The sequence below is a fragment of the Streptomyces sp. NPDC028331 genome, assembly GCF_055565775.1.
This window is the reverse complement of the sequence record NZ_JBVHTR010000020.1, coordinates 1-55,864: the sequence shown is the minus strand read 5'-3', so window position 1 is coordinate 55,864 and position 55,864 is coordinate 1. Positions and strand designations below refer to the sequence as shown.

Here is a 55,864-nt window from a genome sequence, read left to right as displayed (position 1 = left end):
ACGTGCCGCCGCCCAAGTGGAGCGACGAACAGGTGTCCACCACGCCCGTGTACCGCGAGCTGCCCTGGTGGCCGCTTCCGGAGGGCGAGCGGGCGGGGGCGAGTGCCTGATGAACCGTGTCGCCCTGTCCGTCTCGCACGGCCTCGCCCGAGTCGCAGACGCCGCCCTCGGCCCCTGGCAGACCGCCGTCGTGCGCATCGGCTTCGCCGCCACCTGGCTGCTGTTCCTGCTGCGGGAGTTCCCCCACCGCCAGGAGATGTACGGACCCGACGGCCCGTGGAGCTGGGACCTGGCCCGGCAGCTCGTCGAGGACAACCACGCCTTCACGGTCCTGATGTGGTCGAGCGGCCAGGTGTGGTTCGAGGCGGTGTACGCCCTCGCTGTGCTCTCGAGCGCCCTGTTCCTGGTCGGCTGGCGCACCCGGACGATGTCCGTGCTGTTCATGGTGGGTGTGCTGTCCCTGGAGAACCGCAGCGTGTTCATGGGCGACGGCGGTGACAACGTCATCCATCTGATGGCGATCTACCTGGTCTTCACGCGCTGCGGCCAGGTGTGGTCGCTGGACGAACGGCGTGAGCGGCGCGCCCGTGCGGCACGCGCCCGTGGGGAGCGGCCCCGGCCCGACCGGGCGGGGCCCGTGCTGTGGGGCGTGCTCGGCCTCGCGCTGGCCCTGGCGACGGGCGCGGGCCGGCTGGGCGCCGGCTGGCTCGCCGTGTTCTGGGGGCTGTGGGCCGTACAGGGCCTGTGGTGGTACGTCGTCCGGCGTGCGCCGGACGGTGAGCCCCGCATCCTGCTGGACGTCGTCGCCAACCTCGTGCACAACGCCGCCCTGCTCGTGATCATGGCCGAGGCGTGTCTGATCTACTCGACCGCCGGCTGGTACAAGATCCAGGGCTCGCGCTGGCAGGACGGCACCGCCGTGTACTACCCGCTGCACCTCGACTCCTTCTCGCCCTGGCCCGCCCTGTCCGATCTGCTGGCCTCGCACGGCACGATGGTGCTGCTGGTGACCTACGGGACGGTCGCCGCGCAGGTCGCGTTCCCGTTCACCCTGTTCAACCGGCGCGTGAAGAACGTCCTGCTCGCGTGCATGATGACCGAGCACGCGGTGATCGCGGTGGTGCTCGGGCTGCCGTTCTTCTCCCTCGCGATGATCGCCGCCGACTCCGTGTTCCTGCCGACGTCCTTCCTGCGGCGACTGGGCGGGTGGGCGTCACGCGCGCGTGGGCGCCTGGCCGCGGGCCGCATCGGCCGGGCGCTGCACCGCCCGCGCACGCACCGGCCGCCCACCAAGGAGCCGCCCGAACCCGCACAGGCGGGCTCGCCGGCGTGAGCCGCACGTAGGCTGCACAGCATGACCGACCCGTCCCGCGGCGGCACCGACCCGCTGACCGCCTGGCGCTCACTCGCCGGCTCCTGCGTGCTGCTCGACGGTTTCCACGCGCTCAAGCACGCGGTCCGCTTCCACGCGCGGGTGCCGGTCGCCGTCACCACCGACCGGGGTGCGGCCCTCGCCCTGGCCGGCGAGCTCGCCCCCGATGTGACGGCCACCCTGGACGCCCTCCTGACCGAGGTCCCGGAGGCCGTGTACCAGTCCCTCGTGCCGCGACCGCACCCCACCGGGGTCGCCGCCCTCGCCGTGCGCCCCTCGCGCGAGGCGAACCTTCAGGCCCTGCGGCGCACGCCCCGCACCGCCCCCGTCGTCGTCCTCGACAACCCGCGCAACCTGGGCAACGCGGGCGCCGTGATCCGGCTCGCGGCCGGGTTCGGCGCGACCGGGGTGGTCACGACCGGCACGCTCGACCCCTGGCATCCCACGGTGGTCCGGGGCGGGGCCGGGCTGCACTTCGCGACCGCGGTGGAGCGGCTGGACGTGGCCGAACTGCCGCCCGGCCCGGTCTTCGCGCTGGACCCGGAGGGCGACGACATCCGCGGGCTGAAACTCCCCGACGACGCCGTGCTCGCGTTCGGCTCCGAACGCTCCGGTCTCTCCGCCGAGCTGCGCGCCCGCACCGACCACCTGGTGTCCCTGCCGATGCGCCCCCAGGTCTCCAGCTACAACCTCGCGACCAGTGTGGCCATGACGCTGTACCACTGGAGCGCCACCGGGGGCGCACCCGCCTGAGCCGCTGCTACGCCTCCCGGCGCACCTCCACCACCCGGAAGCGGTTCGCCACGAACGCCCCGTCGCACAGGGCCGCGTTGGCCGCCGGGTTGCCGCCCGAGCCGTGGAAGTCGGAGAACGCGGCCGTCTGGTTGACGTACACCCCGCCGGTCAGGTTGAGCGAGAGCTGGGCGGACTCCTCCAGACAGACCTCCTCGACGGCCTGCTCGACCTCCTTGGAGGTGGTGTACGCGCCGACGGTCATCGCGCCCTTGTCCCTGATCGTGCGCCGCAGCAGCTCCACCGCGTCCGTCGCCGAGTCGACCGCGACGGCGAAGGCGACCGGGCCGAAGCACTCGCTCATGTAGGCGGCCTCGGCGTCCGGCTTGGCGCCGTCGAGCTTGACGACGACCGGGGTACGGACGACCGCCTTGGGGAACTCCGGATTGGCGATCTCCCGTGAGGGCAGGGCGACCTCGCCCAGCCCGGCCGCCGCCTCCAGGCGCGCCTTGACGTCCGGGTTCACGATCGCGCCGAGCAGCGCGTTCGCCCGCGCGTCGTCGCCCAGCAGGCCGTCGACCGCCTTCGCCAGGTCGGCGACCACCTCGTCGTACGACTTCGGGCCGTCGTCGGTGCTGATGCCGTCCCGCGGGATGAGCAGGTTCTGCGGGGTGGTGCACATCTGGCCGCTGTAGAGCGACAAGGAGAACGCCAGGTTGGACAGCATCCCCTTGTAGTCGTCGGTCGACTCCACGATCACCGTGTTGACGCCGGCCTTCTCCGTGTAGACCTGGGCCTGGCGGGCGTTGGCCTCCAGCCAGTCGCCGAACGCCGTCGAGCCCGTGTAGTCGATGATCCGGATCTCCGGGCGGACGGCAAGCGTCTTGGCGATGCCTTCCCCGGGGCGCTCGGCGGCCAGCGCCACCAGGTTCGGGTCGAAGCCGGTCTCGGCGAGCACCTGGCGGGCCACCTGCACCGTGAGCGCGAGCGGCAGCACGGCGCGCGGGTGCGGCTTGACCAGCACCGCGTTTCCGGTGGCGAGGGAGGCGAACAGGCCCGGGTAGCCGTTCCACGTCGGGAAGGTGTTGCAGCCGATGACCAGCGCGATGCCGCGCGGGACGGCCTTGAATGTCTTGGTCAGCGCCAGCGGGTCGCGCTTGCCCTGCGGCTTGGTCCACTCGGCGGTGCCGGGTGTGCGGACCTGCTCCGCGTACGCGTACGCCACCGCCTCCAGACCGCGGTCCTGTGCGTGCGGGCCGCCCGCCTGGAACGCCATCATGAAGGCCTGGCCGGAGGTGTGCATGACCGCGTGCGCGAACTCGTGCGTCCGGTCGCTGATGCGCTTGAGGATCTCCAGGCACACCACCGCGCGCATCTCCGCGCCGGCGTCGCGCCACGCCTTCTGGCCCGCGCGCATGGCGGGCAGCAGCACGTCGATGTCCGCGTGCGGATAGGTGATGCCCAGCTCGATGCCGTACGGGGAGACCTCGCCGCCCGTGAAGTCGTCCGTGCCGGGCTGGCCGAGGTCGAGGCGGGAGCCGAGGAGCGCGTCGAAGGCGGCCTTGCCCGCGGCCGCGTCCAGGCTGCCGTTCTCCCCGTAGGCCTTGGGGTGCTCGGGGTGGGGGGACCAGTACGCGCGTGTGCGGATCGCTTCCAGCGCCTGGTCGAGGGTGGGCCGGTGCTGGGCGATCAGCTCGTGCGCGGTGAGTTCGGCGGCCATGCGGGACCAACTCCTCGTCTTGAGAGCTCTTCCTCGAGCTCGTGACCTGGGCAGGAACAGCCGGACAGGGTTAGAGTAACCGAACGATCGGTCGGGACAAGGGTGTCGGCCGTATCTGTGGACAAGGGGTCCGCCGCGTCTGTGGACAACTCCGTGCGGGAGGATCGCGCACATGACAGCACTCGACCTCAGCAGTCCCGTGGCCGTCGTGGGCACCGGCACCATGGGCCAGGGCATAGCCCAGGTCGCGCTGGTCGCGGGCCACCCGGTACGGCTGTACGACGCCGTCCCCGGCCGCGCCCTCGAGGCGGCCACGGCGATCGGTGCGCGCCTCGACCGGCTCGTCGAGAAGGACCGCCTCACCGGCGCCGAGCGCGACGCGGCCCGCGCCCGCCTGCTGCCCGCCGGGAGCACGGCCGAGCTCGCGGACTGCGCGCTCGTGGTGGAGGCGGTCCTGGAGCGCCTCGACGTGAAACAGCAGCTGTTCCGTGAGCTGGAGGACATCGTCGGCGAGGACTGCCTGCTCGCCACCAACACCTCCTCCCTGTCCGTGACCGCGATCGGCGGTGCCCTGCGCAGCCCGGGCCGTTTCGTCGGCCTGCACTTCTTCAACCCCGCGCCGCTGATGCCGCTGGTCGAGGTCGTCTCCGGGTTCGCCACCGACGTGACGTCGGCCACGCGCGCGTACGAGACGGCGCGCGCCTGGGGCAAGACCCCGGTCGCCTGTGCGGACACCCCCGGCTTCATCGTCAACCGCATCGCGCGGCCCTTCTACGCGGAGGCGTTCGCGGTGTACGAGGCACAGGCCGCCGACCCGGCCACCATCGACGCCGTGCTGCGCGAGTCGGGCGGCTTCCGGATGGGCGCCTTCGAGCTGACCGACCTGATCGGGCAGGACGTCAATGAATCCGTCACCCGCTCCGTGTGGGAGTCCTTCTTCCAGGATGTGCGCTTCGCGCCCTCGCTCGCGCAGCGGCGGCTGGTCGAGTCCGGCAGGCTCGGCCGCAAGACGGGACGCGGCTGGTACGACTACGCGGACGGCGCCGAGCGGCCCGAGCCGCACACCGCCGAGAAGACGCAGGCACCCCCGTACGTGGTCGCCGAGGGCGACCTCGGCCCCGCCTCCGAGCTGCTCGCGCTGATCCGCGAGGCGGGCATCGGCGTCCGGGAGGAGGGCGAGGACCACGGCACCCGGCTGGTGCTGCCGAGCGGCGGACAGCTCGTCCTCGCCGACGGGCAGACCTCCGTCGAGTTCCGCGACGTCGTCTACTTCGACCTGGCGCTCGACTACCGCAGGGCGACCCGCATCGCCCTGTCGGCCTCTCAGGACACCTCCGCGCAGACCCTCGCGGAGGCCACCGGGCTCTTCCAGGCGCTCGGCAAGGACGTCAGCGTCATCGGGGACGTTCCCGGCATGATCGTCGCCCGTACGGTCGCCCGTATCGTCGACCTCGCGCACGACGCCGTCGCCAAGGGGGTGGCCACCGAGGAGGACATCGACACCGCGATGCGCCTCGGCGTCAACTACCCCCTCGGCCCCTTCGAGTGGAGCCGCAGGCTCGGCCGCGGCTGGGCCTACGACGTCCTGGACGACCTGCACCTGCGCGACCCCTCCGGGCGGTACGCCCCGTCCCTCGCGCTCTACCGCCACGCGTACGCCTCCGAGAAGCGGGAGGGCACCTCATGACCACCGCCAAGCGTGACACGTACACCCCGGAGAGCCTGCTCTCCGTCGCGGTGCAGGTCTTCAACGAGCGCGGCTACGACGGAACCTCCATGGAGCACCTGTCCAGGGCGGCGGGGATCTCCAAGTCGTCGATCTACCACCACGTCGCCGGCAAGGAGGAGCTGCTGCGCCGGGCCGTCAGCCGGGCGCTGGACGGTTTGTTCGGCATCCTCGACGAGGAGCACGCGCGCGAGGGGCGCCCGGTGGAGCGGCTGGAGTACGTCGTCAGGCGCATGGTCGAGGTGCTCACCGCCGAACTGCCGTATGTGACGCTGCTGCTGCGGGTCCGCGGCAACACCGGCACCGAGCGGTGGGCGCTGGAGCGGCGCCGCGAGTTCGACCACCGGGTCGCCGAGCTGCTCAAGGCGGCGGCCGCCGACGGGGACGTGCGCGGGGACGTGGAGGTGCGGCTCGCCACCCGGCTCGTCTTCGGGATGATCAACTCCATCGTGGAGTGGTACCGGCCCGACGGGCGGGGCATGGGCGAGCAGGAAGTGGCCGACGCGGTCGTACGGCTCGCCTTCGGGGGGCTGCGCAAGGAGTCGTGAGGCGACGCCCCCGAGGCGCTCAGCTCTCCGGCTCCACGTCCTCCTCCTCGAACACCAGCAGCGTGCGCGTGCTGAGCACTTCGGGGATCGCCTGGAGCCGGGTGAGGACCAGCTCGCGCAGCGCCCGGTTGTCGGGCGTGTGCACCAGCAGAAGGACGTCGAAATCGCCGCCCACCAGGGCGATGTGGGCGGCGCCGGGCAGCCTGCGGAGCTGCTCGTGGACGGTGCGCCAGGAGTTCTGGACGATTTTCAGGGTGATGTACGCCGATGTCCCGTGGCCGGCGCGCTCGTGGTTCACGCGCGCCCCGAAGCCGCGGATCACCCCGTCCTCGATGAGCCGGTTGATCCGCGCGTAGGCGTTGGCGCGTGAGACGTGCACGCGCTCGGCGACCGCCCGTATGGAGGCACGGCCGTCCGCCTGGAGCAGTTGCAGGATGTCCCGGTCGATGGCGTCGAGGGGGCGCGGGGGCGGCGGAACGGGACTGTGCTCCGCGGGCTCGGCCATTTGTTCAGATGCCATGTACCCCCGCCTCTCTACCATGGACGTACTGCGTCCATCTCAGGGTGTGGAGAACCGTTTGTCCACAGCCTGAAGGGGCCTGTAGCCAAAATGTGCCGTCGACCGAACAATCGGTAGGTGAGGCGCATCACTCCCGTGGCGCGCCGCAAGCCGCTCCCACGAGGAGGTGCCGTCATGACGGTCATGGAGCAGCGGGGTGCCTACCGGCCGACCCCGCCGCCCGCCTGGCAGCCCCGAACCGATCCCGCACCGCTGCTGCCCGACGCGCGGCCTCACCGCGTCCTCGGCACCGAGGCCGCCGCCGAGGCCGACCCGGAGCTGCTGCGCCGGCTCTACGCGGAGCTGGTGCGCGGACGCCGGTACAACGCCCAGGCGACGGCACTGACCAAACAGGGCCGCCTGGCCGTCTACCCCTCCAGCACCGGGCAGGAGGCCTGCCAGGTCGCCGCGGCGCTGGTCCTGCAGGAACACGACTGGCTCTTCCCGAGCTACCGCGACACGCTGGCCGCCGTCGCCCGCGGCGTCGACCCCGTCCAGGCCCTGACCCTGCTGCGCGGCGACTGGCACACCGGCTACGACCCGTACGAGCACCGCGTGGCCCCCCTGTGCACCCCCCTCGCCACCCAGCTGCCGCACGCCGTGGGCCTCGCCCACGCCGCGCGCCTGAAGGGCGACGACGTGGTCGCGCTCGCCCTGGTCGGCGACGGCGGCACCAGCGAGGGCGACTTCCACGAGGCCATGAACTTCGCCGCGGTCTGGCAGGCACCGGTCGTCTTCCTCGTCCAGAACAACGGCTTCGCGATCTCCGTCCCGCTCGCCAAGCAGACCGCGGCGCCCTCCCTCGCCCACAAGGCCGTCGGCTACGGCATGCCGGGCCGCCTGGTCGACGGCAACGACGCCGCCGCGGTGCACGAGGTGCTCGCCGACGCCGTCGCGCACGCGCGTGCGGGCGGCGGACCCACGCTCGTCGAGGCGGTCACGTACCGCCTCGACGCGCACACGAACGCCGACGACGCGACCCGCTACCGCGCCGACGCGGAGGTCGAGGCCTGGCGCGACCACGACCCGATCGTGCTGCTGGAGCGGGAGTTGACCGACCGCGGACTGCTCGACGAGGACGGGATACGGGCCGCGCGCGAGGACGCCGAGGCCATGGCCGCCGACCTGCGCACGCGCATGAACCAGGACCCGGCTCTCGACCCGAGGGACCTCTTCGCCCACGTGTACGCCGAGCCCACCGTCCAACTGATGGAACAGGAGGCCCAGTTGCGGGCGGAGCTGGACGCGGAGGCCGCGGGCCCGGAAGGAGCCGGGCGATGACGACCGTGGCCCTCAAGCCGGCCACCATGGCCCAGGCCCTCACGCGCGCGCTGCGCGACGCGATGGCGGCCGACGCGTCCGTGCACGTCATGGGCGAGGACGTCGGCACACTCGGCGGTGTCTTCCGCGTCACCGACGGGCTCGCCAAGGAGTTCGGCGACGACCGCTGCACGGACACGCCGCTCGCCGAGGCGGGCATCCTCGGCACCGCCGTCGGCATGGCGATGTACGGCCTCAGGCCGGTCGTGGAGATGCAGTTCGACGCGTTCGCGTACCCCGCCTTCGAGCAACTGGTCAGCCATGTCGCACGGATGCGCAACCGCACGCGTGGCGCCATGCCGCTGCCGATCACCGTCCGGGTCCCCTACGGGGGCGGCATCGGCGGCGTGGAGCACCACAGCGACTCCTCCGAGGCGTACTACATGGCGACCCCGGGCCTCCACGTCGTCACCCCCGCGACCGTCGCCGACGCCTACGGACTGCTGCGGGCCGCGATCGCCTCCGACGACCCGGTCGTCTTCCTCGAACCCAAGCGGCTGTACTGGTCCAAGGACACCTGGAACCCCGACGAGCCCGAGGCCGTCGAGCCGATCGGCCGTGCGGTGGTGCGGCGCCGGGGCCGGAGCGCCACGCTGATCACGTACGGTCCGTCGTTGCCGGTGTGCCTGGAGGCGGCCGAGGCCGCGCGCGCCGAGGGCTGGGACCTCGAAGTGGTGGACCTGCGGTCCCTGGTGCCGTTCGACGACGAGACGGTGACCGCGTCCGTGCGCAGGACGGGCCGGGCGGTGGTGGTGCACGAGTCGACCGGCTTCGGCGGGCCGGGCGGGGAGATCGCCGCGCGCGTGACGGAGCGCTGCTTCCACTACCTGGAGGCACCGGTGCTGCGGGTGGCCGGGTTCGACATCCCCTATCCGCCGCCGATGCTGGAGCGGCACCATCTGCCGGGCGTCGACCGGATCCTGGACGCCGTGGGGCGCCTGCAGTGGGAGGCGGAGAACTGATGGCCCAGGTGCTGGAGTTCAGGCTGCCGGACCTCGGGGAGGGACTGACCGAGGCCGAGATCGTCCGCTGGCTGGTGCAGGTCGGGGACGTCGTCGCGGTCGACCAGCCGGTCGTCGAGGTGGAGACGGCCAAGGCGATGGTCGAGGTGCCCTGCCCCTACGGGGGTGTGGTCACCGCCCGCTACGGCGAGGAGGGCACGGAACTGCCCGTAGGCGCACCCCTGTTGACGGTCGCCGTCGGCGCCCCGGCGGAGTCGGCGACGGAGTCGTCCGGGAACGTGCTCGTCGGATACGGCACGTCGGCCGCTCCCGCGCGCCGCCGCAGGGTACGGCCGCCGCAGCCCGGCGTGAGGCCCAGGCACGGCGGACCGTCCGAAGACCGCCTAACGGCCGAGCCCCCCGGCGGGGCTCCGGTGCCCGCCGCCCAGTCCCCCGCGTCCGCCTCCCCACACCGCACCCGGCGGCCCACCGTCCCGGACCGCCCGGACGGCCCCGTCCCGGTCATCTCCCCGCTGGTGCGCAGGCTCGCCCGCCAGAACGGCCTGGACCTGCGGCGGTTGGCGGGATCCGGACCCGACGGGCTGATCCTGCGGGCGGACGTGGAGGACGCCCTGAGGGCCACGGAGGCCCGCGACGAGGCGCCGAAGACCACGGTGACGGCTCCCGCACCCCAGACGACTCCCCCCGAGCGCCCCGCGGCCCTCGCCGGTACCCGCGTCCCCCTCAAGGGCGTCCGCGGTGCCGTGGCCGACAAACTGTCCCGGAGCCGGCGGGAGATCCCCGACGCGACCTGCTGGGTGGACGCCGACGCGACCGAGCTGATGCGCGCGCGGGCGTCGATGAACGCGGCCGGCGGCCCGAAGATCTCGCTGCTCGCGCTCCTGGCCCGCATCTGCACCGCCGCGCTCGCCCGGTTCCCGGAACTCAACGCCACCGTCGACACCGAGGCCCGGGAGATCGTCCGGCTCGACCAGGTGCACCTGGGGTTCGCCGCGCAGACCGAGCGGGGGCTCGTCGTCCCCGTCGTGCGCGACGCCCACGCACGGGACGCCGAGTCGCTCACCGCGGAATTCGCCCGGCTCACCGAGGCGGCACGCGCCGGCACCCTCACCCCCGCGGACCTCACCGGCGGGACGTTCACGCTGAACAACTACGGGGTGTTCGGCGTCGACGGCTCCACACCGATCATCAACCACCCCGAGGCGGCCATGCTCGGCGTCGGCCGTATCGTCCCCAAGCCCTGGGTGCACGAAGGCGAGCTGGCCGTGCGGCAGGTCGTGCAGCTCTCGCTCACCTTCGACCACCGGGTGTGCGACGGCGGTACGGCAGGCGGCTTCCTGCGGTACGTGGCGGACTGTGTGGAACAGCCCGCGGTGCTGCTGCGCACCCTCTGAGCCGACGGCCGAGACCGGGCGCCGCCCGCTCCTGGAAACGAGCGGGCGCCGCCCGACCCCGGACACGACCAGGTGCCGTCCGTCCCCGGACACGAGCGGGCGCCGTCCGCCCCCGGAAACGCCCCGCGTCCGGCGCCCTGTGAGCGGTCCTTCGCGTCCGGCCGGGGGCCCCTGGGGGTGGCATTGATCCAGGCGGCGCCCATACTCGGGGCATGACCGCGTACCAGCCCCCCGGGGAGCGCCGCCGCGACGGCTACGACGCCGTCGTGCTCGCGGGCGGTGCCGCCCGGCGTCTCGGCGGCGCCGACAAGCCCGGCGTACGCGTCGGTGGACGGGCGCTGCTCGACCGTGTGCTCGCGGCGTGCGCCGACGCGGACACCACCGTGGTCGTCGCCGGCCCACGGCCCACCGCGCGCCGCGTGGTCTGGGCCCGGGAGGAGCCGCCCGGGGCGGGACCCGTCGCCGCGCTCGAAGCGGGCCTGAGGCGGACCACGGCCGCGCATGCCGTCGTACTCTCCGCCGACCTGCCGTTCCTCACGGCGCGGACGGTACGGCGGCTGCTGGACGCTCTTCGGGCGAGCGGCGCCGAAGGGGCGGTGCTGACCGACCCCGAGGGCCGCGACCAGCCCCTCGTCGCGGCTTACCACACCGCGGCACTGCACCGCGAACTGGCCCGGCTGGCCACCGAGCACACCGCTCTCACCGGCCTTCCGCTGCGGCGCCTCGTCGCCGGGCTGGACCTCACCCGTATCTCCGACCCGGTCGCGTCCTTCGACTGCGACACCTGGGACGACATCGCCGCGGCCCGGTCACGTATCAGGGAGCATGGGCACGTGTTGGATGAATGGATTTCCGCAGTCAAGGACGAGCTGGGTATCGACCTCGACGTCGACACCGGCGTCCTGCTCGATCTGGCCCGGGACGCCGCGCACGGCGTCGCCCGCCCCGCGGCCCCGCTGACGACGTTCCTCGTCGGCTACGCCGCCGCGCAGGCGAACGGCGGCCCCGAGGCGGTCGCCGAAGCCGCCCGCAAGGCCGCCGCGCTGGCCCTGCGCTGGGCGGACGAGGACACCGCCGAGGACGGGCCGGGCGCCGGATGACCGGGCGGGGCATCGAAGGACACCCGGGCACCGAGGAACACGACGTGCAGGAGGCGCTCGCCGTGGCCAACGAGAGTGGCGAGCCGAGCCGTCCGCAGGCCCGCCCCGCCCGTTCACCGCAGGACCAGCACGACCGGGACCTCGAAGAGGCCCTCGCCCTCGTCCGGGACCCGGACCCGCGCACCCCCGAGCCCGGTCCGCCCGCTGCGGAACCCGAGGCCCGTACGCACGAGTCCGACCCCCGCCCACCCCGGCACCCCGGCACCCAGGACCGCCCGGCAGGCCCCGGCGCCTCCGGCCCGCCCCCCGCGAAGCACCGCGCCACACCCTGGCCCGAGGCCCGCGCCGTCGCCGAGCGAGCCGCCCGCGCCGTTCCGCGCCGGACGGCCGTCGACGTGCCCCTCGACGCGGCTCTCGGACTGGTTCTGGCCGCGCCCCTCACCGCCCTCACCGACCTCCCCTCCTTCGACACCTCCGCCATGGACGGCTGGGCCGTCGCCGGACCGGGCCCCTGGGACGTCCGGGAGCACGGCGTCCTCGCCGGACACGCGGAGCCGGCACCCCTCGGCGACGGCGAGGCCGTGCGCATCGCGACCGGCGCCCGCATCCCCCCGGAGGCCACCGCCGTCCTGCGCACCGAACACGGCCGCGCCGACGAAAAGGGACGGCTGCACGCCATCCGAGACCTCCCGCAGGGTCAGGACATCCGGCCACGCGCCCAGGAATGCCACACCGGCGAGCACCTGCTTCCCCCCGGCACCCGCGTCACCCCGGCCGTCCTCGGACTCGCCGCCGCTGCCGGGTACGACACCCTGCGCGCGCTGCCCCGGCCCCACGCAGAAGTGCTGGTGCTGGGCGACGAGTTGCTCACCGAGGGCCTGCCCAGGGGCGGACTGATCCGGGACGCGCTCGGGCCGATGCTGCCGCCGTGGCTGCGCGCACTCGGCGCGGACGTGACGGCCGTCCGCAGGCTCGGCGACAACGCCGATGCCCTGTACGAAGCCGTGACGTCCTCGACGGCCGACCTGCTCGTCACCACGGGCGGCACCGCCGCGGGCCCCGTCGACCACGTCCACCCCATCCTGCGCCGCGCCGGCGCCGAACTTCTCGTCGACGGCGTGCAGGTCCGCCCCGGCCACCCCATGCTCCTCGCGCGCATCCGGGACGGCCGGCACCTCGTCGGCCTGCCCGGCAACCCCCTCGCGGCCGTCTCCGGCCTGCTCACGCTGGCCGAGCCGTTGCTGCGCGCCCTTGCCGGCCGTCTGGCGCCTGAGCCGTACACGCTGCCTCTGAAGGACTCCGTCCACGGCCACCCGTACGACACCCGGCTCATTCCCGTCGTCGTACGCGGCGACCAGGCGGTGCCGCTGCACTATCACGGCCCGGCCATGCTGCGCGGCATTGCGGCGGCGGACGCCCTCGCGGTGGTGCCGCCCGGTGGGGCGGATCCCGGACAGGAAGTGGAACTCCTCGACCTTCCCTGGGCCTTGGCGGGGTGAAGCCGGCCGGGGCGGACCGGACCGGGGAGTGTTTCACGTGAAACAGTGCGGGCCCTTCGTAGGGCGCAGGGATGACCCGGGCAGGGCTCGGTGCGGTAGCGCAGGGCACTCGCGCCCCACGAGGGGAGTCGGCGGGGCTTTCCGTGAGGAGTAGCGTCCCCCTCATGTACGCGATCACGATTCCTGAACCCGGTGGGCCCGAGGCGCTGGTGTGGACCGAGGTCCCCGATCCCGTACCCGCCGAGGGCGAAGTGCTGGTCGACGTGGTGGCCGGCGCCGTCAACCGTGCCGATCTCCTCCAGCGGCAGGGCTTCTACAACCCACCGCCCGGGGCCTCCCCCTACCCCGGGCTCGAGTGTTCCGGGCGAATCGCCGCGCTCGGCCCCGGCGTCTCGGGGTGGGCCGTGGGCGACGAGGTGTGCGCGCTGCTCGCGGGAGGCGGATACGCCGAGAAGGTCGCCGTGCCGGCCGGTCAGCTACTTCCCGTGCCCGAGGGGCTCGATCTGCGGAAGGCGGCGGCATTGCCCGAGGTGACCTGCACGGTCTGGTCGAACGTGTTCATGGTCGCCCACCTGCGCCCGGGTGAGACGCTGCTCGTGCACGGCGGCTCCAGCGGCATCGGCACCATGGCGATCCAGCTCGCCAAGGCGGTGGGCGCGAGGGTCGCGGTCACGGCCGGCACCAAGGCGAAGCTGGACTACTGCGCCGAGCTCGGCGCGGACGTGCTGATCAACTATCGCGAGCAGGACTTCGTGGAGGAGATCCGGCAGGCCACGGCCGGAGCGGGTGCCGACGTCATCCTCGACAACATGGGTGCGAAGTACCTGGACCGCAACGTCCAGGCGCTCGCGGTGAACGGACGTCTGGCGATCATCGGTCTCCAGGGCGGGGTGAAGGGCGAGCTGAACATCAACACGCTGCTGCGCAAGCAGGCGGCGATCACCGCGACCTCGTTGCGGGCACGGCCGCTCGGGGAGAAGGCGGCGATCGTGGCGGCGGTGCGGGAGCACGTGTGGCCGCTGATCGCCTCGGGCGACGTCCGCCCGATCGTGGACCGCGAGGTCCCGATGAGCGACGCGGCCGAGGGCCACCGGGTGCTCGAGGAGAGCGGGCACATCGGGAAGGTACTGCTGGTGGCGCCGTAGGCACTGGCGTGGGCGGTGGCGCCGGGGACTGGCGTGGGCGGTGGCGCCGCGGGCGCTGGTCGTGGGGTGTGGCGGTGGCGCCGTGGGCACTGGTCGTGCCAGGTGACGGTGGCGCCGTGGGTCACTCGCGGCGCAGGCGCAGGGCGAGGAGGGCGAGCGCGAGGCCGAGGCCCACGAGGACCAGACCGCTGCCGAGGGGCAGGATCTCGGCCACGGGCTGCGAGGCGGAGGCCTCCGCGGAGCCGGCGGCGCCGTGCGAGGGGCTGGGGGAGGCCTCCACCGGGTCCGCCGCGCCGAGTGACGGCTCGATACCGGTGGCCGGGCCGGCGGTGTCAGGGTCTGCCGGACCCGGTATCAGCTCCGGCGGTGTCCGCGGGTCCTGGTCCCCGTAGGTGGGCTCGTCGTCCTCGTCGGGCGGTTCCGGATCCGGCCGCCCGGGCCGCACTCTGCCCTCGCCGGCCCAGTCGCCGGCCCACGAGGAGTCGGGTGAGGGATCGGCGGAGGGCGGATCGTCGACGGGACGCCCGGGTGCGGGCGAGTGCCCGGGGTCGTGCCGCCCATGGGAGCGATGGGGGTTGCCGTGGCGGTCCGGCCCGTCGTCGTCATGGGACCGCTCGTGACCGTGGGGCCGGTCGTGGCCACGGGGCCGCTCGGGGCCGGGTGGGGCTGAGCCGGTGGTCGCGGCGGACGCGGTGCGCGGGGGTATGGGCCCGCGGGTCGGTATCGCGGATGCCGTGTGCCGGGGAGCGGCGGTGCCGTCGGCCGCCGTCTCGTTCGCCGGGGCGTTCACGGTGGGGACGTCGGCCGACGGGCCTGAGCCGGCGAGGACGGCGGTGGCTGGGCGGCCGGTGGCGGAGGCACCGGGCGAAGAGGCCGAGGGGGTGTGAGCGATGGCCGCGGGCCTGGCTATGGATCCCTGGGCCGGATGCGCGGTTCGGGTGAGGCATGTGGTCCGGACGGGGGCCATGAGCCCGGCGCGGTGCGCGGACTGGGGGGCGTGAGAGGCGGCCCGTATGCCATGCGGGGCCCCGGGGGCGTGAGAGGCGGCCCGTATGCCGTGCGGGGGCCGGAGCTCCTCGGCGGACGCGAGGGCGCAGGCGGATATCCCGTACAGACCGCAGACGACCGTGGTGGTGAGCACCGGTGGCAGGACGGCCACGCGGAGCGTGCGGAACGTGGACGGCGGACGAAGCCATGGAGTCACGCGTGTGACCCCCTCCCGTGCTCGGGCGGCAAGATCAACGGCACCAGCGTCACACGGACCCCGGTGTCCGGCATCTCGGCCGTACGCCGTCCGTCACGCCCGCCGCACGGACGCGGACGCACTTCGCGGCGGGATCCGGCTTGTGGGGTGGATCACTACCCGTACCGGGCACCTGGCTGATGAGGTGTGTCGGTGCGAGAGAATGGCGGCATGGAGATGCCGAGGAACGAACGGTCGTCGGAGAACCCCCAGAAGATCCTGGTCGTGGGCCAGGACGGGATGGCTCTCGGCGGCACCGGAGACGACGACTCCCGCGAGGTCCCGGTGACCGAAATGGTGGAGCAGCCGGCGAAGGTCATGCGCATCGGAAGCATGATCAAGCAGTTGCTGGAGGAGGTGCGTGCCGCTCCTCTGGACGAGGCGAGCCGGCAGCGCCTGAAGGAGATCCACGCCAGCTCGGTGAAGGAGCTGGAGGACGGTCTCGCCCCCGAACTCGTCGAGGAGCTCGAGCGGCTCTCCCTGCCCTTCACGGACGAGGCGATCCCGAGCGACGCGGAACTGCGCATCGCGCAGGCGCAGTTGGTGGGCTGGCTGGAGGGCCTCTTCCACGGGATCCAGACCACCCTGTTCGCGCAGCAGATGGCGGCGCGTGCCCAACTGGAGCAGATGCGCCGCGCCCTGCCCCCGGGCGTGGGCTCCCCCGACGGCGAGGAGGACCGCCGCACCGGTGGCCGGGCGGGCGGCCCCTACCTGTGACGCAGGCCGTGCGAGGGGCCCGGCACCGTGAGGGTGCCGGGCCCCTGCCGTCGTGTCAGAAGCGCCTCAAGCCGGGTTTCCCGTCGACACCGTGAGCTCGATCCTGGGCATCTTCTTCGGGTCGGCGTCCGTACCGGCCGCCGGGGACTGGCTCATGACCGTGTCCTGGCCGTAGGTGTTCTCGTCCTCGTGCGTGATCCTGTACTTCCAGCCCGCGGCCTTGAAGCACGCCTTGACCGATGCCAGGTTCTTGAAGGAGAAGTCGGGCACCCGGATCTTCTCCGGGTCGATGTACGACGTCTCCGGTTCCGTGCACCTCGTCGCGTCGATCGTCTTCGTGGTGTCCGGGCCCCTGTGGCCCGCGGCCACCGACGGGGCCGCGCTCGCGCCGTCGTCGCCCCCGCCGCCCGCGTCACCGCTGCCGCCGCCGTTGCCGCGCAGAGTCAGCGCCGTCATCAGACCGACCACCACGACCAGGGCGACCATGACCGACCCGATGACCACGGCCCGGTTGCCCCGCTGACCGCCCGTGGGGTGCGCCTGCGGGGCGAGGTGGTACGGCGGCGGGGTGGCCGCGGACTGCCGCGGCGGGTACCCGGCGGTCCCCGGGGGCGCCTGGAAGCCGCCCTGCTGCGGGTAGCCGTACGGGGGCGACGGGGCCGGTGCGCCGTATGGGCCGGGCTGGTACGGGGTCTGCACGGGCCCGACCGGGGCCGGCCTGGACTGGCCGACCGGCGGGAAGACCGCGGAGCCGACACCGGCGCCGCTCGGCGCCTGCGTGCCCGGCACGATGCTCGGCGGGACGGCCGTGAGCGACGCGGCCACCCGCAGGCACTCGTCCCGCATCGCCTCCGCGCTCGGGAAGCGTTCGTTCGGGTTCTTCCTCAGCGCCCGTGCCACCAGCGCGTCCACCGCGGGCGGCAGTGCGCGGTTGATCGAGGACGGAGCCACCGGCTCCTCCTGCACATGTGCGTACGCGATCGCGAGCGGTGAATCCGCCTCGAACGGCAGCCGTCCCGTGACCAGTTGGAACAGCATGATCCCGACCGAGTACAGGTCAGACCGCGCGTCCACGCCCCGCCCGAGGGCCTGCTCCGGCGACAGGTACTGCGGGGTGCCGACCACCATGCCGGTCTGGGTCATCGAGGTGACGCCGGACTGCATGGCACGCGCGATGCCGAAGTCCATGACCTTGACGACGTTGCGCTTCGTCATCATCACGTTGCCCGGCTTGATGTCCCGGTGGACCAGCCCCGTCTCGTGGCTGATCTCCAGGGCCGCCAGCACATCCGCGGTGATCTTCAGCGCCTTGTCGGCGGGCATCGCGCCGTACTGCCGGATGTCCGCGTCGAGGACCGAGCCGAGCGGCTTGCCCTCGATGTACTCCATGACGATGTACGGGGTGGGCGCCCCGGCTCCCGCGCCGGAGCCGTTGTCGAACTCGGCGTCCTCGCCGGTGTCGAAGACCGAGACGATGTTCGTGTGCGTGAGTTTCGCCACGGCCTGCGCCTCGCGGCGGAAACGCTCGCGGAAGGCCGGTTCGCGCCCCAGCTCGGTGTGAAGTGTCTTGATCGCGACCTGGCGGTCGAGGACCGAGTCGTACGCCAGATGCACCGAGGCCATGCCGCCCTCGCCGAGCAAGTCGCGCAGCTGGTAGCGGCCGCCGGCGAGCGCGCGCCCCGCATACCGGCCGTGTGCGCCGTCCTGGCTCATGTTCTGCGTCCCCCATCGGCGCGGCGGCAGCGGTGCTGGTGCTCCCGCGGTCCGTGATCGATATCCGTGTTGTCGACGATCGACAGCCACTGTCCAGTGATCGACCGGTCATTCCCGGCCAAGTCTGCCCCAGGGCAAGGACACGTCAAGCTCGGTGCCCGTTCCGTGACCGTACGCGAAAGAAGCGTCGCGCAAGCGTTACAGGGGTCGTGCGGCCGGCAGACGGAATTTGCACGTGGGACCGGGTTCGGGGTTGGATGGCCGGTCATCTCGAACCCATCTCGGACCGGCGTCTTGCGCGGAGCCTGTAGCGTGGCCCGTCGGAGACCGTAACAACCACCGCGCAGACCGCGGGCAGAAACGACGGCGAGGACCGATGGCACAGACGCAGCGCGCCCAGGGCCCGTCCGACCCCGAGGCGACTGGCGGCGGCATGTCAGACGCGCCGGAGACCTGGGGCAACGGCGGACTTGTCGGGGACGGCCGGTACCGGCTGACCCGCAGGCTCGGCCGGGGCGGCATGGCCGAGGTGTTCGCGGCCGAGGACGTGCGCCTCGGCCGGACGGTCGCGGTCAAGCTGCTCCGTTCCGACCTCGCCGAGGACCCGGTGTCCAAGGCGCGCTTCACACGCGAGGCCCAGTCGGTGGCCGGGCTCAACCACCACGCGATCGTCGCCGTGTACGACTCGGGCGAGGACTACGTGGGCGGCCAGTCGGTGCCGTACATCGTGATGGAGCTGGTCGAGGGCCGTACGATCCGCGACCTGCTGCTCAACGCGGAGGCGCCCGGCCCGGAGCAGGCCCTGATCATCGTCTCGGGCGTCCTGGAGGCGCTCGCCTACTCGCACCAGCACGGCATCGTGCACCGCGACATCAAGCCGGCCAACGTCATCATCACCCACAACGGCGCCGTGAAGGTGATGGACTTCGGCATCGCGCGCGCCCTGCACGGGGCGTCCACGACGATGACGCAGACCGGCATGGTGATGGGCACCCCGCAGTACCTGTCCCCGGAGCAGGCGCTCGGCAAGGCCGTCGACCACCGCTCCGACCTGTACGCGACGGGCTGCCTGCTGTACGAACTGCTGGCGCTGCGGCCCCCCTTCGTGGGCGAGACGCCGCTGTCCGTCGTCTACCAGCATGTGCAGGACATCCCGGTGCCGCCCTCGCGGATCTCCGAGGGGGCGTCGCCGCCCGAGCTGGACGGGCTCGTGATGCGCTCCCTCGCCAAGGAGCCGGACGACCGGTTCCAGACCGCGGAGGAGATGCGCGGCCTGGTCCAGTACGCGCTGCAGATGCTCTACGACCAGGGCGGCCACACCGGCACCTGGAACACCGGCCCGGTGGAGGTGCACGACGGCCGGCACACCCCGGCCGCGGGCCTCGCCGGCACGGCGGTGCTGCCGCATCCGGGCGAGGCGGGCACCGCGCAGATCCCGCAGTCGGTCCTGCCCGCGGGGTACGGATCCGGGGACGACGGCGGTTTCGAGGGGCACGGCAACAAGGGCAGCGGGCGCGGCAAGCTGTGGGTCCTCGCGGTGCTCGCGGTCATCGCGATCGCGGCGGGCGTGGCCTTGGCGATGCAGAACAACAAGGGGGACGGCGGCGGCACCGGACCGACGTCGTCGCCCACCGTCACGAAGTCGCAGGAGCAGAAGCAGTCCAGCCAGACGCCGACGGACGAGGACACCGCCACCTCCCCGGGTGACGACACGGGCACGGGCGGTGGTTCGGACTGGACGCCCTCCTACCGGCCGTCGCAGAGCTACAGCCAGCAGCCGCCCGCCCAGCCGTCGTCGGCGCCGCCCCAGACGAGCGAGCAGCCGACCCCGTCGGACCCCTCGCAGGGGCAGCCGTCCGACACGCCCCCTTCGGACGGAGCCGGCGGCTCCACGCCCTCGGAGGGGACGGACGGGGGCGGCGACGGCTCCGGCCCGCCGGCGCCCTGACGACCGGCGGTCGAGCACCCTCCACGCGCGCGTGGCCCGTCTTCGGGCCACGCGCGTGGCCTTTTCCGGGCTCCACACGCGCGTGCCCCTTTTCCGCGCTCCCCGGGCGCGTGGCCTTCTCTGCCGGCTCCACGGCGGGGGCGCCGCAGTCGCCCCCGCAGTCGTGCCCCCGAGTCGTGCCCCCACAGTGGTGCTCCCCACGGTCGCGTTCGCGGAGCGCCCCCGTCCGACACCCGTGTCACTCCGGATGATGTCTTCCCGTGCTCCGGGCGGGCGGGATAACGTGCCGTTGTTCCGGCCCCCTGCAAGGCTGTGACCAGCGCCTGTTCCCGACTGACTCGATTTACTTGGAAATCCAAGCAAAATCCCAGGTCAGGAGGGGTTTCACAGAAATGTGGCGCGCTGGGTAACGTGCCCCTTGCAGGGTGCTCGCCGGGGCACCTTCCACGTCTGTTCGGACGAGCCGCACCCACCCCGTGCGTCCGTGCGCTGCAGACGGAGCCGCTCCCACCGGCCCGAACGGGCCGAGGGGAACCCAGGCACCCGGCGAACCCGGGGGCCGGACCGACGGAGGAGCACACGTGACCGTGGAGAGCACTGCCGCGCGCAAGCCGCGACGCAGCGCCGGAAGCAAGGCCGGCACCACCGGCACCAAGCGCACCACCAGTAACACAGCCAAGAAGGGCGGCGACGCCGACCTCGTCCAGTTGCTGACGCCCGAGGGCACGCGCGTCGAGAACGCCGTGTACGACCGGTACGTCGAGGACGTCACGCCCGAACAGCTGCGCGGGCTGTACCGGGACATGGTGCTGACCCGTCGCTTCGACGCCGAGGCCACCTCCCTGCAGCGCCAGGGCGAGCTGGGCCTGTGGGCCTCGCTGCTGGGCCAGGAGGCCGCACAGATCGGCTCCGGCCGGGCCCTGCGCGACGACGACTACGTCTTCCCGACCTACCGTGAGCACGGCGTCGCCTGGTGCCGCGGCGTGGACCCGACCAATCTGCTCGGCATGTTCCGCGGTGTGAACAACGGCGGCTGGGACCCCAACGGCAACAACTTCCACCTCTACACGATCGTCATCGGCTCGCAGACCCTGCACGCCACGGGCTACGCCATGGGCGTGGCCAAGGACGGCGCGGACTCGGCCGTGATCGCGTACTTCGGTGACGGCGCCTCCAGCCAGGGCGACGTGGCGGAGTCGTTCACGTTCGCCGCGGTCTACAACGCCCCGGTGGTGTTCTTCTGCCAGAACAACCAGTGGGCGATCTCCGAGCCCACCGAGAAGCAGACCCGCGTGCCGCTGTACCAGCGTGCCCAGGGCTTCGGCTTCCCGGGTGTGCGGGTCGACGGCAACGACGTGCTGGCCTGCCTCGCGGTGACCAAGTGGGCGCTGGAGCGGGCGCGCAACGGCGAGGGCCCGACCCTGGTGGAGGCCTTCACCTACCGCATGGGTGCCCACACCACCTCCGACGACCCGACCCGCTACCGCCTCGACGACGAGCGGGCCGCCTGGGAGGCGAAGGACCCGATCGCCCGCCTGCGCGCTCACCTCGAGGCCTCAAACCACGCGGACGAGGGTTTCTTCGCGGAACTCGAGGCGGAGAGCGAGGCGTTGGGAAGGCGGGTGCGTGAAGCGGTCCGTGCCATGCCGGACCCGGACCACTTCGCCATCTTCGAGAACGTGTACGCGGACGGGCACGCGCTCGTCGACGAGGAGCGGGCCCAGTTCGCCGCCTACCAGGCGTCGTTCGCGGACGTGGAAGGGGGACGGTGACATGGCCGAGAAGATGGCCCTGGCCAAGGCGGTCAACGAGTCGCTGCGCAAGGCCCTGGAGTCGGACCCCAAGGTCCTGGTGATGGGCGAGGACGTCGGCAAGCTCGGCGGTGTCTTCCGGGTGACGGACGGCCTGCAGAAGGACTTCGGCGAGGACCGGGTGATCGACACCCCGCTCGCGGAGTCCGGGATCGTCGGTACGGCGATCGGCCTCGCGCTGCGCGGTTACCGTCCGGTGGTGGAGATCCAGTTCGACGGGTTCGTCTTCCCGGCGTACGACCAGATCGTCACCCAGTTGGCGAAGATGCACGCGCGCTCGCTGGGCAAGGTCAAGCTGCCGGTCGTCGTCCGCATCCCCTACGGCGGCGGCATCGGCGCGGTCGAGCACCACAGCGAGTCCCCGGAGGCGTTGTTCGCGCATGTGGCGGGTCTGAAGATCGTCTCTCCGTCCGACGCCTCGGACGCGTACTGGATGATGCAGCAGGCCATCCAGAGCGACGACCCGGTGATCTTCTTCGAGCCGAAGCGGCGCTACTGGGACAAGGCCGAGGTCAACACGGAGGCGATTCCGGGGCCGCTGCACAAGGCGCGGGTGGTGCGTGAGGGCACGGATCTGACCCTGGCCGCGTACGGCCCGATGGTGAAGCTGTGCCAGGAGGTGGCCGACGCGGCCGCCGAGGAGGGCAGGTCGCTGGAGGTGCTGGACCTGCGGTCGGTCTCCCCGCTCGACTTCGACTCCATCCAGGCGTCGGTGGAGAAGACCCGCCGCCTGGTGGTGGTGCACGAGGCACCGGTGTTCTTCGGTTCGGGCGCGGAGATCGCCGCTCGCATCACGGAGCGGTGCTTCTACCACTTGGAGGCGCCCGTGCTGCGGGTCGGCGGTTACCACGCCCCGTATCCGCCGGCGCGGCTGGAGGAGGAGTACCTGCCGGGCCTGGACCGGGTGCTGGACGCCGTCGACCGCGCCCTGGCGTACTGAGGAGAGGGTCGTGACGACGATGACTGACGCGTCCGTGCGCGAGTTCAAGATGCCGGATGTGGGCGAGGGGCTCACCGAGGCCGAGATCCTCAAGTGGTACGTGCAGCCGGGTGACACGGTCACCGACGGGCAGGTCGTGTGCGAGGTGGAGACGGCGAAGGCGGCCGTGGAGCTGCCGATCCCGTACGACGGGGTGGTCCGCGAGCTGCACTTCCCCGAGGGCACCACGGTGGACGTCGGCACTCCGATCATCGCGGTCGACGTGACCGGGGGCGCCCCCGCCGAGGAGGCGCAGGCGCCCGCCGAGAAGGCGGCGGCGGAGGAGGGGCCCGCGGCGCAGGAGACCCGGCAGGAGGGCCGCAAGCCGGTCCTCGTCGGGTACGGCGTCGCCGAGTCCTCCACCCGGCGCCGTCCCCGCAAGGCGCCCGCGGCGGCGGCCGAGGAGGCCCTTCCCGCGCTCCAGGGCGACCTGAACGGACACGGCAAGCAGGCCCGTCCGCTGGCGAAGCCGCCGGTGCGCAAGCTCGCCAAGGACCTGGGCGTCGATCTGGCGACGGTACGGCCCTCGGGCCCGGACGGGATCATCACGCGCGAGGACGTGCACGCCGCGGTGACCGTCGCACCGGCCGCCGAGGCCGCCGCGGCCCCGGTGGCACCCGCCGCGGTCGAGGCGCCGGCGCCGGTGGTGACGTACGACAGCGGACGGGAGACCCGTATCCCGGTCAAGGGTGTCCGCAAGGCGACCGCACAGGCGATGGTCGGCTCGGCGTTCACCGCGCCGCACGTCACGGAGTTCGTGACCGTCGACGTCACCCGCACGATGAAGCTGGTCGAGGAGCTCAAGCAGGACAGGGACTTCGACGGCCTGCGCGTCAACCCCCTGCTGCTGATCGCCAAGGCCCTGCTGGTCGCGGTCAAGCGGAACCCGGACATCAACGCGTCCTGGGACGAGGCCAACCAGGAGATCGTCCGCAAGCACTACGTGAACCTGGGCATCGCGGCGGCCACCCCGCGCGGTCTGATCGTGCCGAACATCAAGGACGCGCACGACAAGACCCTTCCGCAACTGGCCGAGGCGCTCGGCGAGCTGGTGGCCACGGCCAGGGAGGGCAGGACGAGCCCCGCGGCGATGCAGGGCGGCACGATCACGATCACGAACGTGGGCGTCTTCGGGGTCGACACCGGCACGCCGATCCTCAACCCGGGCGAGTCCGCGATCCTCGCGGTCGGTGCGATCAAGCTCCAGCCGTGGGTCCACAAGGGCAAGGTCAAGCCCCGCCAGGTCACCACCCTGGCCCTGAGCTTCGACCACCGCCTGGTCGACGGCGAGCTGGGCTCGAAGGTCCTCGCGGACGTCGCGGCGATCCTGGAACAGCCGAAGCGGCTGATCACCTGGGCGTGACGCGGGACGACACGCCTATGGCGAAGGGGGCCTGCCGCTGACCGTCAGCGGCAGGCCCCCTCGGCGTGTGGCGGGTGTCAGCCGAGCCTGGCGAAGCCGTAGTTCAGCAGCTTCGTCGCGTCGGTGGCACGCTGGTTGATCGACGACGAGGCGAGGACCGTGCCGATGACCGTCTTGCCGTTGCGGGTGGCGGCGAAGACGAGGCAGTACTTGGCCTCGGGGCCGGAGCCGGTCTTCACGCCGATCGTGCCGCTGTAGCTGCTGAGCAGCGTGTTGGTGTTGGTCCACGGCGCCATGGTGCGGACGGTGCCGGACTTGGTGATGGTCTTCGCCGTGTACGACTTGGTCTTCACGATCGTGCGGAACGTGGAGTTCTTCATCGCGCTGCTCGCGATCTTCGTCAGATCGCGCGGCGTCGAGTAGTTGTTGCCGTTGCCGATGCCGTCGAACGAGTCGAAGTGCGTGTTCTTCAGGCCGAGGCTGGTGGCGGCGCTGTTCATCTTGCCGATGAACGACTTCACGCGCGCGTCACGCGTCGTGCCGGAACCGAACTTGTCGGCGAGCGCGTAGGCCGCGTCACAGCCGGAGGGCAGCATCAGCCCGTACAGCAGCTGACGGACGGTGACCTGGTCGCCGACGATCAGGTGCGCCTGGGAGGCGTTGTTCGCGACCACGTAGTCGCTGTACGCCTTCTGGATCGTCACCTTGGCGTCGAGGTTGAGGTTCGGCTGTGCGAGCACCACCTTCGCGGTCATGATCTTGGTGGTGGAGCCGGTGGAACGCCTGGTGTCCGCGGCCTTCGTGTACAGCGTCGCGCCGTTGGCGTCGTTCATCGCGTAGCCGCCCGCGGCCACGATCGAGGGCGTGGTGACGGCCTGAGCGGGCACCGCGGTGAGGGCTCCGGTGGTGAGCACGGCTCCGGTGGTGACCGCTGCCGCGACTGCCCTGCGAACTCGCGTGCCCTTGATGCCGGTAATCAAAGTTGAACGCTCCGATTGCGTCTCTGATGCCTGTGAATGCATCCAAATGCCCCTGGGGTGCGGCCAGATGACGCGGCCGCTTCCTCGTGAGACTCGTAAGTAGCACAAATGGATGTGCGGTTGCCCGGGTGAATTCGAAGACGGATGTGCCAGTCCGCATGCTGGACGCGCGTCGGCATGCGTACGTGTTGTATCTATGATGTGCGCATGCCTGCAGCTCCGTCCGTCGCCGAAGTCCCCGAGAAGATGCCCCTCAAACAACCCCCCGCCGCCGACCGTGTGTACACGCACGTCAAACAGGGTGTCCTGGAGCGCCGTTACGAGGGCGGAACGCTGCTGACCGAGGGCGAGCTGGCCGAGGAGGTCGGCGTCTCGCGGACGCCGGTGCGCGAGGCGCTGCTGCGGCTGGAGGTCGAAGGGCTGATCAAGCTCTACCCGAAGAAGGGCGCACTCGTCCTCGCCGTCTCCGCCCAGGAGATCGCGGACGTGGTCGAGACGCGCCAGCTCGTCGAGGAACACGCGGCCCGCAAGGCCGTCCCCGCCCCGCCCGGGCTGCTCCGGCGGCTCGAGGAACTGCTCGCCCGCCAGAAGGAACAGGCCGCCGCCGGCGACCTGGCCGGGGCGGCGGTCACCGACCGCACGTTCCACGCGGAGATCGTGCGCAGCGGCGGCAACGAGATCCTCTCCCGCCTGTACGACCAACTCCGCGACCGCCAGTTGCGGATGGGCGTCGCCGTCATGCACTCGCACCCCGACCGCATCGCCAAGACCCTCGCCGAGCACGAGGAGATCCTCGGGGCGCTGCGGTCCGGCGACGCCGAGGCCGCCGTGGCCGTCGTGCACCGGCACGTCAGCTGGTTCTCCCACCTGGCGCGGGGTGAGGTGCGATGAGGTCGGGCTCGGTGAGCTCCCGTTCCGTGTCGCTGCCCGGTGATCCGCCGGGCGGCCGGCGTGCCGTGGCCGTGTGGGCCATCGGCGTCTCGGTCTACTTCGTCGCCGTCATCTTCCGTACGTCGCTGGGCGTCGCGGGGCTGGACGCGGCGGACCGCTTCCATGTGAACGCCTCCGCCCTGTCCACCTTCTCCATCCTCCAGTTGCTCGTATACGCGGGCATGCAGATACCCGTCGGCCTGCTGGTGGACCGCCTGGGCACCAAGAAGGTGCTGGCCATCGGGGTCGTCCTGTTCACGGCGGGTCAGCTCGGGTTCGCCTTCTCGCCGTCGTACGGCACGGCGCTCGCCTCGCGCGCGCTGCTGGGCTGCGGTGACGCGATGACGTTCATCAGTGTGCTGCGGCTCGGCACGCGCTGGTTCCCGGCCCGCCGCGGCCCGCTGGTCGCGCAGCTCGCCGGTCTGGCGGGCATGGCGGGCAACCTGGTCTCCACACTGGTGCTCGCCCGGCTGCTGCACGGGGTGGGCTGGACGGCGGCGTTCGGCGGCAGCGCGCTCGCCGGGGTGGTCGTCCTCGTCCTGCTGCTCCTGTTCCTCAAGGACCATCCGGAGGGACACGAGCCGGAGCCGTTCCCGCACCACGGGTCTGCGTACGTGCGGCGGCAGATCGTGGCCTCGTGGAAGGAACCCGGTACGCGGCTCGGCATGTGGGTGCACTTCACGACGCAGTTCCCGGCGATGGTGTTCCTGCTGCTGTGGGGCCTGCCGTTCCTGGTGCAGGCACAGGGGCTCACGCGGGCGACGGCCGGTGAACTCCTCACGCTCGTGGTGCTGTCCAACATGCTGATCGGACTGGTGTACGGGCAGATCGTGGCCCGGCACCACGCGGCGCGGCTGCCGCTGGCCCTCGGCACGGTCGGTGCGACGGCGGCGGTGTGGGCGGCCACGCTCGCCTACCCGGCCGCGCATGCGCCGATGTGGCTGCTGGTCGTGCTGTGCACCGTGCTCGGGGCGTGCGGCCCGGCGTCGATGATCGGCTTCGACTTCGCGCGGCCGGCGAACCCGCCGGAGCGCCAGGGGACGGCGTCCGGGATCACCAACATGGGCGGTTTCGTCGCCTCCATGACGACGCTGCTGGCGATCGGGGTGCTGCTGGACGCGACGGGCGACGACTACACCGTGGCGTTCTCCGCGGTGTTCGTCCTCCAGGCGGTGGGGCTCAGCCAGATACTGCGACTGCGCAAGCGGGCGGCGCGCAGGGAGCGGGAGCGGCTTGTCGCCAGCCGGGTGGAGACGGTGCACGTGCCCGCGTGAGGGTGCCGGTGCCGCCGGTGCCGAGCGGGGGAGGCCCTGCGGCACGACTGCCCGCAGCCGCGCAGGCTACAGCGGGCGGTGGGGGCGCTCCAGGCCCAGGACCCTGTCCTTCAGCGCCGGGAACTGCTCCCTCGTCGTGGCGACCTTCGCCGGGTCGAACTCCACCCGCAGGATCTCCTCCTCCGCGCCCGCCTCGGCGAGGACCTCTCCCCACGGATCCACCACGATCGAGTGACCCGCCTGCGGAACTCCCGCATGAGTCCCCGCCGTTCCACAGGCAAGGACGTACGCCTGGTTCTCGACCGCCCGCGCCTGGGCCAGCAGCGTCCAGTGGGACCGGCGGCGCTCCGGCCAGCCCGCCGGGATCACGAGCGTCTCGGACCCCGCGTCCACGAGCGCGCGGAACAGCTCGGGGAAGCGGAGGTCGTAACAGGTGGCCACGCCGACGGTCGTCTCCGGCAGACGCACCGTGACCGGCTCGGTCCCCGCGCCCATCAGCACGGCCTCGCCCTTGTCGAAGCCGAAGCGGTGGATCTTGCGGTAGGCCGCGGCCGGCTCACCGGAGGGGGAGAAGATGAGAGCCGTGTTGTAGAGGGTGCCGTCAGGGGCGCGCTCGGGGATCGAGCCGGCGTGCAGCCACACGCCCGCGTCGGCCGCCGCCTCGGCCATCGCCTCATGGGTCGGCCCTTCCAGCGGCTCGGCCTCGGCATCGAACCGCTCGTAGGCGAACGCCCCGGTGGTCCACAGCTCGGGCAGCACCACGAGATCGACTCCGGCTTGATCTCGTACCATCGAGGCGGCTCGTCGCCGACGCGAATCGGCCGATTCGTCCTCGTCCACCCGCATCTGGATCAGGGAGGCGCGCACACTACCACCGTCCTGGTAATCGAGCCTTTTCAACGGGCCTACGATCGTCACACCAAAGCACTGCCGGGGTGCCTCGCAGCAGCGTAACTTAACGTCCCAGACACCCGCTGACAGCCACCTCCCGCAGTACAACCACCGACAACGCCGTCGACCAACCACCGTGCACCGACCGCCCGAGGGGTCCCGTTCCGTGAGTCTGCATCCCACTCTCCAGCCCTACGCCGATGCCTGGACCCACTCCATCGAAGCGATATCCGAGCTGGTGCAGCCGCTCGCGGAGGCCGAGTGGAACCGGCGGACACCCTGCCCCGGCTGGTCGGTGCGCGACATCGTCTCCCATGTCATCGGCATGGACTGCGAGATGCTCGGCGACCCGCGCCCGATCCACTCCCTCCCGCGCGACCTGTTCCACGTCACGAACGAACACCAGCGCTACATGGAGATGCAGGTCGACGTCCGCCGCCACCACACGGCGCCGGAGATGACGGCCGAACTCGAGTACACGATCATCCGCCGCACCCGCCAGCTGCGGAACGAGTCGCGCGACCCGGGCACCAAGGTGCGCGGCCCGCTGGGCACCGAGCAGACCCTCGAGGAGTCGATGCGCTACCGCGCGTTCGACGTGTGGGTGCACGAGCAGGACCTGCGCACCGCGCTGGGCCGGCCCGGGAACCTGGACTCGCCGGGCGCGCACATCACCCGCGACGAGCTGCTGGCCGCCCTGCCGGACGTGGTGGCCGGGGCCGCGGGCGCGCCGCCCGGCTCCGCGGTCGTCATCGACGTGCACGGCCCCGTGGAGTTCCTGCGCACGGTCCGGGTGGACGCCGAGGGCCGCGGCACGATCGACGGCACGCCCTCCCTCGGCCCGGCGGTGACGCTCACACTCGACTGGGAGACGTACGTCCGCCTGGCCTGCGGGCGCGTCGGCGCGGACGCCGTCGCCGACCGCATCAAGACGGAGGGCGACCCGGAGCTGACGGCGGCCATCCTGCGCTCCTTCGCGGTGACGAAGTAGACGACGCGGACGAACCGCCGAAGGCCCGGCGCACCCCGGTCCCCGCTCAGTCCTCCTCCCGCTCCTTGTCCGCCAGGTGGATCACGCACACGGCCACCGCGATCAGCAGCGCCGGATCCGCGTCCTCGCGCACGATGTCGACGCCGTACGTCTCACGGACGTGCAGCCAGCGCCGGGAGATCTGCGCGAGCAGCTCGCCGTCGTACTCGACGGCGAACTCGCGGTCGAGGATCTTGCCGCTGACGTCGAGCTCCGTGCCGTCCGCCAGCGAGACGCGGTAGTGGTTGCGCAGCAGGGACAGCCGCTTGCGCTTGATCGTCGCCAGCCCGCTGCCGTCGCGCTCGATGATCATCGTGTCGCGCAGGGCGAACATCTTCTGATGGATGTCGATCAGGACACGCCCCTGCGGGTCCTTCAGCTCGAAGGTGTCCCTCAGTCGCATCGCCTTGCCGTCGACCAGGAACACCTTGGCGCCGTGCTCGTCCTCGATCCAGTAGTCCTCACCGATGCCGAGGAGCCGGTCGCGCACAAAAAGTCTCATACGCTCAGAGCTTCCCCCGGGGCGGGCCCGAAACGCCGCCGGTAGGCCGACGGGCTGAGTCCGGTCTCGCGCCGCAGCCGGGCCCGCAGGTTGGCGGCCGTGCCGAGGCCGCTGCGCGCCGCGACCACGTCCAGCCGCTCCTCCCCCCGCTCGATCATCCGGCAGGCGAGAGCCACGCGCTCGCCGGTCAGCCAGGCCAGCGGCGTCGTGCCGAGCTGGACGCGGAAGCGGCGGTGCAGGGTCGCCGGGCTGACCGCGGCGCGGGCCGCGAGGTCGCCGACGGTGAGCGGTTCGCCCAGCCGCTCCTGCGCCCAGGCCAGCACCGGGGCGAGCGATTCGTCCGGCACGTCCGGCACGGGCCGTTCCACGAACTGCCGTTGCCCCCCGTCCCGGTGCGCGGCGAACACCAGCCGCCGGGAGACCGCGTTCGCCACCTCGGCACCGTGGTCACGGCGTACGACATGCAGGCCCAGGTCGAGCGCGGAGGCGCTGCCGGACGCGGTCAGGATGTCGCCGTCGTCCACGAACAGCACATCCGGTTCCAGCCTGACCCGGGGAAACCGCGCCCGGAACGAATCCGCCCACATCCAGTGGCAGGCCGCCCGCCGGCCGTCGAGCAGCCCGGCCTCCGCGAGGGTGAACGCCCCGGAGCAGAAGCCGACCAACCGTGCGCCCCGCGCGTGCGCCCGGCGTACGGCGTCCAGGACCTCCTCCGAGCGCGGGGTGTCGGTGTCGGGCCGGTTCGGCACGATCAGCGTGTCCGCGTCGTCGGCCGCCTCGAGCCCGGCGACATCGGTGAGCGTGAAGAAGCCGTCCCGCATCCGGGTCCTGGGCGCGGCCGCGCACAACCGGAAGTCGTACAGCTCCCGGCCGAGTTCGGGCCGCCGCAGCCCGAACACCTCGATGGCACAGCTCATCTCGAAGGGGTTGGAGTTCTCGTCGACGACCAGCACCACCCGGTGCGGGCGCGACGCCTGAAAGGATCCTTGCGGCATGTGCGATTTCTAGCACTCGTCCCGCGGCAGGTCACCCCGCACGATGGCGGCATGGCACCCAAGCAACCCATCTCCCTCGCCGCGGCCCTCGCCTCCTTCGCCGAGCTGTGGAGCCCGCGCATCGTCACCACCGTCAACGACTACGACGTCCGCGTCGCCAAGGTCGAGGGCGAGCACCTGTGGCACACGCACGACCACACCGACGAGTTCTTCCTCGTCCTCGACGGTGAACTGCGCATCGCGCTGCGCGAGCCGGCCGGCGAGCGCACGGTCACGCTGTCCAGGGGTTCGGTCTTCACGGTTCCGCGCGGCACGGAGCACAAGCCGTCCGCGCCCGCCGGGGCGTCGATCCTGCTGTTCGAACCCACCGGCACCACCACGGTCGGCGACCGCCATGAAGAGGTCCCCGACCACGTGGACGCGACGACCGGACACGCGCTGACCTGAACCCGCCCGTTCCCGGCGGCCGCCGTCGCGGACGCGGACGAGTCCCCCGCACACCCGGCGGGGGACTCGTGCACGGACCGCGAGCGGGCTGTGCGGGGGCGGCCGGCCTACCGGTAGCCCTCCCGCCTGTCCTGCTCGTCGATGTCGTCCTCGTCCCAGGACGAACGCCGGTCCGCGCCCTCACCGCGGCGCGTGCCGGACCTGCCCAGGTCCTGGTCCGAGAGATCGGAGCCGCTCATGTCGGGGTCGCGGCGCTCCCGGTCGCGGATCTCCTCGCCGCTCGTCTCACCGCGCTCGCGGTCCCGCTTCGGGCGGCGCATCTGGTCGTCGATGTCACGAGGCATGGAACTGCTCCCTTGCACTGACCCCCCTGTGTGAGACGAGCATCTCTCCCCCCGCCCGCGTGCGCATCCCGTGATGAGTCACTTACGTTTCGTAATCAAGTTGTCCACAGGCTCCGCGGCACGGCGAGCGCGGATGGCACCCTTGACCCATGAACGACTCCCCTTCGCGTCGCGTCCGTGTCCGTGCCCCCGAGCTGATCGGCAAGGGTGGCTGGCTGAACACGGGCGGAGAGCAGTACAGCCTCGCCGACCTGCGAGGACGTATCGTCATCCTCGACTTCTGGACGTTCTGCTGCATCAACTGCCTCCACGTCCTGGACGAGCTTCGCGAGCTGGAGGAGAAGCACCGCGACACCGTGGTGATCATCGGCGTGCACTCCCCGAAGTTCGTCCACGAGGCGGAGCACCAGGCGGTGGTGGACGCGGTCGAGCGGTACGGGGTGGAGCACCCGGTCCTCGACGACCCGGAGCTCGCCACCTGGAAGCAGTACGCGGTCCGCGCCTGGCCCACGCTGGTGGTCATCGACCCCGAGGGGTACGTGGTCGCCCAGCACGCGGGCGAGGGGCACGCCCATGCGATAGAGCGGCTTGTGGAGGAGCTGGAGGAGGAGCACGCGGCCAAGGGCACGCTGCGCCGCGGGGACGGCCCGTACGTGGCACCGGAGCCCGAGCCGACGACCCTCCGCTTCCCCGGCAAGGCGCTGCTGCTGCCGTCCGGGAACTTCCTGGTCAGCGACACCACCCGGCACCAGTTGGTGGAGCTGGCGGCGGACGGCGAGACGGTGGTGCGGCGCATCGGCTCCGGTGTGCGGGGCTTCGCGGACGGCTCGGCTCCGGAGGCGAGCTTCAGCGAGCCGCAGGGCCTGGCGCTGCTGGACGAGGGAGCGGTGGTCGTCGCGGACACCGTGAACCACGCGCTGCGCCGCCTGGACCTGGCGACCGGCGAGGTCGGCACGCTGGCCGGCACCGGCAGGCAGTGGTGGCAGGGCTCGCCGACGTCCGGGCCGGCCCGCGAGGTGGACCTCTCCTCCCCGTGGGACGTCGCGGTGTTCGGCGGCCGGGTGTGGATCGCCATGGCGGGCGTGCACCAGCTCTGGACGTACGACCCCGCCACGGCCACGGTCGCGGTGGCGGCGGGTACCACGAACGAGGGGCTGGTGGACGGTCCGGGTGCCGAGGCCTGGTTCGCGCAGCCGTCGGGGCTCGCGGTGTCGGTGGACGGGGAGCGGCTGTGGCTGGCGGACTCCGAGACGAGCGCCCTGCGCTGGGTGGACCGGGAGGGCGCGGTGCACACGGCGGTCGGCACGGGCCTGTTCGACTTCGGGCACCGGGACGGCGCGGCGGACCAGGCGCTGTTCCAGCACCCGCTGGGGGTGACCGCGCTGCCGGACGGCTCGGTGGCGGTCAGCGACACCTACAACCACGCGCTGCGGCGCTACGACCCGGCGACGGGTGAGGTGAGCACGCTGGCGACGGATCTGCGGGAGCCGTCGGACGCGGTGCTCGTCGGGGAGGACATCGTGGTCGTGGAGTCGGCCCGGCACCGGCTGACCCGGCTGCGGCTGCCGGAGGAGGCGGTACAGGTCGCGGCGGTCGCGCACCGCACGCAGCGCGCGGCGACCGAGGTGGCGCCCGGAGTCCTCCGGCTGGACGTGATCTTCCAGGCCCCGGCCGGTCAGAAGCTGGACACCCGCTACGGGCCGTCGACCCGCCTGCTGGTCTCCTCGACGCCGCCGGAGCTGCTGCTGAAGGGCGAGGGCGCGGACACGGACCTCGCGCGGGAGCTGGAGCTGAACCCGGCGGTGTCCGAGGGTGTCCTGCACGTCTCGGCGATGGCGGCGTCCTGCGACGACGACCCGGCGAACGAGTACCCGGCGTGCCATGTCCACCAGCAGGACTGGGGCGTCCCGGTCCGTCTCACCGAGGGCGGGGCGGACCGGCTGCCGCTGGTCCTGGCGGGGATGGACGACAGCCGGTAGGCGGGGCGCCCGGGGAGGGGTCGGCGGCGGCGCGGGCGCGTGCCGTCGCCGCCGATCAGCCCCGACAGGCGGACGGCCCGGACCTCGCGCAGCACCCGGGCGCGGAACATGGTGCCGGTTCCGGTGAGCACCTGGGCCTTGCCGCCGGTGCGCTCCGGTTCCCAGGCGTAGCGGTGGAACTCCATGCGCTGGAGCAGACCGAGGAATCCACCGCCGGGTTCGCCGTAGAAGACGCCGCCGACCGCGCCCACCTTGCGGTTGAAGGTGGCCATGGCGGTCTCGTTGAACCAGGGGTTGAGGACCGTGTCCGCGTCCTGGACGAGCAGCAGGTCGCGGTCGTCGAGGTGGGGAAGCAGCCAGTCGACGACAAGATGACTCGGACAACGGAATGCTCAAGGTTGTCAGCCGTCGTCCCAAGACCGCCGCAACGTCCCTTACGGGCAGCCCGTCCCACCCGGCCTTTACGGGCCGGCCAGGTCTTACCAGCCGCCCTGCCTCTCTACGGCCCCTGCATGCCTTGCTGCTCTACACGCCGTATCCGTCGCCGCGGTGGTGGTGGTTCTCCTCGACGACGGTCGTCGGGGGCGGTACGACGACCCGCCTGCGGCGGTAGATGCCGCTGAAGGTGGTCACCCCTATCAGCCCGACGATCATGAGTATGACGCCGACCAAGTGGATGTTGACGCCTTGCATGTGCCAGTCGGTCGCAAACGCGAGGATGGCCCCCACGGCGATCAGGATGATGCATCCACCCAGGCCCATGAGTCCTGCCCTCCCTGTGGGTCCGGTCCTTCCGGCCCCGCAACCGGGTACCCGGGACATGGAGGGGCATGCCGTGGGGATCGGCGTTCGGACGGTATGCCGGACGGCCGGCGGGCCGGAGCGTCAGCCCTCCAGGAACGCCGTCAGGGCGTTGGCCAGGAGGTAGGGGTCCTTGGCGCCGCACAGTTCGCGGGCGCTGTGCATCGACAGGATGGCCGCGCCGATGTCGACCGTCTTGATGCCGTGGCGGGCCGCGGTGATCGGGCCGATCGTGGTGCCGCAGGGCATCGCGTTGTTCGAGACGAACGACTGGAACGGGACGCCCGCCCGCTCGCAGGCCGCGGCGAACAGCGCGCGGCCCGAACCGTCGGTGGCGTAGCGGTTGTTGACGTTGACCTTGAGGATCGGCCCGCCGTCGGCGCGCGGGTGGTGCGTCGGGTCGTGCCGCTCCGCGTAGTTCGGGTGGACGGCGTGCCCGGTGTCGGAGGACAGGCAGACCGTGCCGGCGAACGCCCGCGCCCGGTCCTCGTAGGAGCCGCCCCGGGCGAACACCGAGCGCTCCAGGACCGATCCGAGCAGCGGGCCGTCGGCTCCGGTGTCCGACTGGGAGCCGTTCTCCTCGTGGTCGAAGGCCGCGAGCACCGGGATGTACGAGAGGGCGGTGTCGGAGGCGGCGACGGCCGCCAGCGCCGCGGTGCCGGCGTGCACCGAGAGCAGGTTGTCCATGCGCGGGCCCGCCACCAGCTCCTGGTCGCGGCCCAGATAGGCGGGCGGCTCCACCGAGTGGGTCATCAGGTCCCAGCCGGTCACCTCACCGGCGGCGATCCCCAGTTCGTGCTCCAGGAAGGCGATCAGGTCGCCGTCGCGCACGTCGTCGCCCAGGCCCCACACGGGCTGCAGGTGGCGCTGTTTGTCGAGCTTCAGGCCCTCGCTCGAGACCGAGCGGTCCAGGTGGATGGCGAGCTGCGGCACGCGCAGCAGTGGTCTGTCGATGTTCACCAGGCGCGTGGAGCCGTCGCGCAGGGACAGCCGGCCGGCCAGCCCCAGGTCGCGGTCGAGCCAGGAGTTGAGCAGGGGGCCGCCGTAGATCTCCACCGCGATCTGCCGCCAGCCGTGCGCGCCGCTGTCCGGCCGCGGCTTCACCCGCAGGTTGGGCGAGTCGGTGTGCGCGCCGACGATCCGGAACGGCGTGTGCGGATCGGCGCCCTCGGGGACGTACCAGGCGATGAGGGCGCCGCCGCGCAGGACGTACCTGCCACCGCTCGTGCCGTCCCAGGCGTCCGTCTCGGCGACCTGCCGGAAGCCGGCCTTCTCCAGTCGTTCGGCGGCGTTCGCGACGGCGTGGTACGGCGACGGGCTCGCCGCCAGGAAGGACATGAGGTCGTCGGTGTGGCCGCGGTCGAAGCGCGCACTTGTGCTCATGGGTTCACCTTAACGACGGAGGAGGGCCCGCTCCCGGCGATGGGGAACGGGCCCTCGTAAGGGGTGTGTGGAGGTGGTCCTAGAACGCGGCCTCGTCCAGCTCCATGATGTCCAGGTCCACGCCCTCGGCGACCTTGCGGGCCAGGGTCACACCGGGCAGGACGGTGGCCGCGAAGAACTTCGCCGCCGCGATCTTGCCCTGGTAGAACGCCTTGTCCTTGGCCGACGCGTTCGGCAGCTTCTCGGCGGCGACCGCCGCGCCCTTCAGCAGCAGGTAGCCGACGACCACGTCACCGGAGGCCATCAGCAGGCGGGTGGTGTTCAGGCCCACCTTGTAGATGTTCTTGACGTCCTGCTCGGTGGCCGCGAGGTCGTTCAGCATCAGGCCGACGACGGCCTCCAGCTCCACGGCCGCCTTGGCGAGGTGGTCGCGGGCCGCGGCCAGCTCCTCGCCGCCCTCGCCCACCGCCAGGAACTTCTTGATCTCCTCGGCGAGGGAGTTCAGCGCGGCGCCCTGGTTGCGGACGATCTTCCGGAAGAAGAAGTCCTGGCCCTGGATCGCGGTGGTGCCCTCGTACAGGGTGTCGATCTTGGCGTCGCGGATGTACTGCTCGATCGGGTACTCCTGCAGGAAGCCGGAGCCGCCGAAGGTCTGCAGCGACTGGGCGAGCTGCTCGTAGCCCTTCTCGGAGCCGTAGCCCTTGACGATCGGCAGGAGCAGGTCGTTCAGCGCGTGCTCCGCCGACGCGTCCTCGCCGTTCGCCTCCTTGACGGCGATCGCGTCCTGGATCGAGGCGGTGTACATCACCAGCGCGCGCATGCCCTCCGCGTACGCCTTCTGCGTCATCAGCGAGCGGCGCACGTCCGGGTGGTGGGTGATGGTGACCTTGGGCGCGGTCTTGTCCATGAAGTTCGCCAGGTCCGGGCCCTGGACGCGCTCCTTGGCGTACTCCAGCGCGTTCAGGTAGCCGGTGGAGAGCGTGGAGATCGCCTTCGTGCCGACCATCATGCGGGCGAACTCGATGATGCGGAACATCTGGCGGATGCCGTCGTGCTTGTCGCCGATCAGCCAGCCCTTGGCGGGGTGCTTGTCGCCGAACGTCATCTCGCACGTGTTGGAGGCCTTCAGGCCCATCTTGTGCTCGACGTTCGTGGCGTAGACGCCGTTGCGCTCGCCCAGCTCGCCGGTCTCGAAGTCGAACAGGTACTTCGGGACGAGGAAGAGGGACAGGCCCTTGGTGCCGGGGCCGGCGCCCTCGGGGCGGGCGAGGACGTAGTGGAGGATGTTCTCCTCCATGTCGTGCTCACCGGAGGTGATGAAGCGCTTCACGCCCTCGATGTGCCAGGAGCCGTCCTCCTGCTGGACGGCCTTGGTGCGGCCGGCGCCCACGTCCGAGCCGGCGTCCGGCTCGGTGAGGACCATCGTGGAGCCCCAGCGCTTCTCGACGGCTATCTTCGCGATCTCCTTCTGGACCTCGGTGCCCTCCTCGAAGAGGATGCGGGCGAACGCAGGTCCGGAGGAGTACATCCAGATCGCCGGGTTGGCGCCGAGGATCAGCTCCGCGTAGGCCCAGATCAGGGACGGCGGGGCGGTGGTGCCGCCGATCTCCTCGGGCAGGCCGAGGCGCCAGTACTCGGAGTCCATGAAGGCCTGGTAGCTCTTCTTGAAGGACGCCGGGACCGGGGCGGTGTTGGTCTCGGGGTCGAAGACGGGCGGGTTGCGGTCGGCGTCCGCGAAGGACTCCGCCAGCTCGTTCTCCGACAGGCGGGTGAGCTCCTCGAGGATGCTCTTGGCGGTGTCCGTGTCCATCTCCGCGAACGGGCCGGTGCCGTACAGCTTGTCGCGCCCGAGCACCTCGAAGAGGTTGAACTCGATGTCGCGGAGATTCGACTTGTAGTGCCCCATGGCGACGGCTCCGTAGAGGGATCGGCGAGGCACTCTCTCCTCGCAACTGGTTCAGCTACCAACAAGTAGCTCCGATGATGCTACCCGTCGGTAATAAGAAGCAACCCCTCACGGCCCATATGTGGCCCATTACTCTTTGGGGCATGTACGGCTACCAGAACGCGGGTGCTCAGCAGCAGTACGCCTCGCCGCAGCAGCAGATGCCCGGGCAGCAGATGCCGGGCGGGCAGATGCCCGGCGGATACGGCCAGCAGCCCCCGCTGTACCCCGAGCCGTCGCCGCCGTCGCTCGCGGACGCGGTCCGCGCGTTCACCACGGGGTCGATGTCCGCCGAGGACTTCCAGCAGATCTTCGCCACGTCCAAGGTGTACTGCCCGCGCGGCGACAACCCCGGCTTCCTGGCGCTGCACAACACGCAGCAGCCGGTCATCCCGATGTTCACCTCGCTGAAGGAGCTGCGGCGGTACGCGGGCAAGGAGTCCAAGTACTTCGTGATCACCGGCTCGGAGGTGATCGACCTGCTGCCGACCGGCTACGGCTTCGTCCTGGACATGGAGGGCGAGCACCGGATGGTCTTCGATGCGAAGGCGGTGGAACAGATGGTCGAGTTCGCGATGCGCCGCATGTACGGCTGAGGTCGTCGTTCGGCCGCCGGCCGGTTGCGGCCGGCCGAGCCCACGCCGCGAGCCCGGAGGGAATGCCTTCCGGGCTTTCTGTGTTTCGGGGTGGCAGAAAGTTCAACAGTCAACTAAACTCGAAGCACAAGGAGGTACCGACATGCCCGCAGTGACCGTCGAGAACCCGCTGACCCTTCCCCGTGTGGTCGCGCCCGCCGACGCGGTGGCCCGTCCCGTCCTGGGTGTCACGACCGCGCCCAGCGGCTTCGAGGGCGAGGGCTTCCCGGTCCGCCGCGCCTTCGCCGGGATCCACTACCGCCACCTCGACCCGTTCATCATGATGGACCAGATGGGTGAGGTGGAGTACGCGCCCGGCGAGCCCAAGGGAACCCCCTGGCACCCCCACCGCGGCTTCGAGACCGTGACCTACATCATCGACGGCGTCTTCGACCACCAGGACTCGCACGGTGGTGGCGGCACCATCACCAACGGCGACACCCAGTGGATGACCGCCGGTTCGGGCCTGCTCCACATCGAGGCCCCGCCGGAGCACCTGGTCATGTCCGGCGGCCTCTTCCACGGCCTGCAGCTCTGGGTGAACCTCCCGGCCAAGGACAAGATGATGGCCCCGCGCTACCAGGACATCCGCGGTGGCCAGGTCCAGTTGCTGACCTCCCCGGACGGCGGTGCGCTGCTGCGCGTCATCGCCGGTGAGCTGGACGGCCACGCCGGTCCCGGCATCACCCACACCCCGATCACGATGATCCACGCGACGCTCGCGCCGGGCGCGGAGATCACCCTGCCCTGGCGGGAGGACTTCAACGGCCTGGCGTACGTCCTGGCGGGTCGCGGCGCGGTCGGCACCGAGCGGCGTCCGATCCACCTCGGCCAGACCGCGGTCTTCGGCGCGGGCGGCTCGCTGACCGTCCGCGCGGACGAGAAGCAGGACTCCCACACCCCGGACCTGGAGGTCGTGCTCCTCGGCGGCCGGCCGATCCGCGAGCCGATGGCGCACTACGGGCCGTTCGTGATGAACACCCGCGAGGAGCTCCAGCAGGCCTTCGAGGACTTCCAGAAGGGGCGCCTCGGGACCATCCCGGCCGTGCACGGGATGACCGAGAGCGGACCGCAGGGTTCCTGACCCGCCGGCACCTGACGCGGCGTCACCCGGGCGGGCCGTCCGCACAGGACAGCCCGCCCGTGGCGTGATCGGCTGGAGATGTGCAGCTCCTCCCCGACCCCGTCCGCCGCCTCGCCGCCTGGTGCGCGGTGTTCCTGCTGGTCTCCGGGGTCGTCTGGATCGTGATCCGGCTGTGCGGCCAGTTCCGTACGGCCGTCGTGCCGGTCCTGCTGGCGCTGCTCGGGAGCGCGCTGCTCGGCCCGCTGCACCGGTGGCTGGTGCGGGTGGGCGTGCACCGGTCGCTCGCGGCCGGGATCACGTGCGTCGCCGTCCTGGCCGTGGTCGGCGGGGCGGTGTACGTCGTCGCCTCCGCGCTCGTCGACACCGGCGACCAGATCATCGCCTCCCTCGAACGGGCCGGGAAGTCGCTCGCGCGGCGCTTCGGGGCGGCCGGCACCTCGCTCGAGGACCTGGCCTCCCACTCCAGGGAACTGCTCGCCAGGTTCGGCCAGACCGCCGCCCGCAACGTGATCAGCGGGGTCAGCGTCGTCAGCGAGACCATCGCCATGGGCGTCCTGGCCCTGCTGCTCGTCTTCTTCTTCCTGCGCGACTCCCACCGGGCCGCCGACACGCTGCGCTCGATGGCCACACCCGGCACCGCCGACACCGTCGAAGCCGTGGCCCGGCGCGCCTACGAGGCCGTCGAGGGCTTCATGCGGGGTACGACGATCATCGCGCTCATCGACGCCCTCTGCATCACCGTGGGGCTGCTGGTGCTGCGGGTGCCCGGGGCGATCGGCCTCGGCGCGCTCGTCTTCGTCGGGGCGTACATCCCCTACCTCGGCGCCTTCCTCTCCGGCGCGGTCGCCGTCCTGGTCGCCCTCGCCGACCGCGGCTTCGTGATCGCGCTGTGGGCGCTCGGTGTGGTCGTCGCGGTGCAGTTGCTGGAGGGGCACGTGCTGCAGCCGGTCATCCAGAGCCGGACCGTGCAGATGCACCCGGCGGCGGTGCTGCTGGCGATCACCGCGGGGGCGTCGGTGGCCGGGGTCCTGGGGATGCTGCTGGCCGTGCCGCTGACGGCGGCGGCGTCCGGCGTGGCGCACGAGCTGCGGACGCGGTACGGACACGCCCCGGAGGCTCGCCGGGACCGGGACGACTAGGGCAGGCAGCGCGCGCGGTACCCGTGCGGACCGCCACGGGACCGCGGGACCGTACGCCCGTCTCCGTACGCCCGTCTCCGTACGCCCGCCCCCGCACGCCCGTCCCCATACGTCTACGGATCCGCGTCCTCCTTCACCGGCTCCTCCAGCTCGAACCAGATGCTCTTGCCCTCGCCGCGCGGATCGACGCCCCAGGCGTCCGCGAGGAGTTCCATGAGGACCAGGCCGCGTCCCGAGGAGGCCAGTTCGCCGGGGTGGCGCCTGTGCGGGAGGTCGTCGCTGGTGTCCGTGACCTCCACCCGGACCCGGCGCCCGGGCCGGCCGCCCAGGTCGTCGACGCCGCCCGAGATCTCGGCGACCAGCAGCGCGTCCCCGTCGGTGTGCACCAGGACGTTGGTGAGCAGCTCGGAGGCCAGGAGCACCGCCGAGTCGATCTCCTCCGCGGAGTGCCAGTCGTGCAGCAGTTCGCGCAACTGCTGCCGGGCGCCCGCGATCCGCTCGGGTTCGGCCTGCGCGATCGTCAGCGCCGTACGCCGCACCACCGGCCGCACGGGGGTGACCGTGCCGCCGCAGGTGCCCACCTCGCTCACCCGGCACAGCAGCACCACGGCGATGTCGTCCTCGCGCCGGTCGGTCAGCGGCCCGGTGGCGTAGTGCGAGGAGGGCCCGTGCACGGCCTGGACCAGCGCGTCGGCGAGCTCCTCCATGTCACCGTCGTGCTCCTCGAGGATGCGCCGGATCCGCCGCCAGCCGGTGTCCAGGTCGTGCCCGCCGGTCTCGATCAGGCCGTCCGTGCAGATCAGCATGGTCTCGCCGGGTTCGAGGACGAGCCGGGTGGTCGGGTAGTCCGCGTCCGGGTCGATGCCGAGCGGCAGTCCGCCCGAGGTGGGCCGCATCAGCACGGTGCGGTCGGTGGTGCGGATCGCGGGGTCCGGGTGGCCCGCGCGGGCGATCTCCAGCGTCCCGGTCGCCGGGTCCACCTCCACGTAGAGGCAGGTCGCGAAGCGCAGGTCGGCGCCGTCCTCGCCGTAGGTCATGCCGTGCAGGAAGCGGGAGGCGCGGGAGAGGACCGCGTCCGGGCGGTGGCCCTCGGCGGCGTAGGCGCGCAGGGCTATCCGGAGCTGGCCCATCAGGCCCGCGGCGCGCACGTCGTGGCCCTGGACGTCGCCGATGGTCAGCGCGAACCGGCCGCCGGGGAGCTGGATCATGTCGTACCAGTCGCCGCCGACCTGGAGCCCGCCGCCGGTCGGTATGTAGCGCGCGGCCACGGTCATGCCGGGTATCTGCGGGCCCAGGGTGGGCATCATCGAGCGCTGCAGCCCGTCCGTCAGCTCCCGCTCCGTCTCGGCGGCGCCCGCGCGGGTGAGGGCCTGGGCGAGCATGCGGGCGACCGTGGTGAGCACCGAACGCTCGTCGGGCGTGAAGGCGACCGGGTGCTTGAACGCCGCCATCCAGGCGCCCATCGTGCGTCCCGCGACGGTGAGCGGCAGGAACGCCCACGACTGGCGGCCGAACTGCGCGGCGAGCGGCCAGGACGCGGGGTAGCGGCCCTTGTACTCCTCCGGTGAGGACATGTACACGGCGCGGCCGGTGCGGACGACCTCGGCGGCCGGGTAGTCCGTCTCCAGCGACATCTGGGTGAAGGGGGCCTCGTCGCCCGGCTTGTGCCCGTGGTGGCCGATGACGGTCAGCCGGTCGCCCTCCACCCCGAAGACGGCGAGCCCGTCGGGGGAGAACCCGGGCATCGACAGCCCGGCCGCGACCCGCAGCACCTCCTCCGTGGACCGTGCCTCGGCCAGCGCGCGCCCCGCGTCCAGCAGGAACGCCTCGCGGGAACGGCGCCAGTCGCCGATGACGGGGGCGCGGGTGGTGGCGCCGGGGACCGGCTCGGTGACCTCCTGGAGGGTGCCGACCAGCTTGTACTCGCCGGTGCGCGTGTCGAGCGACGGCTTGGAGCGGCTGCGGACGATACGGACGACACGGTTGTGCTCGTCCATGATCCGCATGCGGACCTCGGCGATGGTGCCCTCGGCGAGGGCGAGCTGGACGACCCCGTCGACCTCGTTCCAGTCGACCGGGTGGAACCGGGCGCGCATCTGGGCCTCGGTGAGCGTGGTCGGCTCCGCGGGCAGCCCGACGAGCCGCGCGGCCTCGGCATCCAGGGTGACGAGCCCGGCGGCGGCGTCGTAGCGCCACATGCCGGTCGCGAGGTCGGACAGGACCTCCCCCACGGCGGGCAGGGGCTCACCAGTGCGCATTGCCCCACTGTAAGAAGAGGGGATCGGGAGGTGCCACCGAAAGTTTGGAAAAGCCGATCTTGGGCCGGTTCGGGGTGATCTCTGTGCCCCGGAAGAATCGGGGCGAGGCGATCTTGGGGCGGCCGGTACGCTTGATGGGTCCGGGCCGTGCCCGCCCGGAGGCGCCGGGGCGAGCGGCCCCGGTCGGACCCCGATCCTGCGAAGACTGGATGAACGACGATGCACCGGTACAGGTCCCACACCTGCGGCGAGCTCCGCGCCTCTGACGTCGGCAAGGACGTCCGGCTGAGCGGCTGGCTGCACAATCGGCGCGACCTGGGCGGCATCCTCTTCATCGATCTGCGGGACCACTACGGCATCACGCAGCTCGTCGCCCGCCCGGGCACGGCGTCGTACGAGGCCCTGGACAAGCTCTCCAAGGAGACGGTCGTCCGCGTCGACGGCAAGGTCGTCTCCCGTGGCACGGAGAACGTGAACCCGGACCTGCCGACCGGTGAGATCGAGATCGAGGTCGGCGAGGTCGAGGTGCTGGGCGCGGCCGCCCCGCTCCCCTTCACGATCAACACCGAGGACGGGGTCAACGAGGAGCGGCGCCTGGAGTACCGCTTCCTGGACCTGCGCCGCGAGCGCATGCACCGCAACATCATGCTGCGCACGGCCGTGATCTCGGCGATCCGCCACAAGATGGCGGCGATGGGCTTCAACGAGATGGCGACGCCGATCCTGACGGCGACCTCCCCCGAGGGCGCCCGCGACTTCGTGGTCCCCTCCCGCCTGAACCCGGGCAAGTTCTACGCCCTGCCGCAGGCCCCGCAGCAGTTCAAGCAGCTCCTGATGATCTCCGGCTTCGACCGCTACTTCCAGATCGCGCCCTGCTTCCGTGACGAGGACGCGCGCGCGGACCGTTCGCCGGGCGAGTTCTACCAGCTCGACGTGGAGATGTCCTTCGTCGAGCAGGAGGACGTGTTCCAGCCGATCGAGAAGCTGATGACGGAGATCTTCGAGGAGTTCGGGGACGGCCGGCACGTCACTTCCCCGTTCCCGCGGATCCCGTTCCGCGAGGCGATGCTGAAGTACGGCTCGGACAAGCCGGACCTGCGCGCCCAGCTCGAGCTGGTCGACATCACCGACATCTTCGAGGGCTCGGAGTTCAAGGCGTTCGCGGGCAAGCACGTGCGCGCGCTGCCGGTGCCGTCCGTGCAGGACCAGCCCCGCAAGTTCTTCGACCAGCTCGGCGAGTACGCGGTGGAGCAGGGCGCCAAGGGCCTGGCGTGGGTGCGGGTCGGCGAGGACGGCTCGCTGTCGGGTCCGATCGCGAAGTTCCTGACCGAGGACGACGTCGCCGAGCTGACCAAGCGGCTGTCGCTGTCGGCCGGCCACGCGGTGTTCTTCGGCGCGGGCGAGTTCGACGAGGTCTCCAAGATCATGGGCGCGGTCCGGGTGGAGGCCGCCAAGCGGGCCGGCCACTTCGAGGAGGGCGTCTTCCGCTTCTGCTGGATCGTCGACTTCCCGATGTTCGAGAAGGACGAGGACACCGGGAAGATCGACTTCTCCCACAACCCCTTCTCGATGCCCCAGGGCGGCATGGAGGCCCTCGAGACCCAGGACCCGCTGGACATCCTGGCCTGGCAGTACGACATCGTCTGCAACGGCGTGGAGCTGTCCTCGGGCGCGATCCGGAACCACGAGCCGGACATCATGCTCAAGGCCTTCGGTATCGCGGGCTACGACGAGGAGACGGTGGAGCGCGAGTTCGCCGGCATGCTCCGCGCGTTCCGCTTCGGCGCCCCGCCGCACGGCGGCATCGCCCCGGGCATCGACCGCATCGTGATGCTCCTGGCGGACGAGCCGAACATCCGCGAGACGATCGCGTTCCCGCTCAACGGCAACGCCCAGGACCTGATGATGGGCGCGCCGACGGAGCTGGACGAGGCGCGGCTGAGGGAACTGCACATCGCGGTGCGCAAGCCGCAGGCGAAGTAGGCGACGCGCGAGGGCGGCCCGGAACCGACGGTCGGTTCCGGGCCACTTTCGCATGGAGAGGCCCGGCCGGTTCGTCATCCGGTTCCGGGCCTCTGCTGTGAGGGGCGTGTCGCGTGACCTCGGTGCGGCGTACGGCGTTGATCACGTCGTACGGCAAGGAGAGCGGATGGTCAGCTCGTCGCACGAGGCATACGGCTGCGAGCCGGTGCTGATCGTCATCACACAGAACAGTGCCACGGCAGCCTGGGCGGCCGAGCCCATCCATCGCGGTCTCCCTGGCCGTCCTTCGATGACGGTACGGCCGTTGGGCCCGCACAACGTGCCGCTGATCGCGGACGCGCGGGAGGCCGAGCGGGACGTACCCCTCGCGGTGCCCTCGGCGATGACACATGGCAAGGGGCCGAGGGTCGCGGCCATACTGGAATCCCTGGTAGCCGCTTTGCGCACCATCGACGCCGAGAGCGCGGCGGCCTTCGTGCAGTTCGTCGACTCATGCCTGGACGACTCCCGGGCGTGGTTTCCGTCGCCGCCGTGGCGGCCGGCGGGCCCGGTGCCGGCGCGCTCGTGATGAACGCGAACGCCGGTGGCGTCGACCTCGCCCACCAGGTGCTGCCCGCCGAGGACGGCTGGGCGGCCTCCGGTTCCGGCACCACCGGCGCCGGGGTTCTCTCCCAGGGGTGCGGAAAGAGCGGGGCCCGGAAGCCTCCCGGCTCCCGGGCCCTGATCACCGTGCGGGCGCGGCTACTCCGACTCGCCGCCGAACCGCTCCTTGTACGCGGCCAGGTCCTCGTCCGTCAGCTTGGCGAACAGGACCGGCGGGACCGTGAAGGGGGTGCCCGGGGCGACGGCGGTGAGGGACTTGGCCTCCTCCTGCGTGACCCAGGTCGCCGTGTCGTCCTTCAGGCCGAAGGCCGTGCGCATGGCCGCCGAGGACGTCGGGATGAACGGCTCGGAGACCACCGCGTACAGGTGGATCAGGTTCATCGCCGTGCGCAGGGTGAGGGCCGCGCCCTCCTTGTTCGTCTTGATCTCCAGCCAGGGGGCCTTCTCCTCGAGGTAGGAGTTGCCGGCCGACCACAGGGCGCGCAGCGCGGCCGCCGCCTTGCGGAACTGGATGGCCTCCATGTGCTCCTCGTACTCCGCGAGCAGGCGGGCGATCTCCGCGCCCAGCTTGGCCTCGGCCTCGCCCGGCTCGCCGCCCTCGGGGACCGCGTCGCCGAAGCGCTTGCGGGAGAAGGAGAGCACGCGGTTGACGAAGTTGCCCAGCGTGTCGGCGAGGTCCTTGTTCACCGTGGCCGTGAAGTGCTCCCAGGTGAAGGAGGAGTCGTCCGACTCGGGCGCGTTCGCCATCATGAAGTAGCGCCAGTAGTCGGCGGGCAGGATCTCCAGCGCGTCGTGCGTGAAGACGCCGCGCTTCTGCGAGGTGGAGAACTTGCCGCCGTAGTAGTTGAGCCAGTTGAAGGCCTTGATGACGTCGACCTTCTTCCACGGCGCGCGGGTGCCCAGCAGGGTGGCCGGGAACATCACGCTGTGGAAGGGCACGTTGTCCTTGCCCATGAACTGGGTGTAGTGGACGTCGGCGTCCGACTCCCACCACCAGGAGCGCCAGTCGCGGTGCTCCGGGTCCTGGTCCGCCCACTCCTTGGTGGCGCCGATGTACTCGATCGGGGCGTCGAACCACACGTAGAAGACCTTGCCCTCGGCGGCCAGGTCCGGCCAGGTGTCGGCGGGGACCGGGACGCCCCAGTCGAGGTCACGGGTGATCGCGCGGTCGTGCAGGCCCTCGGTGAGCCACTTGCGGGCGATGGAGGAGGCGAGGACCGGCCAGTTGTCGGCGCGCTCGTCCACCCAGGCCTCGACCTCGTCGGCCAGGGCCGACTGCAGGAGGAAGAGGTGCTTGGTCTCGCGGACCTCCAGGTCGCTGCTGCCGCTGATCGCCGAACGCGGGTCGATCAGGTCGGTCGGGTCCAGGACCCGGGTGCAGTTCTCGCACTGGTCGCCGCGGGCCTTGTCGTAGCCGCAGTGCGGGCAGGTGCCGATGATGTACCGGTCCGGCAGGAAGCGGCCGTCGGCGTTCGAGTACACCTGGCGGATGGCCCGCTCCTCGATGAAGCCGTTCGCCTTCAGCTCGCGGGCGATCTCCTGGGTGATCTCGCGGTTCTGCAGGGACGAGCTGCGGCCGAAGTAGTCGAACGCCAGGTTGAAGCCGTCGTAGACCGCCTTCTGGGCGTCGTGGGCCTGGGCGCAGAACTCGTCCACCGGGAGGCCCTGCTCCTTGGCGGCCAGCTCGGCCGGGGTGCCGTGCTCGTCCGTCGCGCAGATGTACAGGACCTCGTGTCCGCGCTGGCGGAGGTAACGGGAGTACACGTCGGCCGGGAGCATGGACCCCACCATGTTGCCCAGGTGCTTGATCCCGTTGATGTACGGAAGGGCGCTGGTGATGAGGTGTCGAGCCATCGCGGGCTGCTCCCAGGTCGGTACGTGGGGTGACGGCCGCCGGTTCTCGGGCCGGCTGAGCGTCGTCTGCGAACCTTGAAATCGTAGCCGACACGGGTACGCCGCCCGCTTCCCGTTTTGCGAGGCGAGAAGCGGGCGGCGTCCGAGGGGGCGGGTGGGGTGTTACGGGCGCCAGTTCGCCAGTACGCCCTCGTAGACCTCGGCGTCCGTGAGCTCGCGCGGCGTTTCGCCGGCCAGGAAGTGCGACGTGGTGTCCGTCTTGAGCTTGCGGAGGTAGTCGAAGGCCTTGTTCTCCGGGTCGCCGAAGGCGACGAAGGAGAAGAAGAGGTGGGGGTGGCTCTTCGCGGCGTCGGTCAGGGACTGGGTGGCTGGGGTCTTCGCGTCGGGGGCGCCGTCCGTCTGGAAGATCACCAGGGCGGGGAGGGCGGGGTCCTCGGACTTGTCGTGGTGCGCGATCACCGCTTCCACGGCCGCGTGGTAGCTGGTGCGGCCCATACGGCCGAGGGAGGCGTGGAGGGTGTCGATCTTGTTCTCGTGGTCGGCGAGGGTGAGCTCGCCGGTGCCGTCCAGTTCGGTGGAGAAGAAGACGACGGGGACCGTGGCCTCGGGGTCGAGGTGGGCCGCGAGGGCGAGGGCCTGCTCGCCGAGGGCCTGCGCGGAGCCGTCCTTGTAGTACGGGCGCATGGAGGCGGAGCGGTCGAGCACGAGGTAGACCTTGGCCCGGGTGCCGGTGAGGCCGTGGTTCTCGAGGACGGTGGCGGCGGCCTTGTAGGCGGTTCGGAGGCCGGGGGCGACGGCCTCCGCCTCGGTGGCGGGGCCCGCCTCGGCTTCGCCTTCGGCGGGGGTGCCCCCGTCGGCCGCGGGCGACTCCCTCGGGGCTTCCTCGCCGTCGACGGTTACCGGGTCGTCGGCGGGGGCCGGTTCCGGGGCCTCGGCCGTCGGCTCCGGCTCCGCCGTCACCTCGGCGGCGGGGGCCTCCGGCTCGGGCTCGGGCCCGGGCGCCGTCTCGGTTTCCGGCTCGCGGTTCTCCTCCTCGGCGGTCGCCTCGCTCTCACCCTCCGTGCGCTCAGGCTCGGCGGCGACCTCCTCCACCGGTTCGGCGGCGACCTGGCGGGCGGGCTCCGCGGGGGCGTCCGTCTCGGTCGCCACCTCGGCCTCCGGCTCGGACCGGTCGTCCGGCTCGGCCTTCGCCTCCGGCTCGGCCTCGGCCTCGGCGTGCGGTTCGGGCTCGGGCTGGGCGGCGGAGTGCGGTTCGGCCTCGGGCTGCGGCTCGGTCTCGACCTGCGGCTCCGCCTCGGTCTCACCCTTCGCCTCTGGCTCGGGTGCCGTCTCGGGCTGGGCCTCGGTCTCCTGCTCGGCTTCGGGCGTCGTTTCGGCCTCGGCCTCGGCCTCGGCCTCGGCCTCGGCCTCGGCCTGCGGCTCAGGCGCCGGCTCGGCCTCCGTCTCAGGCTGGGCGTCGGCCTCCGGCTCGGTTTCGGGTGCCGTCTCGGCGGTGGGCTCCGCCGGGGCCTCCGGCTCGGGCTGGGCGTCGCTCTGCGGCTCGGCCTCAGGCTCGGGGCGGGCATCGGCCTGCGACTGCGGCTCGGCGGTGGGCTCCGCCGTGGGCTCCGGCTCGGGTGCCGTCTCGGCATCGGGCTTCGTCCGGGCCGTCGGCGGCTCGTCCCTGGACGTCGGCTGCCTCGGCACCGTCACGTTGTCGAACGCCGCCGCCACCAGTTCGTGCTCGTCCGTACGGCCCGTCGACTGCGTCGGCACCGCGGGTTCGGTGGACGTCGACTGCGTCGGCACCGCGGGTTCCGTGGACGTCGACTGCGTCGGCACCGCGGGTTCCCCGGCCGTCGACTGGGCCGGGACCGTCGGCTCCTGTGGCTCCCGCGTGGGCTCCTCCTCGGCGGAGCGACCCTTGCGTGAGCGGCCGAACGCGTTCCGCAGGAGAGTGAGAATGCCCATGTGCGCAACCCTTCGCGTGAGTTGATGCCCGTCAATCCCTGGCCAGGACGGACACGTAAGGTTAGCGGCCAAAGGCGGCGATCCTGGGTAGCGTCCGAACATCGGAACCGCCGCCTGTCAATACCGCGATTCCGCCGTTACACATCCTCGGGGGCGGGACGGCTCGGTTCACGCGGCACGCCACGTCCGCCGTCTCTCAACCCCCGTACGGTTCCATCCGGTTCACCGACGGTTCGGCGCTCGGCGCTGCTCCCGCACACCCGATCGCCCTGACGTCACGCCCACGCCAAGGATTCGTCCGGGGAGAGCAAAGTGCGGAAGCCCCCGGGCACGGGAGTGGCGCCGTCGGTGCCGAGGGACAGGCACACGACGACGCCCACTGGTCCTGCGGTGCGGGGGCGGTGCTGCGGGGGAGCTACGGGACCCGTTCCGTGCGCGGTGCCGTGACCAGGGACCAGATCACGAAGCCGCCGATCGCGATGGCGATGATGGACCAGAGCGGGGCGTACGGCAGGAACATGAAGTAGAGGATCATGTAGAGGGCCGCCAGGCCCACGCCCACCCGGCGCGCCCACTCCATGCCCTGCAGGACGCCCCACCCCGTGACCGCCAGCAGCGCGCCGACGACCAGGTGGATCCAGCCCCATGTGGCGAGGCTGAACTGGTACACGTAGTTGCCGACGCGGACGTAGACGTTGTTCGTGGCGATGCCGGCGATGCCGTTCAGCACGCCGACGATGCCGCCGACCGCCATCAGGACCCCGGCGAACGCCATGCCGCCGGTGGCCCATGCCGTCTGCCTGGCGTGCGTGGTGGATGCGGTGTGCTGGACCATGGGGGTCGCCTCCTCGGGACGGGCCTTCTCCCGCAGGTTCACCCCATGGAGGGTGCCCCGCAGGGTGATCCGGTCCGAACGGGTGAGCCCGGGGCCCCGCGTCAAGGATCGAGCCGCTCCAGGAACTCCCCGAGCGCCTTGTTGAACTCCTCCGGCCGCTCCAGGTTCGGCAGGTGCGCGGCGCCCGCCACGACGTGCAGCGTGGCGTCGGGCAGTGCCGCGTGCAGGGCCTGCGCGTCGGTGACCGGCGTGTACGTGTCGTCCTCGCCGACCACCACCAGGGCCGGCACCGTGACGCGGGTGAGCAGCTCGCGGTAGTCGGGCCGCTCCGCGCGGCCGCGCAGGGCCGCCGCCGCGCCCTCGGGGGACGTCGCCGTCATCATGCGGTGGACGTGCGCCTTCACGTCGGCGTCCGCGTAGGGCGCGACCATCCGGTGCAGCACCTCGTCGGCGTACCCCTGCATGCCCTCGCGCAGCAGCTTGTCCGCCATGGCGTGGCGGCCCCGCCTGCCCTCCTCGGTCTCCGCCGCCGCGAAGGTGTCCGCGAGGACCAGCCCGGCGATCCGCTCCGGGAAACGGGACCAGCACTCCATGACGATCTGGCCGCCCATGGACAGCCCGCCGAGCACGCAACGGTCCACGCCCAGGTCGTCGAGGAGCGCCGCGATGTCGTCGGCGAACGTCCCGAGCGGGGTGATCCCGGGGACGACCGGCGAGGCGCCGTAGCCGCGCAGGTCGGGGGCGATCACACGGCGGGTGCGTGCGAACTCCGTCTGCTGCGGGGACCACATCGTGCGGTCGAAGGGGTGGCCGTGGACCAGGACGAGCGGCAGCCGACCGGTATCGGTGCCTCTGTCCTCGTATGCGAGGAAGGGTGCCATGCCCATGACCCTAGGTGTGGCCCACTCCTCGGTGCAATAAGATCTTTGCGCTCGGTGCAATCCCGAACGGCCCGCGGGCGAGGGGGAATCGTGGACGACTACCGGCGGATCGCCGACCGCATCGCCGCGGACATCGCCTCCGGCCGGCTGCGGCCCGGTCAACGGCTGCCGCCGCAGCGGGCGTTCGCGCGGCGGCGCGGTATCGCGGCGTCGACGGCGGGGCGGGTGTACGGCGAACTCGTACGGCGCGGGCTGGTGGTGGGCGAGGTCGGGCGGGGCACCTTCGTCCGGGCCTCACCGGTGCCGACGGGCCGCGCGCTGGCCGAACCGTCGAGCGGTGCGGCGGTCAACCTGGAGCTCAACTACCCCGTCGCACCCGGCCAGTCGGAGCTGCTCGCCGCCGGGCTCGCGTCGCTGCTGCGGCCCGACGTCCTCGCCGAGGCGACCCGCACCGCGCCCGCCGCGGGGACACCCGCCGCGCGCGAGGCCGCCGCGACGCTCCTCGCCACCGGGGGCTGGCGCCCGGCCCCGGACCGGGTGCTGTTCGCCGGCAACGCCCGGCAGGCCATCGCGGGCGCCCTCGCCGCCCTGGTCCCGCCCGGGGGCCGCCTCGGCGTGGAGTGGCTGACGTACCCGCTGGTCAAGGAGATCGCGGCGCGCCTGGGCGTGGTGCTGGTGCCGATCGCCACGGACGAGGAGGGCCTGGAACCGGACGCGCTCGCCGCCGCGCACCGCTCCGCGCCGCTGTCCGCGGTCTACGTCCAGCCGGTGCTCCACAACCCCACGTCGGTGACGACGAGCCCGGAGCGAAGGCGTCGACTCGCGGACGTGCTGCGGGACCTGCGGCTTCCGGCCGTCGAGGACCGCATCTGGTCGTTCCTGTGCGGCGAGGACGGCGGCGATCCCCTGGCCGCCTATGCGCCCGAACGCACGTACGTCGTGGACGGACTGTCGAAGCGGGTCGCGCCCGGGCTCACCGTCGGGTTCCTCGTCGTGCCCGAGGGCCGGGCCGAGGACGCGGCGGGGGCGCTGCGCTCGGGCGGGTGGACGGCGGGGCGGTTCGCCCTGGAGGCGGCGGCGCGGTGGATCGGGGACGGGACCGTGTCGCGGCTGGTGGAGGCGAAACGGGCGGACGCGCGGGCGCGGCAGCGGCTGGTCGTCGAGCACCTGGGCGATTTCACCGTGCGGGCCGACCCGCGGGCCTGTTTCGCCTGGTGGCGGTTGCCGCGGCCCTGGCGCGCGGACGTGTTCGCGGCGGCGGCCGCCGAGCGCGGGATCGCGGTGACGCCGGGCCCGGCCTTCGCGGTGGACGGACGCGGCGCGGAGGGAGCCGCCGCGGACTGCGTCAGGCTCGGGCTCGCGACGGTCGCTCCCCGGGAACTGGCGTGGGCTCTCGGGGTGCTCGCCGAGGTGGCGCGTGCGGGTCCGTGAGCCGGGTCCTCACTCGTGGGGCCGGGGGAGGACGTGCCGCCGTGGGGGTCAGGCCTGGACCTGCGACGGCTGTTCCGCCGGAACCGGTGCGGGCTGCTCGGACGCTCGCCGGCGTCGCACGTACCGGCCCGCGAGCCAGGCGGCCCCCGCCACCAGGAGCCCGAGCCCGAACAGCAGCCAGGCGACCAGGCGCAGGGTCTCGGTGAGCGCGTCGTAGACCGCGCCGGCCGCCGGGTGCGACACGTCCGGCGGCAGGTCCGCCAGCGTCATGCGGCGCCCCACCGCGATCGCGATCCCGAGCAGGGCCGCGCCCAGCGCGGTGCCGAGGCCGGTCGCCAGCACCGCCCGGCGGCGGCAGACGGCCACCAGGATGCCGGCCACGGCGAAGACCACGGTGGCGACGGGAAGCCAGAAATCCGCGACTTCGAGCACGTGGAACCCCTTCCGGAGCTTCGTCAGGTCCTGCGACTGCAACAGCGTGATCTCGGTGTGGGCGACGGGGATGCGGCCCGCGAACGGCACATGCTCGTCGGCGAGCTGCCGTTTCATGCTCTCGGTGACGGGGGCGAGGTCGAGGGTGACGGGCCCGTCGCCGCGGTCGTCGTCGTGCAGGGCGCGCATCACGGCGTCGTGCGCGCTGAGGTTCGCGGTGTCCCAGGCGGCGCGGAAGGCCTCCGTGTCCGTGAACGAGCGCACGGCGTCGCGGACGAAGGCGTGCACGGAGCCCCGCAGCGGCGGGCTGACGCGCACGTCGCGCATGATGCCGTCGGTGACGGCGCCGGCGATGGCGTCGCGGACCTCGGTGTCGGAGGCGAGGGGGGCGGTGGTGGCGGCGTAGCGGGCGGCGTCCTCGATGCCGTACTCGGCCCACGCGGCGAGCACGCCGAGCGGCGCGAGCAGACACGCGAGGCCGACCAGCACGGCGGACAGGACGCTGCGAACACGTCGGGACACGTCACCAGACAAGCGCCGGCCCGGGCGGTGCGCGAGCGGACCGCCTGCAAACGGGTGGACCGGGTGGACTGGGTGGACTGGGCGGGCCGGGGGGACCGGGGGGACCGGGTGGACCGGGTGGGCGGGGCGGAGCGACCGGGACGGCAGGGCGGACGGGGCCGGTGGCCGTGGACGGGCGGCGGCCCCGGCGGGTCGGGCCGGTGCGGGCCCGGGCGCCGGGGCCGTGCGGTGACGTCCGGGGGCGGGGTCAGGCGACCCGGCGGCCCCGCCCGTCCTCGTGCGTGTAGTAGCGGTAGAAGTCGATCAGGAACACGGCCAGCCCGACCACGAGCGCCAGGCCCGCCGCGTGCTGCACGCTGACGTTGGCCTGGATGTACAGGAAGCCGAGCGCGATGCCCGTGAACGCCCCCCACATCGCCGCGTGCGCCTCGCGCCGCAGACGCGGGGCCACGTGGAACAGGGCGGAGCACAGCACCGTGAACCCGATCGTGCAGGCGAAGCCGAACACGAGGTTCCAGCCGGTGATGGGGCCGCCCTGACGCCGGTTGGCCGCGGCCCAGTAGCCGTAGACCAGCCCGATGGCGAGGGGCACGGCCAGCCGTGCGAGGCGGTGCACACGCCGGTCGAAGAGGTCCGGCGGCCGATGGGCCGGGACGGGTGCGCGGGAAGTGGTGGCGGGTGGGTACGGGGTCCCCGATGCGGGTGCCGCATGAGCCATGGGAGCACTCCTCTCTCCTCGCCCTGCACACCAGGGCACACCCTGACCGGGGCGGCGGGCAAGTCGGGATGCGAGGTCTTCCGGGGCGTGTTCCGGTGGAGCTCGTGAGGACCGTCCCGTCCGCCCGGCGCGCGACGGCACCCTGCGCCGACGCCGACGCCGACGCCGACGCCGACGCCGACGCCGACGCCGACGCCACGCCGACGCGACCGCGGCCGCCTGGCCGACGGCACGACGGTCCTCGCGGTGCGGCCCCCTCCCGCCCGTGGACCACCGGGCGTTCGCCGGACCACGTCGCCCCTTTGCAGGCGCAGAGGTTACGGTGCTGACGTAGCTGATCGATGGGGGTGGGAACGATGCCCGGAACCGTGCTGCTGCTCGCGGCCTCGCCGGCGGGCAAGGGACGTCTGGTGGACGCGGCCTCCGTGCTTCCGGTGCTCGCGGCCGTCGCCCCGCCGGTGCTGTCCGGCACGGACACGGCGAACGTGGTGGAACTGGCCGACCCGCTGGAGCCGCAGGCCGTCCTCACCCGGCTGCGCGCCGCCGCGGCCGCCCCCGGCCCGCTGACGATGTTCCTCACCGGGCAGCTCCAGCTCGACCGCCGCCAGCACCTGCCGCACCTGGCGCTGGCCCGCACCACCCCGGCCACCGTCCGCTACACCGGCTTCCCCTGGCACTGGTTCCGCGAGGAGCTGCGGCTGCGCCCGCCCGGTGCGACGCACGTGTTCGCGGATCTGCACGCGGACCCGGAGACCTGGCAGCACCTGCGCGGCATCTCGCTGGACTGCGGCCCCGCGGTTCCCCTCTACGGCCGCATCGCCGCACCGCCCCCGCGCCGCTCGGTCGCGGCCCCCGCCTACATGAAGGCCCTCGCGACCCTGCTGCGCAGCGGTCACCGCCCGGACCCGGCCACCCTCCACCACCAGGCGGTGACCCGGGCGTACGCGGACGACGGGACGCGGGGGGACGTACTGGTCGCACCCCACCAGGTGCCGGCACAGCTCCCCGTCCAGAGGAGCCGGCAGCCCGTCCCCGCACCCCCACCGCCCCCGGCCGCGTCCCCCGACCCCCACGCCGCCCTCACCGCCGCCGTCCAGAACGGCAGGCACGCGGAGGCCGCCGCGCTCGCCGCGCAGTGGGAACAGGCCGCGCTGCGGCAGTACGGCTCCGGCTCCCCGGAGGCGCTGCACTGGATGGAGGTCCGCGCCGACCTCGCGATGCTCGCGGGCGACGCGGGCCGTAGCTGTGAGACCTGGCTGACGGTCGCCACCGCCCGCCTCGCGGCCGGCCAGTCGCCGAGCGATCCGGCGGTGGAGGCGGCCGTCGACCGCGCCCACCACCAGTGGGGCCGCATGGGGGACACGGCCCGCGCCCGCGAACTGGGTCCCGCCCTGGCCGAGTTGCGCGAACGGGTACCGGGGCGCCGCGCGGGCGCGCTCCGGCACGTCCGCCGGCACCTGGCGGAACTCGGGCGGTCGCTGCACGTGCCCGGGCAGCCGGGCGTGGGCGGCGGCGTCGCGCCACCCGCTCCCGGCTCAGGAGGCCTGTCGGGGCAGGGCGGCGACGAGGGGATGGTCGCGGCCGACCGGGCCCAGCGCGCTCGCGCCGCCCGGTGAGCCGAGCTCCTCGAAGAACTCGGTGCCCGCCGCGGAGTAGTCCTTCCACTCCTGAGGGGTGTCGCCCTCGTAGAAGATCGCCTCGACCGGGCAGACCGGTTCGCAGGCGCCGCAGTCCACGCATTCGTCCGGGTGGATGTAGAGGGAGCGCCGGCCTTCGTAGATGCAGTCGACCGGGCACTCCTCGATGCACGCCTTGTCCTTGACGTCGACACAGGGCTGGGCGATGACGTAGGTCATGGGCTGAATCCTTCGGTGGGGATGTTCAGGTGCGCCAGCTGTGGGCCGCCGGGAAGCCGGGGGCCCGGTCCGGGCGGCGCCAGCCGGCCTTCGCGCGGCCGGGACGGTCCGGGCCGGTCGCGGCCGGGCGGCCGGCGGAGCGGGCCAGCAGAACGGCCGTGAGGGCGGCGAGTTCCTCCGGCTCGGCGTGGCCGCGTTCGACGCGTACGACGGGATGCATGGGGGCCTCCTCCGTCACTGCGGGGGGTTGCCGTGCTTGCGGGAGGGCAGGTCGGCGTGCTTGGCGTGCAGCATCGCCAGGGACCTGATCAGGACCTCGCGGGTCTCGGCC

48 protein-coding genes and 1 pseudogene (1 of these 49 cut by a window edge) are annotated in these 55,864 nt (G+C 72.3%); 28 read left to right on the top strand and 21 right to left on the bottom strand.

Annotation, left to right across the window (positions count from 1 at the left end):
* The 3 genes in view from ACZ4SW_RS26555 to ACZ4SW_RS26545 are tightly spaced (at most 21 nt apart) and all read left to right on the top strand, a layout consistent with a single transcriptional unit that may run on beyond the window.
* Positions 1-110, top strand: the final stretch of a protein-coding gene (locus ACZ4SW_RS26555) for a DUF5819 family protein (RefSeq protein ID WP_468250634.1). The gene continues 730 nt to the left of window position 1, outside the view; the window shows 110 of its 840 coding nt (coding positions 731-840); its start codon lies beyond the left edge, outside the window; its stop codon occupies positions 108-110.
* The gene (locus tag ACZ4SW_RS26550) at positions 110-1,333 is read left to right on the top strand and encodes an HTTM domain-containing protein (protein WP_468250633.1); all 1,224 of its coding nucleotides are present in this window, start codon (positions 110-112) and stop codon (positions 1,331-1,333) included. Before ACZ4SW_RS26555 ends, ACZ4SW_RS26550 begins: the two co-directional genes overlap by 1 nt.
* 21 nt (positions 1,334-1,354) lie before the next feature.
* Complete coding sequence (locus ACZ4SW_RS26545; protein ID WP_468250631.1) at positions 1,355-2,125, top strand: TrmH family RNA methyltransferase; 771 nt, start codon at positions 1,355-1,357, stop codon at positions 2,123-2,125.
* A 7-nt stretch (positions 2,126-2,132) separates the two neighbouring features.
* Here ACZ4SW_RS26545 and paaN read toward each other — a convergent pair whose 3' ends face one another.
* Positions 2,133-3,824, bottom strand: coding sequence for a phenylacetic acid degradation protein PaaN (gene paaN / locus ACZ4SW_RS26540; RefSeq protein ID WP_468250629.1), 1,692 nt, complete (start codon positions 3,822-3,824; stop codon positions 2,133-2,135).
* A 172-nt stretch (positions 3,825-3,996) separates the two neighbouring features.
* Between paaN and ACZ4SW_RS26535 the strand changes: the two genes are divergently transcribed.
* Together ACZ4SW_RS26535 and ACZ4SW_RS26530 are read left to right on the top strand one after the other, a co-directional pair.
* The gene (locus ACZ4SW_RS26535) at positions 3,997-5,511 is read left to right on the top strand and encodes a 3-hydroxyacyl-CoA dehydrogenase (protein WP_468250627.1); all 1,515 of its coding nucleotides are present in this window, start codon (positions 3,997-3,999) and stop codon (positions 5,509-5,511) included.
* The gene (locus ACZ4SW_RS26530; protein ID WP_468250626.1) at positions 5,508-6,098 is read left to right on the top strand and encodes a TetR/AcrR family transcriptional regulator; all 591 of its coding nucleotides are present in this window, start codon (positions 5,508-5,510) and stop codon (positions 6,096-6,098) included. The genes ACZ4SW_RS26535 and ACZ4SW_RS26530 overlap by 4 nt, the downstream gene beginning before the upstream one ends.
* 19 nt (positions 6,099-6,117) lie before the next feature.
* Here the strand turns inward: ACZ4SW_RS26530 and ACZ4SW_RS26525 are convergent, their stop codons facing one another.
* The gene (locus ACZ4SW_RS26525) at positions 6,118-6,603 is read right to left on the bottom strand and encodes an Lrp/AsnC family transcriptional regulator (protein WP_468250790.1); all 486 of its coding nucleotides are present in this window, start codon (positions 6,601-6,603) and stop codon (positions 6,118-6,120) included.
* A 189-nt stretch (positions 6,604-6,792) separates the two neighbouring features.
* Here ACZ4SW_RS26525 and pdhA (ACZ4SW_RS26520) point away from each other — a divergent pair, with 189 nt between their 5' ends.
* The 6 genes from pdhA (ACZ4SW_RS26520) to ACZ4SW_RS26495 all read left to right on the top strand — a co-directional run bounded on the left by pdhA (ACZ4SW_RS26520) (position 6,793) and on the right by ACZ4SW_RS26495 (position 14,077).
* Complete coding sequence (gene pdhA / locus ACZ4SW_RS26520; protein WP_468250624.1) at positions 6,793-7,938, top strand: pyruvate dehydrogenase (acetyl-transferring) E1 component subunit alpha; 1,146 nt, start codon at positions 6,793-6,795, stop codon at positions 7,936-7,938.
* Positions 7,935-8,939: an alpha-ketoacid dehydrogenase subunit beta gene (locus tag ACZ4SW_RS26515; protein ID WP_468250622.1), complete on the top strand. Its 1,005-nt coding sequence runs from the start codon at positions 7,935-7,937 to the stop codon at positions 8,937-8,939. Before pdhA (ACZ4SW_RS26520) ends, ACZ4SW_RS26515 begins: the two co-directional genes overlap by 4 nt.
* The gene (locus ACZ4SW_RS26510) at positions 8,939-10,333 is read left to right on the top strand and encodes a dihydrolipoamide acetyltransferase family protein (RefSeq protein ID WP_468250620.1); all 1,395 of its coding nucleotides are present in this window, start codon (positions 8,939-8,941) and stop codon (positions 10,331-10,333) included. The genes ACZ4SW_RS26515 and ACZ4SW_RS26510 overlap by 1 nt, the downstream gene beginning before the upstream one ends.
* Positions 10,334-10,545: 212 nt before the next feature.
* Positions 10,546-11,433 (top strand): NTP transferase domain-containing protein, encoded by an 888-nt coding sequence (locus tag ACZ4SW_RS26505; protein WP_468250619.1) that lies wholly within the window; start codon positions 10,546-10,548, stop codon positions 11,431-11,433.
* Positions 11,430-12,932 (top strand): molybdopterin molybdotransferase MoeA, encoded by a 1,503-nt coding sequence (locus tag ACZ4SW_RS26500; RefSeq protein ID WP_468250617.1) that lies wholly within the window; start codon positions 11,430-11,432, stop codon positions 12,930-12,932. The genes ACZ4SW_RS26505 and ACZ4SW_RS26500 overlap by 4 nt, the downstream gene beginning before the upstream one ends.
* A gap of 164 nt (positions 12,933-13,096) precedes the next feature.
* Complete coding sequence (locus tag ACZ4SW_RS26495; protein WP_468250615.1) at positions 13,097-14,077, top strand: NAD(P)H-quinone oxidoreductase; 981 nt, start codon at positions 13,097-13,099, stop codon at positions 14,075-14,077.
* Between the two features lie 121 nt (positions 14,078-14,198).
* On the opposite strand, the gene ACZ4SW_RS26490 is transcribed toward ACZ4SW_RS26495, so the two are convergent.
* Positions 14,199-15,281 (bottom strand): hypothetical protein, encoded by a 1,083-nt coding sequence (locus ACZ4SW_RS26490; protein ID WP_468250613.1) that lies wholly within the window; start codon positions 15,279-15,281, stop codon positions 14,199-14,201.
* A 210-nt stretch (positions 15,282-15,491) separates the two neighbouring features.
* Between ACZ4SW_RS26490 and ACZ4SW_RS26485 the strand changes: the two genes are divergently transcribed.
* Positions 15,492-16,037: a bacterial proteasome activator family protein gene (locus ACZ4SW_RS26485; protein ID WP_468250611.1), complete on the top strand. Its 546-nt coding sequence runs from the start codon at positions 15,492-15,494 to the stop codon at positions 16,035-16,037.
* Between the two features lie 66 nt (positions 16,038-16,103).
* Here ACZ4SW_RS26485 and ACZ4SW_RS26480 read toward each other — a convergent pair whose 3' ends face one another.
* Complete coding sequence (locus tag ACZ4SW_RS26480) at positions 16,104-17,750, bottom strand: protein kinase domain-containing protein (RefSeq protein WP_468250609.1); 1,647 nt, start codon at positions 17,748-17,750, stop codon at positions 16,104-16,106.
* A 376-nt stretch (positions 17,751-18,126) separates the two neighbouring features.
* On the opposite strand from ACZ4SW_RS26480, the gene ACZ4SW_RS26475 reads away from it, so the two are divergent.
* The 4 genes from ACZ4SW_RS26475 to ACZ4SW_RS26460 all read left to right on the top strand — a co-directional run bounded on the left by ACZ4SW_RS26475 (position 18,127) and on the right by ACZ4SW_RS26460 (position 23,851).
* Positions 18,127-19,698 carry a protein kinase domain-containing protein gene (locus tag ACZ4SW_RS26475; RefSeq protein ID WP_468250607.1) on the top strand — a complete coding sequence of 524 codons (1,572 nt, stop codon included), beginning with the start codon at positions 18,127-18,129 and terminating at the stop codon, positions 19,696-19,698.
* Positions 19,699-20,279: 581 nt separating this feature from the next.
* Positions 20,280-21,470 carry a pyruvate dehydrogenase (acetyl-transferring) E1 component subunit alpha gene (gene pdhA, locus ACZ4SW_RS26470; RefSeq protein WP_468250605.1) on the top strand — a complete coding sequence of 397 codons (1,191 nt, stop codon included), beginning with the start codon at positions 20,280-20,282 and terminating at the stop codon, positions 21,468-21,470.
* A gap of 1 nt (position 21,471) precedes the next feature.
* On the top strand, positions 21,472-22,449 hold the full coding sequence (locus ACZ4SW_RS26465; RefSeq protein ID WP_468250603.1) for an alpha-ketoacid dehydrogenase subunit beta: 978 nt from the start codon (positions 21,472-21,474) through the stop codon (positions 22,447-22,449).
* 10 nt (positions 22,450-22,459) lie between these two features.
* Positions 22,460-23,851 carry a dihydrolipoamide acetyltransferase family protein gene (locus tag ACZ4SW_RS26460; protein ID WP_468250601.1) on the top strand — a complete coding sequence of 464 codons (1,392 nt, stop codon included), beginning with the start codon at positions 22,460-22,462 and terminating at the stop codon, positions 23,849-23,851.
* Between the two features lie 77 nt (positions 23,852-23,928).
* On the opposite strand, the gene ACZ4SW_RS26455 is transcribed toward ACZ4SW_RS26460, so the two are convergent.
* Positions 23,929-24,831, bottom strand: coding sequence for a D-alanyl-D-alanine carboxypeptidase family protein (locus ACZ4SW_RS26455; RefSeq protein WP_468250600.1), 903 nt, complete (start codon positions 24,829-24,831; stop codon positions 23,929-23,931).
* A gap of 207 nt (positions 24,832-25,038) precedes the next feature.
* On the opposite strand from ACZ4SW_RS26455, the gene ACZ4SW_RS26450 reads away from it, so the two are divergent.
* Together ACZ4SW_RS26450 and ACZ4SW_RS26445 are read left to right on the top strand one after the other, a co-directional pair.
* Positions 25,039-25,722 (top strand): GntR family transcriptional regulator, encoded by a 684-nt coding sequence (locus ACZ4SW_RS26450; protein ID WP_468250598.1) that lies wholly within the window; start codon positions 25,039-25,041, stop codon positions 25,720-25,722.
* The gene (locus tag ACZ4SW_RS26445; protein WP_468250596.1) at positions 25,719-27,035 is read left to right on the top strand and encodes an MFS transporter; all 1,317 of its coding nucleotides are present in this window, start codon (positions 25,719-25,721) and stop codon (positions 27,033-27,035) included. Before ACZ4SW_RS26450 ends, ACZ4SW_RS26445 begins: the two co-directional genes overlap by 4 nt.
* 66 nt (positions 27,036-27,101) lie before the next feature.
* Here ACZ4SW_RS26445 and ACZ4SW_RS26440 read toward each other — a convergent pair whose 3' ends face one another.
* Complete coding sequence (locus ACZ4SW_RS26440; RefSeq protein ID WP_468250594.1) at positions 27,102-27,902, bottom strand: carbon-nitrogen family hydrolase; 801 nt, start codon at positions 27,900-27,902, stop codon at positions 27,102-27,104.
* Between the two features lie 190 nt (positions 27,903-28,092).
* On the opposite strand from ACZ4SW_RS26440, the gene ACZ4SW_RS26435 reads away from it, so the two are divergent.
* On the top strand, positions 28,093-28,917 hold the full coding sequence (locus ACZ4SW_RS26435; RefSeq protein ID WP_468250592.1) for a maleylpyruvate isomerase family mycothiol-dependent enzyme: 825 nt from the start codon (positions 28,093-28,095) through the stop codon (positions 28,915-28,917).
* Positions 28,918-28,963: 46 nt separating this feature from the next.
* On the opposite strand, the gene ACZ4SW_RS26430 is transcribed toward ACZ4SW_RS26435, so the two are convergent.
* Both ACZ4SW_RS26430 and ACZ4SW_RS26425 read right to left on the bottom strand, forming a co-directional pair.
* The gene (locus tag ACZ4SW_RS26430) at positions 28,964-29,458 is read right to left on the bottom strand and encodes an LURP-one-related/scramblase family protein (protein WP_468250590.1); all 495 of its coding nucleotides are present in this window, start codon (positions 29,456-29,458) and stop codon (positions 28,964-28,966) included.
* Complete coding sequence (locus tag ACZ4SW_RS26425) at positions 29,455-30,453, bottom strand: GlxA family transcriptional regulator (protein ID WP_468250588.1); 999 nt, start codon at positions 30,451-30,453, stop codon at positions 29,455-29,457. Before ACZ4SW_RS26425 ends, ACZ4SW_RS26430 begins: the two co-directional genes overlap by 4 nt.
* Before the next feature lie 51 nt (positions 30,454-30,504).
* Here ACZ4SW_RS26425 and ACZ4SW_RS26420 point away from each other — a divergent pair, with 51 nt between their 5' ends.
* Positions 30,505-30,900 carry a cupin domain-containing protein gene (locus ACZ4SW_RS26420; RefSeq protein ID WP_468250586.1) on the top strand — a complete coding sequence of 132 codons (396 nt, stop codon included), beginning with the start codon at positions 30,505-30,507 and terminating at the stop codon, positions 30,898-30,900.
* Between the two features lie 107 nt (positions 30,901-31,007).
* On the opposite strand, the gene ACZ4SW_RS26415 is transcribed toward ACZ4SW_RS26420, so the two are convergent.
* The gene (locus ACZ4SW_RS26415; RefSeq protein ID WP_468250584.1) at positions 31,008-31,244 is read right to left on the bottom strand and encodes a hypothetical protein; all 237 of its coding nucleotides are present in this window, start codon (positions 31,242-31,244) and stop codon (positions 31,008-31,010) included.
* A gap of 149 nt (positions 31,245-31,393) precedes the next feature.
* Here ACZ4SW_RS26415 and ACZ4SW_RS26410 point away from each other — a divergent pair, with 149 nt between their 5' ends.
* On the top strand, positions 31,394-33,223 hold the full coding sequence (locus ACZ4SW_RS26410) for a thioredoxin-like domain-containing protein (protein WP_468250582.1): 1,830 nt from the start codon (positions 31,394-31,396) through the stop codon (positions 33,221-33,223).
* 525 nt (positions 33,224-33,748) lie between these two features.
* Here the strand turns inward: ACZ4SW_RS26410 and ACZ4SW_RS26405 are convergent.
* The 3 genes from ACZ4SW_RS26405 to ACZ4SW_RS26395 all read right to left on the bottom strand — a co-directional run bounded on the left by ACZ4SW_RS26405 (position 33,749) and on the right by ACZ4SW_RS26395 (position 37,313).
* A complete protein-coding gene (locus tag ACZ4SW_RS26405) occupies positions 33,749-33,985 on the bottom strand; it encodes a DUF6458 family protein (RefSeq protein WP_468250580.1) in 237 nt (78 codons plus the stop codon).
* Between the two features lie 123 nt (positions 33,986-34,108).
* Complete coding sequence (locus ACZ4SW_RS26400) at positions 34,109-35,407, bottom strand: M18 family aminopeptidase (protein WP_468250578.1); 1,299 nt, start codon at positions 35,405-35,407, stop codon at positions 34,109-34,111.
* Between the two features lie 79 nt (positions 35,408-35,486).
* Positions 35,487-37,313 (bottom strand): acyl-CoA dehydrogenase, encoded by a 1,827-nt coding sequence (locus ACZ4SW_RS26395; RefSeq protein WP_468250788.1) that lies wholly within the window; start codon positions 37,311-37,313, stop codon positions 35,487-35,489.
* Between the two features lie 143 nt (positions 37,314-37,456).
* Between ACZ4SW_RS26395 and ACZ4SW_RS26390 the strand changes: the two genes are divergently transcribed.
* The 3 genes from ACZ4SW_RS26390 (at position 37,457) to ACZ4SW_RS26380 (ending at position 40,210) form a co-directional block, all read left to right on the top strand.
* Positions 37,457-37,948, top strand: coding sequence for an SseB family protein (locus ACZ4SW_RS26390; protein ID WP_468250577.1), 492 nt, complete (start codon positions 37,457-37,459; stop codon positions 37,946-37,948).
* A gap of 142 nt (positions 37,949-38,090) precedes the next feature.
* Positions 38,091-39,071, top strand: a complete 981-nt coding sequence (locus tag ACZ4SW_RS26385) for a pirin family protein (RefSeq protein ID WP_468250575.1) — start codon at positions 38,091-38,093, stop codon at positions 39,069-39,071.
* An 80-nt stretch (positions 39,072-39,151) separates the two neighbouring features.
* Positions 39,152-40,210 carry an AI-2E family transporter gene (locus ACZ4SW_RS26380; protein WP_468250573.1) on the top strand — a complete coding sequence of 353 codons (1,059 nt, stop codon included), beginning with the start codon at positions 39,152-39,154 and terminating at the stop codon, positions 40,208-40,210.
* Between the two features lie 113 nt (positions 40,211-40,323).
* Here ACZ4SW_RS26380 and ACZ4SW_RS26375 read toward each other — a convergent pair whose 3' ends face one another.
* Complete coding sequence (locus ACZ4SW_RS26375) at positions 40,324-42,468, bottom strand: ATP-binding SpoIIE family protein phosphatase (RefSeq protein ID WP_468250571.1); 2,145 nt, start codon at positions 42,466-42,468, stop codon at positions 40,324-40,326.
* Between the two features lie 219 nt (positions 42,469-42,687).
* On the opposite strand from ACZ4SW_RS26375, the gene aspS reads away from it, so the two are divergent.
* Complete coding sequence (gene aspS, locus ACZ4SW_RS26370) at positions 42,688-44,451, top strand: aspartate--tRNA ligase (protein WP_468250569.1); 1,764 nt, start codon at positions 42,688-42,690, stop codon at positions 44,449-44,451.
* 184 nt (positions 44,452-44,635) lie between these two features.
* Positions 44,636-44,965 (top strand): annotated as a pseudogene (locus ACZ4SW_RS26365) (hypothetical protein); the annotation flags it as partial.
* Positions 44,966-45,192: 227 nt separating this feature from the next.
* Here the strand turns inward: ACZ4SW_RS26365 and metG are convergent.
* The 4 genes from metG to ACZ4SW_RS26345 all read right to left on the bottom strand — a co-directional run bounded on the left by metG (position 45,193) and on the right by ACZ4SW_RS26345 (position 50,574).
* Positions 45,193-46,908, bottom strand: a complete 1,716-nt coding sequence (metG, locus tag ACZ4SW_RS26360) for a methionine--tRNA ligase (protein WP_468250567.1) — start codon at positions 46,906-46,908, stop codon at positions 45,193-45,195.
* A gap of 162 nt (positions 46,909-47,070) precedes the next feature.
* On the bottom strand, positions 47,071-48,858 hold the full coding sequence (locus ACZ4SW_RS26355) for a VWA domain-containing protein (RefSeq protein ID WP_468250565.1): 1,788 nt from the start codon (positions 48,856-48,858) through the stop codon (positions 47,071-47,073).
* Between the two features lie 415 nt (positions 48,859-49,273).
* Complete coding sequence (locus ACZ4SW_RS26350) at positions 49,274-49,693, bottom strand: DUF7144 family membrane protein (protein WP_468250786.1); 420 nt, start codon at positions 49,691-49,693, stop codon at positions 49,274-49,276.
* 101 nt (positions 49,694-49,794) lie between these two features.
* Entirely contained in the window at positions 49,795-50,574 is a 780-nt protein-coding gene (locus ACZ4SW_RS26345; protein WP_468250563.1) for an alpha/beta fold hydrolase, read from the bottom strand.
* 90 nt (positions 50,575-50,664) lie between these two features.
* Here ACZ4SW_RS26345 and ACZ4SW_RS26340 point away from each other — a divergent pair, with 90 nt between their 5' ends.
* Positions 50,665-52,005: an aminotransferase-like domain-containing protein gene (locus tag ACZ4SW_RS26340; RefSeq protein ID WP_468250561.1), complete on the top strand. Its 1,341-nt coding sequence runs from the start codon at positions 50,665-50,667 to the stop codon at positions 52,003-52,005.
* Between the two features lie 48 nt (positions 52,006-52,053).
* Here the strand turns inward: ACZ4SW_RS26340 and ACZ4SW_RS26335 are convergent, their stop codons facing one another.
* Both ACZ4SW_RS26335 and ACZ4SW_RS26330 read right to left on the bottom strand, forming a co-directional pair.
* A complete protein-coding gene (locus tag ACZ4SW_RS26335; RefSeq protein ID WP_468250559.1) occupies positions 52,054-52,959 on the bottom strand; it encodes a hypothetical protein in 906 nt (301 codons plus the stop codon).
* A 247-nt stretch (positions 52,960-53,206) separates the two neighbouring features.
* The gene (locus ACZ4SW_RS26330) at positions 53,207-53,677 is read right to left on the bottom strand and encodes a hypothetical protein (protein ID WP_468250557.1); all 471 of its coding nucleotides are present in this window, start codon (positions 53,675-53,677) and stop codon (positions 53,207-53,209) included.
* Positions 53,678-54,033: 356 nt separating this feature from the next.
* On the opposite strand from ACZ4SW_RS26330, the gene ACZ4SW_RS26325 reads away from it, so the two are divergent.
* Entirely contained in the window at positions 54,034-55,293 is a 1,260-nt protein-coding gene (locus ACZ4SW_RS26325; RefSeq protein WP_468250555.1) for a hypothetical protein, read from the top strand.
* Here the strand turns inward: ACZ4SW_RS26325 and fdxA are convergent.
* On the bottom strand, positions 55,213-55,533 hold the full coding sequence (gene fdxA, locus ACZ4SW_RS26320) for a ferredoxin (protein ID WP_468250553.1): 321 nt from the start codon (positions 55,531-55,533) through the stop codon (positions 55,213-55,215). The genes ACZ4SW_RS26325 and fdxA overlap by 81 nt on opposite strands.
* A gap of 25 nt (positions 55,534-55,558) precedes the next feature.
* Complete coding sequence (locus ACZ4SW_RS26315) at positions 55,559-55,753, bottom strand: acyl-CoA carboxylase epsilon subunit (RefSeq protein ID WP_468250551.1); 195 nt, start codon at positions 55,751-55,753, stop codon at positions 55,559-55,561.
* Positions 55,754-55,864 lie beyond the last annotated feature (111 nt).

Coding starts and splice junctions, on each gene's coding strand:
- ACZ4SW_RS26355 (WP_468250565.1), bottom strand. CDS start 48,858: ATGGGCATTCTCACTCTCCTGCGGAACGCGTTCGGCCGCTCACGCAAG.
- ACZ4SW_RS26410 (WP_468250582.1), top strand. CDS start 31,394: ATGAACGACTCCCCTTCGCGTCGCGTCCGTGTCCGTGCCCCCGAGCTG.
- ACZ4SW_RS26480 (WP_468250609.1), bottom strand. CDS start 17,750: ATGAGCCAGGACGGCGCACACGGCCGGTATGCGGGGCGCGCGCTCGCC.
- ACZ4SW_RS26465 (WP_468250603.1), top strand. CDS start 21,472: ATGGCCGAGAAGATGGCCCTGGCCAAGGCGGTCAACGAGTCGCTGCGC.
- ACZ4SW_RS26450 (WP_468250598.1), top strand. CDS start 25,039: ATGCCTGCAGCTCCGTCCGTCGCCGAAGTCCCCGAGAAGATGCCCCTC.
- ACZ4SW_RS26325 (WP_468250555.1), top strand. CDS start 54,034: ATGCCCGGAACCGTGCTGCTGCTCGCGGCCTCGCCGGCGGGCAAGGGA.
- ACZ4SW_RS26315 (WP_468250551.1), bottom strand. CDS start 55,753: ATGCATCCCGTCGTACGCGTCGAACGCGGCCACGCCGAGCCGGAGGAA.
- aspS (WP_468250569.1), top strand. CDS start 42,688: ATGCACCGGTACAGGTCCCACACCTGCGGCGAGCTCCGCGCCTCTGAC.
- ACZ4SW_RS26475 (WP_468250607.1), top strand. CDS start 18,127: ATGGCACAGACGCAGCGCGCCCAGGGCCCGTCCGACCCCGAGGCGACT.
- ACZ4SW_RS26510 (WP_468250620.1), top strand. CDS start 8,939: ATGGCCCAGGTGCTGGAGTTCAGGCTGCCGGACCTCGGGGAGGGACTG.
- ACZ4SW_RS26430 (WP_468250590.1), bottom strand. CDS start 29,458: ATGAGACTTTTTGTGCGCGACCGGCTCCTCGGCATCGGTGAGGACTAC.
- ACZ4SW_RS26515 (WP_468250622.1), top strand. CDS start 7,935: ATGACGACCGTGGCCCTCAAGCCGGCCACCATGGCCCAGGCCCTCACG.
- ACZ4SW_RS26385 (WP_468250575.1), top strand. CDS start 38,091: ATGCCCGCAGTGACCGTCGAGAACCCGCTGACCCTTCCCCGTGTGGTC.
- ACZ4SW_RS26375 (WP_468250571.1), bottom strand. CDS start 42,468: ATGCGCACTGGTGAGCCCCTGCCCGCCGTGGGGGAGGTCCTGTCCGAC.
- ACZ4SW_RS26535 (WP_468250627.1), top strand. CDS start 3,997: ATGACAGCACTCGACCTCAGCAGTCCCGTGGCCGTCGTGGGCACCGGC.
- ACZ4SW_RS26545 (WP_468250631.1), top strand. CDS start 1,355: ATGACCGACCCGTCCCGCGGCGGCACCGACCCGCTGACCGCCTGGCGC.
- ACZ4SW_RS26350 (WP_468250786.1), bottom strand. CDS start 49,693: ATGGTCCAGCACACCGCATCCACCACGCACGCCAGGCAGACGGCATGG.
- ACZ4SW_RS26415 (WP_468250584.1), bottom strand. CDS start 31,244: ATGCCTCGTGACATCGACGACCAGATGCGCCGCCCGAAGCGGGACCGC.
- pdhA (WP_468250624.1), top strand. CDS start 6,793: ATGACGGTCATGGAGCAGCGGGGTGCCTACCGGCCGACCCCGCCGCCC.
- fdxA (WP_468250553.1), bottom strand. CDS start 55,533: ATGACCTACGTCATCGCCCAGCCCTGTGTCGACGTCAAGGACAAGGCG.
- ACZ4SW_RS26550 (WP_468250633.1), top strand. CDS start 110: ATGAACCGTGTCGCCCTGTCCGTCTCGCACGGCCTCGCCCGAGTCGCA.
- ACZ4SW_RS26495 (WP_468250615.1), top strand. CDS start 13,097: ATGTACGCGATCACGATTCCTGAACCCGGTGGGCCCGAGGCGCTGGTG.
- ACZ4SW_RS26395 (WP_468250788.1), bottom strand. CDS start 37,313: ATGGGGCACTACAAGTCGAATCTCCGCGACATCGAGTTCAACCTCTTC.
- paaN (WP_468250629.1), bottom strand. CDS start 3,824: ATGGCCGCCGAACTCACCGCGCACGAGCTGATCGCCCAGCACCGGCCC.
- metG (WP_468250567.1), bottom strand. CDS start 46,908: ATGGCTCGACACCTCATCACCAGCGCCCTTCCGTACATCAACGGGATC.
- ACZ4SW_RS26405 (WP_468250580.1), bottom strand. CDS start 33,985: ATGGGCCTGGGTGGATGCATCATCCTGATCGCCGTGGGGGCCATCCTC.
- ACZ4SW_RS26390 (WP_468250577.1), top strand. CDS start 37,457: ATGTACGGCTACCAGAACGCGGGTGCTCAGCAGCAGTACGCCTCGCCG.
- ACZ4SW_RS26500 (WP_468250617.1), top strand. CDS start 11,430: ATGACCGGGCGGGGCATCGAAGGACACCCGGGCACCGAGGAACACGAC.
- ACZ4SW_RS26505 (WP_468250619.1), top strand. CDS start 10,546: ATGACCGCGTACCAGCCCCCCGGGGAGCGCCGCCGCGACGGCTACGAC.
- ACZ4SW_RS26425 (WP_468250588.1), bottom strand. CDS start 30,453: ATGCCGCAAGGATCCTTTCAGGCGTCGCGCCCGCACCGGGTGGTGCTG.
- ACZ4SW_RS26400 (WP_468250578.1), bottom strand. CDS start 35,407: ATGAGCACAAGTGCGCGCTTCGACCGCGGCCACACCGACGACCTCATG.
- ACZ4SW_RS26530 (WP_468250626.1), top strand. CDS start 5,508: ATGACCACCGCCAAGCGTGACACGTACACCCCGGAGAGCCTGCTCTCC.
- ACZ4SW_RS26485 (WP_468250611.1), top strand. CDS start 15,492: ATGGAGATGCCGAGGAACGAACGGTCGTCGGAGAACCCCCAGAAGATC.
- ACZ4SW_RS26345 (WP_468250563.1), bottom strand. CDS start 50,574: ATGGCACCCTTCCTCGCATACGAGGACAGAGGCACCGATACCGGTCGG.
- ACZ4SW_RS26525 (WP_468250790.1), bottom strand. CDS start 6,603: ATGGCCGAGCCCGCGGAGCACAGTCCCGTTCCGCCGCCCCCGCGCCCC.
- ACZ4SW_RS26420 (WP_468250586.1), top strand. CDS start 30,505: ATGGCACCCAAGCAACCCATCTCCCTCGCCGCGGCCCTCGCCTCCTTC.
- ACZ4SW_RS26445 (WP_468250596.1), top strand. CDS start 25,719: ATGAGGTCGGGCTCGGTGAGCTCCCGTTCCGTGTCGCTGCCCGGTGAT.
- ACZ4SW_RS26330 (WP_468250557.1), bottom strand. CDS start 53,677: ATGGCTCATGCGGCACCCGCATCGGGGACCCCGTACCCACCCGCCACC.